This is a genomic window from Nocardia sp. NPDC058519 (assembly GCF_042719755.1).
Taxonomy (GTDB): domain Bacteria; phylum Actinomycetota; class Actinomycetes; order Mycobacteriales; family Mycobacteriaceae; genus Nocardia.
In genome coordinates, this window is sequence record NZ_JBHXNK010000014.1 from 114,536 (window position 1) to 160,771 (window position 46,236).

General features: G+C 68.8%; 38 protein-coding genes (1 of these 38 running past the window's edge). 20 read left to right on the forward strand and 18 right to left on the reverse strand.

Annotated features, from left to right (window positions below):
- The 5 genes from ACFWPK_RS17620 to ACFWPK_RS17640 all read right to left on the reverse strand — a co-directional run.
- Window positions 1-410, reverse strand: the 5' portion of a protein-coding gene (locus tag ACFWPK_RS17620; RefSeq protein ID WP_378916897.1) for an ABC transporter ATP-binding protein. 367 nt of this gene lie to the left of the window's left edge; only the first 410 of its 777 coding nucleotides appear in the window; the start codon lies at window positions 408-410; its stop codon lies beyond the left edge, outside the window.
- A gap of 92 nt (window positions 411-502) precedes the next feature.
- Window positions 503-1,417: a hydroxymethylglutaryl-CoA lyase gene (locus ACFWPK_RS17625; RefSeq protein WP_378916900.1), complete on the reverse strand. Its 915-nt coding sequence runs from the start codon at window positions 1,415-1,417 to the stop codon at window positions 503-505.
- A 163-nt stretch (window positions 1,418-1,580) separates the two neighbouring features.
- Window positions 1,581-2,792 carry a CaiB/BaiF CoA transferase family protein gene (locus ACFWPK_RS17630; protein ID WP_378916903.1) on the reverse strand — a complete coding sequence of 404 codons (1,212 nt, stop codon included), beginning with the start codon at window positions 2,790-2,792 and terminating at the stop codon, window positions 1,581-1,583.
- 68 nt (window positions 2,793-2,860) lie between these two features.
- Window positions 2,861-3,790 carry a TauD/TfdA dioxygenase family protein gene (locus ACFWPK_RS17635; protein ID WP_378916906.1) on the reverse strand — a complete coding sequence of 310 codons (930 nt, stop codon included), beginning with the start codon at window positions 3,788-3,790 and terminating at the stop codon, window positions 2,861-2,863.
- Between the two features lie 102 nt (window positions 3,791-3,892).
- Window positions 3,893-4,663 carry a deoxyribonuclease IV gene (locus ACFWPK_RS17640; RefSeq protein WP_378916909.1) on the reverse strand — a complete coding sequence of 257 codons (771 nt, stop codon included), beginning with the start codon at window positions 4,661-4,663 and terminating at the stop codon, window positions 3,893-3,895.
- A 118-nt stretch (window positions 4,664-4,781) separates the two neighbouring features.
- On the opposite strand from ACFWPK_RS17640, the gene ACFWPK_RS17645 reads away from it, so the two are divergent.
- The 3 genes from ACFWPK_RS17645 (at window position 4,782) to ACFWPK_RS17655 (ending at window position 9,888) form a co-directional block, all read left to right on the forward strand.
- Entirely contained in the window at window positions 4,782-5,951 is a 1,170-nt protein-coding gene (locus ACFWPK_RS17645) for a serine/threonine-protein kinase (protein WP_378916912.1), read from the forward strand.
- A 137-nt stretch (window positions 5,952-6,088) separates the two neighbouring features.
- Window positions 6,089-7,945, forward strand: a complete 1,857-nt coding sequence (locus ACFWPK_RS17650; protein WP_378916915.1) for a protein kinase — start codon at window positions 6,089-6,091, stop codon at window positions 7,943-7,945.
- A complete protein-coding gene (locus ACFWPK_RS17655) occupies window positions 7,921-9,888 on the forward strand; it encodes a protein kinase (protein WP_378916918.1) in 1,968 nt (655 codons plus the stop codon). The genes ACFWPK_RS17650 and ACFWPK_RS17655 overlap by 25 nt, the downstream gene beginning before the upstream one ends.
- On the opposite strand, the gene ACFWPK_RS17660 is transcribed toward ACFWPK_RS17655, so the two are convergent.
- Both ACFWPK_RS17660 and ACFWPK_RS17665 read right to left on the reverse strand, forming a co-directional pair.
- Entirely contained in the window at window positions 9,885-10,712 is an 828-nt protein-coding gene (locus ACFWPK_RS17660) for a GNAT family N-acetyltransferase (RefSeq protein WP_378916921.1), read from the reverse strand. The genes ACFWPK_RS17655 and ACFWPK_RS17660 overlap by 4 nt on opposite strands.
- Window positions 10,713-10,765: 53 nt before the next feature.
- The gene (locus tag ACFWPK_RS17665) at window positions 10,766-11,044 is read right to left on the reverse strand and encodes a hypothetical protein (RefSeq protein ID WP_378916924.1); all 279 of its coding nucleotides are present in this window, start codon (window positions 11,042-11,044) and stop codon (window positions 10,766-10,768) included.
- A 258-nt stretch (window positions 11,045-11,302) separates the two neighbouring features.
- Between ACFWPK_RS17665 and ACFWPK_RS17670 the strand changes: the two genes are divergently transcribed.
- Window positions 11,303-11,929 (forward strand): hypothetical protein, encoded by a 627-nt coding sequence (locus tag ACFWPK_RS17670; protein ID WP_378916927.1) that lies wholly within the window; start codon window positions 11,303-11,305, stop codon window positions 11,927-11,929.
- 48 nt (window positions 11,930-11,977) lie between these two features.
- On the opposite strand, the gene ACFWPK_RS17675 is transcribed toward ACFWPK_RS17670, so the two are convergent.
- A complete protein-coding gene (locus ACFWPK_RS17675; protein WP_378916929.1) occupies window positions 11,978-13,105 on the reverse strand; it encodes an acyl-CoA dehydrogenase family protein in 1,128 nt (375 codons plus the stop codon).
- 9 nt (window positions 13,106-13,114) lie between these two features.
- Complete coding sequence (locus ACFWPK_RS17680; protein WP_378916932.1) at window positions 13,115-14,287, reverse strand: acyl-CoA dehydrogenase family protein; 1,173 nt, start codon at window positions 14,285-14,287, stop codon at window positions 13,115-13,117.
- 199 nt (window positions 14,288-14,486) lie between these two features.
- Here ACFWPK_RS17680 and ACFWPK_RS17685 point away from each other — a divergent pair, with 199 nt between their 5' ends.
- Window positions 14,487-15,290, forward strand: a complete 804-nt coding sequence (locus ACFWPK_RS17685; RefSeq protein ID WP_378916934.1) for a hypothetical protein — start codon at window positions 14,487-14,489, stop codon at window positions 15,288-15,290.
- 96 nt (window positions 15,291-15,386) lie between these two features.
- Here ACFWPK_RS17685 and ACFWPK_RS17690 read toward each other — a convergent pair whose 3' ends face one another.
- The gene (locus ACFWPK_RS17690; protein ID WP_378916937.1) at window positions 15,387-16,301 is read right to left on the reverse strand and encodes an SMP-30/gluconolactonase/LRE family protein; all 915 of its coding nucleotides are present in this window, start codon (window positions 16,299-16,301) and stop codon (window positions 15,387-15,389) included.
- A gap of 161 nt (window positions 16,302-16,462) precedes the next feature.
- Here ACFWPK_RS17690 and ACFWPK_RS17695 point away from each other — a divergent pair, with 161 nt between their 5' ends.
- From ACFWPK_RS17695 to ACFWPK_RS17710, 4 genes are read left to right on the forward strand one after another with little or no spacing between them, the layout of a single operon-like run.
- Complete coding sequence (locus tag ACFWPK_RS17695; protein WP_378916940.1) at window positions 16,463-17,068, forward strand: alpha/beta hydrolase; 606 nt, start codon at window positions 16,463-16,465, stop codon at window positions 17,066-17,068.
- Window positions 17,069-17,086: 18 nt separating this feature from the next.
- On the forward strand, window positions 17,087-17,485 hold the full coding sequence (locus tag ACFWPK_RS17700; protein WP_378916943.1) for a hypothetical protein: 399 nt from the start codon (window positions 17,087-17,089) through the stop codon (window positions 17,483-17,485).
- A complete protein-coding gene (locus ACFWPK_RS17705; RefSeq protein WP_378916946.1) occupies window positions 17,478-18,785 on the forward strand; it encodes a WXG100 family type VII secretion target in 1,308 nt (435 codons plus the stop codon). The genes ACFWPK_RS17700 and ACFWPK_RS17705 overlap by 8 nt, the downstream gene beginning before the upstream one ends.
- Window positions 18,782-19,486 carry an ESX secretion-associated protein EspG gene (locus ACFWPK_RS17710; protein ID WP_378916949.1) on the forward strand — a complete coding sequence of 235 codons (705 nt, stop codon included), beginning with the start codon at window positions 18,782-18,784 and terminating at the stop codon, window positions 19,484-19,486. The genes ACFWPK_RS17705 and ACFWPK_RS17710 overlap by 4 nt, the downstream gene beginning before the upstream one ends.
- 10 nt (window positions 19,487-19,496) lie before the next feature.
- On the opposite strand, the gene ACFWPK_RS17715 is transcribed toward ACFWPK_RS17710, so the two are convergent.
- Entirely contained in the window at window positions 19,497-23,210 is a 3,714-nt protein-coding gene (locus tag ACFWPK_RS17715; RefSeq protein ID WP_378917021.1) for an AAA domain-containing protein, read from the reverse strand.
- 134 nt (window positions 23,211-23,344) lie between these two features.
- On the reverse strand, window positions 23,345-25,147 hold the full coding sequence (locus tag ACFWPK_RS17720) for a DEAD/DEAH box helicase (protein WP_378916951.1): 1,803 nt from the start codon (window positions 25,145-25,147) through the stop codon (window positions 23,345-23,347).
- A gap of 62 nt (window positions 25,148-25,209) precedes the next feature.
- Here ACFWPK_RS17720 and ACFWPK_RS17725 point away from each other — a divergent pair, with 62 nt between their 5' ends.
- A complete protein-coding gene (locus ACFWPK_RS17725; protein ID WP_378916953.1) occupies window positions 25,210-26,067 on the forward strand; it encodes a carbon-nitrogen hydrolase family protein in 858 nt (285 codons plus the stop codon).
- Window positions 26,068-26,078: 11 nt separating this feature from the next.
- Entirely contained in the window at window positions 26,079-26,699 is a 621-nt protein-coding gene (locus ACFWPK_RS17730) for a phosphoribosyltransferase (RefSeq protein WP_378916956.1), read from the forward strand.
- A gap of 7 nt (window positions 26,700-26,706) precedes the next feature.
- Here the strand turns inward: ACFWPK_RS17730 and ACFWPK_RS17735 are convergent, their stop codons facing one another.
- Both ACFWPK_RS17735 and ACFWPK_RS17740 read right to left on the reverse strand, forming a co-directional pair.
- The gene (locus ACFWPK_RS17735) at window positions 26,707-27,885 is read right to left on the reverse strand and encodes an amino acid deaminase/aldolase (protein ID WP_378916958.1); all 1,179 of its coding nucleotides are present in this window, start codon (window positions 27,883-27,885) and stop codon (window positions 26,707-26,709) included.
- Between the two features lie 45 nt (window positions 27,886-27,930).
- Window positions 27,931-28,467 (reverse strand): TetR family transcriptional regulator, encoded by a 537-nt coding sequence (locus tag ACFWPK_RS17740; protein ID WP_378916961.1) that lies wholly within the window; start codon window positions 28,465-28,467, stop codon window positions 27,931-27,933.
- A 314-nt stretch (window positions 28,468-28,781) separates the two neighbouring features.
- Here ACFWPK_RS17740 and ACFWPK_RS17745 point away from each other — a divergent pair, with 314 nt between their 5' ends.
- Window positions 28,782-29,525 (forward strand): tyrosine-protein phosphatase, encoded by a 744-nt coding sequence (locus ACFWPK_RS17745; RefSeq protein ID WP_378916963.1) that lies wholly within the window; start codon window positions 28,782-28,784, stop codon window positions 29,523-29,525.
- 10 nt (window positions 29,526-29,535) lie between these two features.
- On the opposite strand, the gene ACFWPK_RS17750 is transcribed toward ACFWPK_RS17745, so the two are convergent.
- Together ACFWPK_RS17750 and ACFWPK_RS17755 are read right to left on the reverse strand one after the other, a co-directional pair.
- Complete coding sequence (locus ACFWPK_RS17750) at window positions 29,536-30,786, reverse strand: class I adenylate-forming enzyme family protein (RefSeq protein ID WP_378916966.1); 1,251 nt, start codon at window positions 30,784-30,786, stop codon at window positions 29,536-29,538.
- Window positions 30,787-30,864: 78 nt separating this feature from the next.
- Window positions 30,865-31,659, reverse strand: coding sequence for an enoyl-CoA hydratase/isomerase family protein (locus ACFWPK_RS17755; RefSeq protein ID WP_378916968.1), 795 nt, complete (start codon window positions 31,657-31,659; stop codon window positions 30,865-30,867).
- Window positions 31,660-31,833: 174 nt separating this feature from the next.
- Here ACFWPK_RS17755 and ACFWPK_RS17760 point away from each other — a divergent pair, with 174 nt between their 5' ends.
- The 6 genes from ACFWPK_RS17760 (at window position 31,834) to ACFWPK_RS17785 (ending at window position 43,161) form a co-directional block, all read left to right on the forward strand.
- Window positions 31,834-32,553, forward strand: coding sequence for a hypothetical protein (locus ACFWPK_RS17760; protein WP_378917023.1), 720 nt, complete (start codon window positions 31,834-31,836; stop codon window positions 32,551-32,553).
- Entirely contained in the window at window positions 32,550-33,512 is a 963-nt protein-coding gene (locus ACFWPK_RS17765; protein WP_378916970.1) for an ATP-binding cassette domain-containing protein, read from the forward strand. The genes ACFWPK_RS17760 and ACFWPK_RS17765 overlap by 4 nt, the downstream gene beginning before the upstream one ends.
- Window positions 33,509-34,294: an ABC transporter permease subunit gene (locus ACFWPK_RS17770; protein ID WP_378916973.1), complete on the forward strand. Its 786-nt coding sequence runs from the start codon at window positions 33,509-33,511 to the stop codon at window positions 34,292-34,294. The genes ACFWPK_RS17765 and ACFWPK_RS17770 overlap by 4 nt, the downstream gene beginning before the upstream one ends.
- Window positions 34,294-37,899 carry an ABC transporter ATP-binding protein gene (locus ACFWPK_RS17775; RefSeq protein WP_378916975.1) on the forward strand — a complete coding sequence of 1,202 codons (3,606 nt, stop codon included), beginning with the start codon at window positions 34,294-34,296 and terminating at the stop codon, window positions 37,897-37,899. Before ACFWPK_RS17770 ends, ACFWPK_RS17775 begins: the two co-directional genes overlap by 1 nt.
- Window positions 37,900-38,004: 105 nt before the next feature.
- Complete coding sequence (locus ACFWPK_RS17780; protein WP_378916978.1) at window positions 38,005-41,787, forward strand: multifunctional oxoglutarate decarboxylase/oxoglutarate dehydrogenase thiamine pyrophosphate-binding subunit/dihydrolipoyllysine-residue succinyltransferase subunit; 3,783 nt, start codon at window positions 38,005-38,007, stop codon at window positions 41,785-41,787.
- 210 nt (window positions 41,788-41,997) lie between these two features.
- Window positions 41,998-43,161: a hypothetical protein gene (locus ACFWPK_RS17785; RefSeq protein WP_378916981.1), complete on the forward strand. Its 1,164-nt coding sequence runs from the start codon at window positions 41,998-42,000 to the stop codon at window positions 43,159-43,161.
- 13 nt (window positions 43,162-43,174) lie between these two features.
- On the opposite strand, the gene ACFWPK_RS17790 is transcribed toward ACFWPK_RS17785, so the two are convergent.
- Entirely contained in the window at window positions 43,175-43,648 is a 474-nt protein-coding gene (locus tag ACFWPK_RS17790; RefSeq protein ID WP_378916983.1) for a hypothetical protein, read from the reverse strand.
- 11 nt (window positions 43,649-43,659) lie between these two features.
- Entirely contained in the window at window positions 43,660-44,376 is a 717-nt protein-coding gene (locus ACFWPK_RS17795; protein ID WP_378916986.1) for an SDR family oxidoreductase, read from the reverse strand.
- Between the two features lie 101 nt (window positions 44,377-44,477).
- Between ACFWPK_RS17795 and ACFWPK_RS17800 the strand changes: the two genes are divergently transcribed.
- Both ACFWPK_RS17800 and ACFWPK_RS17805 read left to right on the forward strand, forming a co-directional pair.
- On the forward strand, window positions 44,478-44,624 hold the full coding sequence (locus tag ACFWPK_RS17800) for a hypothetical protein (protein WP_378916987.1): 147 nt from the start codon (window positions 44,478-44,480) through the stop codon (window positions 44,622-44,624).
- 33 nt (window positions 44,625-44,657) lie between these two features.
- On the forward strand, window positions 44,658-46,236 hold a 1,579-nt coding region (locus tag ACFWPK_RS17805), incomplete at its 3' end, for a recombinase family protein (RefSeq protein ID WP_378916990.1).

The window sequence follows — 46,236 nt, forward strand, 5'->3', positions numbered from 1 at the left end:
TCCTGGTCGGGCTTGCGACCAGCGATATCGAGCGGGAGGGTGATGTTCTCCAGCGCGGTGAGCGTCGGGACCAGGTTGAACGCCTGGAAGACGAACCCGATCCGGTCACGCCGCAGCGCCGTCATCTGCTTGTCGGACAGGCCGGTGAGCGGGGTGTCACCGATGCGCACCTCGCCCGCGCTGGCGCTGTCGAGCCCGGCCAGGCAGTGCATCAGCGTCGACTTGCCCGAGCCGGATGGACCCATGATCGCGGTGAACTCACCCTTGGCGAAGTCAGCCGACACTCCGTCCAGGGCCTTGACCTGTGTATCTCCCGATCCGTACAGCTTGACCAGATCGAGCGCGGCGGCCGCGATATCGGTGGCGGCCGCCGCGTCGACGGCCTCGGTCCCCATGGCGTGCGAAGTCATGCTGTCCAGTCTGGCTGGCAGGAGTGAACCGCGCCATCCGGGATCCCCCCGATACCGCAGGTCTTACTGACCTCTCAGTGAACCCGGCAAACCTAGTGGACGACCCACTCGAACGCCTCGGCCTCCGAGCGCGCGCCTTCCAGCGCGCGGGAGCGGTTGGGTTCGCCCAGCTCGGCGAGGAGCCCTTCGGTGAGGCCGACCAGATCGGCCAGCGCGGCCGGGGTGAACCAGTCGGGTCGGGTGGCGAAGAGGATGTCCTCGGAGGCGGTGTTTCCGCTGGCACCGGGGGCGAAAGGACAGCCGCCGAGGCCGCCCAGCGCGCCGTCGACCATGGTGGCGCCCGCGGCGACGGCGGCGAGGGTGTTGGCCACACCCATGCCCCAGGTGTCGTGACCGTGGAAGACGATGCGGCGCGGCGGGGTGGTGTCGCGGACGGCGGCGACCAACGCGCTCACCTGACCGGGGTGGGCCTGGCCGAGAGTGTCGGCCAGGACGATGTCGGCGGCGCCGTCGGTGCGCGGGTCGTTCGCGATGGCGAGGACGCGCTCCGGATCGACGGGACCGTCGAACGGACAGGTGAAGGTGGTGGCCAGGCACAGCTGGATCTCGCCACCTGCCTCGTGGGCCAGGCGGATCGCGTCGGGCATCGCGGCCACCGAGGTCTCGGTATCGCGGCCGATATTGGCCTTGTTGTGCGCGTCGGACACCGAGAAGCAGTACTGGAAATTGCGCGCACCGGCCGCGGCGGCCTTCTCGACGTGGCGCGGCGTAGCCACCCATACCCAGCATTTCGCCAGCTCATCGGGGGTGAGGGCCGCGATCAACTCGAGCGAATTGGCCATCGGCGCAACGAGATCGGGCCGCGCCATCGAACCGATCTCGAGCGCGGGCACACCGGCGGCCAACAGCCTGCGCACCACGTCGACCTTCCGCTCGACGGGCAGTACCTTGCCGGTGAGCTGCAGGCCGTCGCGCAGCGTCACGTCCCGCAACAGCGGTGCGGTCATCGCCGCTGCTCGGGTTCTTGCGTGGGCACGCACATCACGCCGCCGCACGGTTTGTCGCCCACGCTGGCCGGGGTGGGGTGGACCGTCGGACGCACATGACCCGGACCGCGCGGCTCCCACTTGTTGCGCACCGGCGGGCGGCGCCTGCCGTGTACTCGCCTCGTCACAGTGCCTCCAGCGCGTCGATCTGATCTTCACTCATCCCGAGCAGCCCGCCGAGCACTTCCCTGGTGTGCTCGCCGAGGTCGGGGCCGACATTGCGGATCGGCAGCGATGCGCCCCCGATCACCGGGACGATGCCACCGAAACCCACCTGTTTGGGTTCGGCCTCGCCCACGTCGACGGGGAACGTCTGGATCATATTGCGTGCGCGGTACTGCTCGTCGGCCACGATGTCGGCGGCGGTGTAGATCGGGCCGCACGGGATGGCGGCGTCGTCGAGCACCTTCAGCGCTTCCGCGCGGGTGCGCCCGATCGTCCATTCCGCGATCGAGGCGTCGAGGCGTTCGCGGTTGCGCCAGCGGCCGTTGTTGTCGGCGAGTTCGGGGTCGACGGCCAGGTCGGGGCGGCCGATGACCTGCATGTACCGCTGGAAGATGGCGTCGCCGTTGCCACCGATGATGATGGAGAAACCGTCGCTGGTCGGGTAGGCGTTCGACGGTGCGATGCCCTCCATCCGGCCGCCGACGCGCTCGCGGTTGATGCCGTAGGCGAGGTGGTCGGGGATCAGCGATTCCATCACCGACAGGATCGACTCGTTGAGCGCGACGTCGATGATCCGCTCCACCTGCGGCACCGGACCCGCCACCCGTTCGCGCTGGAACAGCGCCATCACGGTCCCGAAGGCCGCGTAGATGCCCGCGATCGAATCACCGATCGATACCCCGGTACGCACCGGCGGCCGATCGGGATCGCCCACCAGCTCACGCAGGCCACCGACCGCCTCCGCCACCGCGGCGAATCCGGGCCGAGCGGCCATCGGCCCCGTCTGCCCGTATGCCGAGATACGCGTGATCACCAGCTTCGGGTTCGCTGCTTCGAGCGCCTCCGGCCCGAGCCCCCACTTCTCGAGCATCCCCGGCCGGAAGTTCTCGAGGAGCACATCGCACTGCTTCACCAGATCGAGCACGATCGCGCGCCCCGCCTCGGTGCGCAGATCCAGCACGATCGACTTCTTGTTGCGATTGACGGTGCGATACAGCATCGAGGTATCGCCACCGTACAACCGCCAGTTGCGCAATTCGTCGCCCGTTCCCGGGCGCTCCACCTTGATCACCTCGGCGCCGAAATCGCCCAGAATACGTCCGGCAGTAGGAGCGGCAACATAGTTACCGAGTTCCAGGACGCGAACACCGTCCAACGGCCGAATACTCATGGCTGCAGTATCGCAGTGCGACCCCCGGTGACGCCGGGCACATGCGGGCCCGGCGGCGAACCGATAGTTCAGCTGGCGAGGAGTTCCACTTCCTCGATGATCGAATAGTCCTCGGCGTTGCCCTTCAGGACGGTGCTGGTCTGCCCGTCGACACCTACCGGGATGTCACCGGCGAGGGTGATCCGGGTGAGGCGACGCGGCTGGTCGTTGTAGTCGTCGATCGCGTAATGCTGAGTGGCACGGTTGTCCCAGATCGCGACGTCGCCGTCGAGCCAGTTCCAGCGCGTGGTGTTCTCCAGCTTGGTGACCCGATCCTGCAGCAACCGGAACAGCTGGTCCGACTCCCGGGCCGGGATCCCGACGAACTGCTTCACGAAGTGGCCGAGCAGCAGCGAACGCTCGCCGGTTTCGGGGTGCACCCGCACGACGGGGTGTTCGGTCTCGTACACATCGGACTGGAATTCCGTCGAGTACTCGACCTGGCTCGGACGGACCTTGTCCACGCCTGCCGCGTAGTCGTAGAGGTTGGTGTGCACCGCGCGCAGGTTCTCGGCCAGCACCTTGAGCGGCGCGGGCAGCGAGTTGTAGGCCGCGACCGTGGACGCCCAGGTGGTCGAGCCGCCATAGGTGGGCAGGTGCTCGGCCCGCAGGATCGATGCCTTCGGCACCCGGTCGACGAACGTCACATCGGTGTGCCAGGAGTTGGCGCGGCTGCGCTCGGAATCGATGGCCAGGCTCTTCACACCGGCCGACTTCACCGTCGGATGCGGGGTGGTCGGTGTGCCGAGCAGCTCCGCGAACTCGTACTGGCCGTCCTCGGTGAGGTGGTTCTGGCCGCGGAAGAAGATCACCTTGTGCTCGTTGAGCGCACGACGGATCCTCGCTACGGTCGCCGCGTCCAGGTCACCACCGAGACGGACACCATCGATCTGCGCGCCGATGTGGGCGCCGAGCTTGGTCACCGTCAAGGTGGTGTCGGTAGCAGTGTCGACCGTCATGGGGATCACCTTCAATTCGTTCTCGATCGGTTTGCTGTGTAGCAAGCACACCGCGAAAACGCCCCCGCAGACAGGTTTTATCTCGGGATGATCGGAAGGCGCTCAGCCAAGACTCTCCCGCAGGTAGGCCAGGTCGTCGGCCACACCGTCGACCGGGGTTTCCAGGATCACCGGGGCGCCCGCGGTGCGGCAGACCTCGGCGAGCAATTGCGGATCGATGGTGCCGTCGGCGAAATTGGCGTGCCGGTCGGCGCCGGAGTCGAATTCGTCGCGCGAGGAGTTCAGATGCACCAGGTCGATGCGACCGGTGATGGCCTTGATCCGCTCGACCACCCCGACCAGTTCCTCACCGCCCGCCCACGCGTGACAGGTGTCGAGGCAGAAACCGGCACCGTAGTCCCCGACCGCGTCCCACAGTCGCGCGATCGAATCGAAGTGCCGTGCCATCGCGTGATTGCCGCCCGCGGTGTTCTCGATCAGGATCGGCACCGCGAACCCGCCCTTGTCCTGCTGACGTTCGAACAGCTTGCGCCAGTTGTCGATTCCGGTGTCGAGCTCGGCATCGGAGCGCACATGCCCCCCGTGCACGACCAGCCCGAACGCACCGAGATCGGCCGCCGCCTTCGCCTGCTGTGCCACCGCGTTGCGCGAGGGCATCCGCAACCGGTTGTTCAGGCTCGCCACATTGATCTGATAGGACGAGTGCACGACAACATCGATCGGACTGGCCAGAATCTCGGCGGCCTTGGGATGCGGCTGGGGTTTGTCCCAGCTCTGCGGATCGACCACGAACATCTGGACGACCTCGGCACCGAGCTTCTCCCCGAAGCCGATCGGATCGCTCTCGTCGCGAACGTGTGCTCCAATGCGCATAGATCCCACCCTAATATCAGGCACCGACAACTTCGGCCGATGTTGCACCGCGGTGGCTTCGGGAGATACATCGGTAGAATTTCGGGCGGGTGCTCTGCCCTGGAGGGGGTGACTTCGCGTGTTGCGCAAAGGCGACGTGTTCGCCGGGTACACGATCCGGCGTGTGCTCGGCCAGGGTGGCATGGGCGTGGTCTACCTGGCCCGGCACCCGCGGCTGCCCCGGCTGACCGCGCTGAAACTGCTCAGCCGCGAGCTGTCGGTCGACGAGGAGATCCGCCGCCGCTTCGAACGCGAAGCCGATCTGGTCGCCCAGCTCGAGCACCCCAATATCGTCAATGTCTACGACCGTGGCACCGATGACGATCAGTTGTGGATCTCCATGCAGTTCGTGGCGGGCACCGATGTCGCGACCGCCGATGTGAACGTGCTGACGCCGGGCCGGGCGGTGCAGATCGTCGCCGAGACCGCCACCGCACTGGACTTCGCGCACGCGAGCGGCGTTCTGCACCGCGACGTGAAACCCGCGAACATCCTGCTCGCCAAGCCACCGATCGGGCGCCCGGAACGCGTGGTGCTCACCGACTTCGGCATCGCGGCGGTGCGCGACAGCGAGACCACGCTGGCCTCGGCGGGCACGATCACCGCCACCCTTGCCTATGCCGCGCCCGAGCACCTGGCAGGCGCTCCACTGGATCATCGCGCCGATCAGTATTCGCTGGCCTGCACGCTGTTCTGGATGCTCACGGGCTCGGTGCCATTCCCCGGACCGAGTCCGGGCGCGGTGATCCAGGCGCACCTGAGCAAGCCCATTCCCCCGCTGCGCAGTCTGCGCCCCGATCTGCCTGCGACTCTCGACGCGGTGCTGGCCAGGGCCACTGCCAAGCGAGTCGAGTCGCGTTTCGCCAGCTGTGCCGAGTTCGCCCAGGCGGCCAAGGCCGCGCTGTTCGCGGTGCCGGGGCCGTGGCATCACCAGCAGCAGTACACCGCGGCGGGCGTGGTTCTGCGCGCCCGCGACCCGTACCCGCAGGCACCGGGATATCCCCGGCCGCAAACCCCGGCACAGCCCTACCGCAACGCGCCACCGCCGACCACCCCGGCGCAGCCATACCCACACGCGCACACCCCGCCGACCACTCCCGCGCAGCCGCACCCGCATGCGCCGCGGCCGTCCACGGGTAGCCCGGTGCCACCGCGGCGCGGAACCGCTCGCCCCGGCACCATCGATTTGCCTGGTGGCCGTAATCATCCCGGCTATATCGTGCCGCCCCAGCAGCGGCGTCCGCCGTGATCGTGACCGCCTTCGGCGTCGTCGCCGACTGATAAGGTTTCGTTGATTTTCCCGTGGCGGGCAACCTCGGCCGCGGCTTTTATGCTGTACGCGCGTGCGCTGGTGGGTCCCGGCGCGCCGCGGGAAGTGGAGCAGACATGCTGGCCAACGGAGATGTCTTCGCCGGCTACGTCATCGAACGGCAACTCGGTCGTGGTGGCATGGGTTCGGTCTATCTAGCCAAGCATCCTCGCCTGCCGCGGATGACGGCGCTGAAGTTGCTCAATCGCGAGATGTTCTTCGACGCCGAGGTGCGCGCGCGCTTCGAGCGGGAGGCCGATCTCGTTTCGCGCCTTGATCATCCGAACATCGTCACCGTCTACGACCGCGGACACGACGACGAACAGCTGTGGATCTCCATGCAGTTCATCGACGGCGTCGACGCGGCATCGGTGGATCCGCAGACGCTGCCGCCCGCCCGCGCGCTGCAGATCGTGAAGGAGACCGCCGACGCGCTGGACTACGCGCACGGCATGGGCGTGCTGCACCGCGACGTGAAACCGGCCAATATCCTGCTCGCCCGATCGGGCGCGGGCCGTGGCGAACGGGTCTACCTCACCGACTTCGGCATCGCCCGATTGCGCGACGACACCGGCCATCTCACCCAGACCGGCACCTTCACCGCGACGCTCGCCTACGCCTCACCCGAACAGCTCACCGGCGCCGCGCTTGACCACCGTTCGGACCAGTATTCCCTTGCCTGCGCGCTGTTCTGGCTGTTCACCGGCTCGGGCCCGTTCGCGGCGACCAACCCGGCCGCGGTCATCCAGGGCCATCTCCAGCAACCGCCGCCGTCGTTGAGCAGTGTGCGGCCCGGACTCTCCTACGCGCTGGACGGCGTGCTCGCCAAGGCGATGGCCAAGCGGCCCGATGACCGGTTCGATTCCTGTTCGGAGTTCGCCGAGGCCGCGATCGAGGCGCTGAACAGTCCGAGCGCGCCCGCGCTGCCGATTGTCGGTTCGCGACCTGGCACCGGTGGGTCGCTGCCGATCGCCGGGCGACCCACGACGGGCGGCGCGATTCCGCAGACCGGTCTGCCGTATCCCGTTGCCACGCAGGGTCCGATGACCGGTGGCCAGATGGGCACCGCGCACGGCCCGATGACCGGCGGCCAGATGGGCACCGCCCAGGGCCCCATGACCGGTGGCCAGATGGGCACCCACGGGCCGACGACCGGCGGCCAGATGGGCACCGCGCAGGGGCCGATGACCGGTGGTCCGATGGGTACCCAGCGGCCGATGAACCAGTCGCCGACCGGCGCTTCGCAGAATCCCTACACTCCCCAGTCACGCCCGCAGTACCAGTCCGCGCCGCGGCCACAGGCCAGTGGTTTCAACCGGTATCCGCAGGGACAGCGACCGCCGTCGAAGTCCGGGCTGATCATCGGCATCGTCATCGCGGTGATCCTGGTGATCGTGCTGCTGATCGGCATCGGCATCGCGGCCAGCGGCGATGACGCGGGCGGCGGCGACCGCACGACGACAACGACAGCGGCCAAGCACATCACCCCGAACGCCGAGGCCATCAGCGCCGAATTCGGCCGGATCGTGCCCGCCACCGTCGACGATTCCACCGGGTACAACGGCGCCACCTGCTGGGAGACCGACAACAGCGATCCGCCATCGCCCGCGGAAGGCGAACCCGATTTCGGCGCCTGGGTCCATCTGTGGAGTTGCTTCGGCGGCGGCGACAGTGACGACCCGTTCTACCGGATCTACGCCTTCGACTCCGCCGCCGACGCCAAGTCGGTGCTCGACGGCCTGCCGACCAACACCAAGTCCACCGACAGCAACGGCGGCAAGCAGTACACCAACTACAAATACACCGACAACGGGAACAAGATCATCACGCAGTTCACCGGCGACCCCGACCGCGCCCAGTTCCTGATGTACACCGACGGCTACGGCACGGCCGACGAGGTGCTGCGCTGGTGGCGCTCGGCACCGCTGAACTGATGTCGATGCAGGACGAGGGCGGCGTCTTCGCCGGATATACGATCGAACGACTGCTGGGCCGCGGCGGCATGGGCTCGGTGTACCTGGCGCGCCATCCGCGGCTGCCACGCCGCACCGCGATGAAGCTGCTCAACCGGGAGTTGTTCTTCGACAACGAGATCAGGGCCAGGTTCGAACGCGAGGCCGATCTCGTGGCGCAGCTGGAGCACCCGAATATCGTCACCGTGTACGACCGGGGTGTCGAGAACGATCAGCTGTGGATCTCGATGCGCTACATCGACGGTGCCGACGCGTCGTCGCTACCATCGCCGGTCGACCCGGCCCGCGCGGTCCGCATCGTCGCCGAAACCGCGGCGGCACTGGACTTCGCGCACAGCCGAGGTGTGCTGCATCGCGACGTGAAACCCGCCAACATCCTGATCGAACCGGTCGACGGCACCGAACGCGTCTACCTCACCGATTTCGGCATCGCCCGTCTGCACGACGACAACGCCGCCAAGCTCACCCAAACCGGCACCTTCACGGCCACACTGGCTTTCGCCTCCCCCGAACAGCTCTCCGGCATCACCCTCGACGGCCGTGCCGACCAGTACTCCCTGGCCTGCACGCTTTTCCGGCTCCTCACCGGAACCACCCCCTTCGATGCCACCAACCCCGTCGCGGTGATCCAAGGCCACCTCCAGCAACCCCCGCCCCGAGCGAGCACCCTCCGATCGGGCATCACCCCCGCACTGGACGCGGTCATCGCCCGAGGCATGGCCAAGCGCCCCGAAGAACGCTTCGCCACCTGCGCCGAATTCGCCGCCGCAGCCTTGCGGGCATTAACCGGTCACCCTGTCCCGCAGCAGATTCACAGCTCGGCGCCGACCAGAACCTACCCGCCGAACTCGCCCTTCACCCCGGGCGCCGGTTACCCGGTTGCCGGACACACCGACCCGAATACACCGGGCGGACAGACGCCGTGGCCGGGCACAACCGGTCCCGATCAGCCGTGGGCGGCAGGCGGCCAATCCGGGTACGGCCCGCAGTGGGGAGCGAACGGCGCGCCGAGCCCCGGTCAGCAGTGGCCTGCCGGAGTGGGCGGTCGATCCTGGCCCGCACAGTCGAGTCCTTCGTGGCCGAGTGGGTCGTCTCCGCACCATGCGAGCGCGCCGAATGCCCTCGCGCAGCGTCCCCGCGACGCCGGGCGTTCCAGGGAGACGGGCGGGCGCTCGTCGGTCGCCGAGGAGTATCTCGGCAAGAAGCGGAACTCACGCTGGGAGGGGTCGCCGATCGGCTGGCTGGTGATCATCGCCGCCGTGGTGTTCCTCGGCTGGATTCTCGTGAAGACGTTCGGCGACGACGGCGACGCAGGCGCCTCGGGGCAGCCGGGTGTCGAAACCTCCGAGGTCGCACCGTCGTCCGCGGACGCGACGACCTCCGCACCCCAGCGCCTGACCTCGACGACGCGTCCGACCACCGACCGGCAGATCGTCGGCGCCAACGCGGCACAACTCAGCGACGAGTTCCCCCGCATGCTGCCGCACACCTCGGCGAGCAACCTCGTCCATGCCGGTTCAGGACTGGGCAACGCGGGCTGCTTCGCCTACGACCGCGCGACCGCCAGCCGCGATTCCGACGATGCCGATATGGGTGACTGGTCGGTCATGTGGCATTGCTTCGGCGGCGGCAACAAGGCCACCTACGAATTCTTCCTCTACCCCTCCGCGGGCCTGGCCGCGCAAGCGATCTCGGGCTTGCCCGCCAATGACGTGCGCCCCACGACGCACACCGACCGCACCTACACGAACTTCGTCCTGCACGACAGCCAGCCGCGATCACCGCGCATGGTCACCCGCTTCGACGGCGACCCCGGCCGCGACAGCATGCTCATGTACAGCCGCGGCTTCATCGCCGACGAGGCGCAGATGCTGGATTGGTGGCACACCGCCCCGCTGGTCTAAGCAGTCAGTGCGTAGTGCACGAAGTCGCGCACCGGCTCGAAGCCGATGCGTTGGTAGATCTTGTTCGAGGTCGGATTGGCCAGGTCGGTGAACAGGCAGGCATCGGCGCCCTCCGCGCGAATCCGGCCCGCGACCGTGGCGGTCAGCGCGCTCGCGAACCCGTTGCCCCGGAACGGCGGTGGGGTGTAGACCGGCCCGATCCTGGCCCAGCCGAGGACCGCCGCGTGCCGGGCGACCAGCGTGACGGGCTTGCCGTCGTGCTCCCACAACCACGAGGTTCCGGCCTCGATGCGCTTGCGCACCGCCGTCTCGTCGAGTCGATGTGGCACATCGGCTTCCACACCGAACTCCTCGGTCATCGCGATACAGACGGCCACATCGTCGACGGTGGCCTGCCGCGGTGCGCCAGGAGCATCGGGCACATCCAGGGCGCCGAGGCGGAACAGGCGGACCGAGAACTTCTCGCTGTAGGTACCGCCGTTGGTTTTCGACCAGTGCGCCGCGAAGGCAGCGGCGTCGGCTTCGACGCCCTCGACACTGCTCAGCGCGATGCCATGCGCCGGGAAGGCATCGGCGACGGTCGAAATGGCTTGTGCGGGCAGCTCACCGAGGTAGGCGGCGCCGTTCGTGCACTGCGCGAGGCCGACGACGGATCCCGCGCTGTCACGGACGCTCAGGAATTGCGTCGCCATCCCGCCGGACCTGCCGTTGATCCGGTTCACCAGGGCAGTCGCGATGACCGTGTGGCGCAGCGGATCACCGTGGAGGAACGGCTGCACGTCGTCCAGGAACCGGGCCGCGTCAGCGGTGATCTCGATGCGCACCGTATCGACGGTAAGCCTTCACACCCGGGGCCGCATTCGAATTATGAGGTGTCTCAGGTTGTTTCGCGTGCGTCCCGATCGGTGCGCAGCTTCAATAGGATCAGGCCAGCCGTACAGGCCAGGATCAGCCCGGCAACGGCGATCTCCACGTGCAGGCCCGCGATCCCGAGGCCGGCGCCGACGAGTCCGCCGACGAAGAACAACCAGCCCATGATCCGTGCGGCAATCGCGAAGGCGCGGTTGCCGGGCGGTGTCGATGACAGATGCCCGTCGGTGGCCGAATCGGTGTTCGCCGCCGCGGTTTCCAGCCGGGGTGTCGAGAGTGCTCCCATGAGATTCTCCTCGATGACGCCGATCAGATACTTTGCGTCGCGCAAACCTCGCGCGTCAGGGGTTTCGGTCCGGGCGTCTCATGCGTAACTTTGCTCACACACGCTACGACTCGGCGACGCCGAACGTGCGCGACACGTCCCCACGACACGCCGAATTGATCAATCCGATATCTGGACCACATGCGTTTAAAATGCGCTCTTCGGCCCGACCTGAACTACTGTGAGGCGATCTCGAAGCCGACGAGGAGTAAGCAGGCGATGGATAACAGCAGGGCCAAGTTCGTGGGTCCGGCAGTCGCTGTTGGCGCGGTGTCGCTCGGACTGATCATCATCGGTGCGTGCGGTGTCGGACAGCAGGATGTCTACGTTCCGGCGCCACCGTTGAGCGCGGACCTGGCCGCCGCACCCGCGCGGGCCGCCGACCAGCCCACCTCGACGACGGTGCACATCTCGATCCCACCGTCGCCGAGCTGGCGGATCGCGCCGTACATGTCGCCGCGTAAACCGTTCAGCCTCAGCTCCACCGAGACCTCACCGTCGGAGACACCACCCGAGGGCGAACCGGCTCCCGAGTCCCGCCCGGCCGAGGCGACAACGGAATCCCGATCGCCCGAGGCGGCGCTGCGCCCGCCGGAGACCACCGAAGCCGAGCCGACGACGACCACCCGGCCACAGATCCCCACCCGGCCGAACCCGACCCGCACCGTCACCCCGCCCCGCAGCGACGACGAAGCGGCCGAGGACTATCCGCCGACCCACGTCTTCGACCACGCGACCCCGACCAGGGTCGTCCCGGCCGACACCGGCGCCACGCCGACCCCGGCAGCGACCACCGAGACGTCGACGATCACCGAAACCCCGGCCCCCACTACCGCCGAGGGCTGACACGACAATGGTGCGCACCCGAACCGGGCGCGCACCATCGTCGAACAGCTACAGCTCGACCAGGTCGTACTCGCCGATCCGATCGGCCAGCTCGCGCCGATGTTCCAGTGCCCCACCGAGTGTCTGCCCGATCGCGGTCAACCGGGCGACGTAGTGGCTCACCGGATACTCCGCGGTGACGCCGATGCCACCGTGCATCTGGATCGCCTCCTGGCCGATGTGCTCGGCGGATTTGCCCACCTGCAACCGCGCCCGTGACGCGACCACCGGATCGTTGCCGCCGTCGGCCAGCGCCGCCGTCGCGTACAGGCTCATGCTGCGGGCCAGTTCCAGCGAGACGTAGCAGTCCGCCGCCCGCTGGGTGAGCACCTGGAACTTCGACAGCGTGACCCCGAACTGCTTGCGGGTCTTGAGGTATTCGGTGGTCAGCGTGAGCGCGACCTCCATCGCCCCGACCGATTCCGCGCACAGTGCCGCCTGCGCGTAGCCCTGGGTCAGCGCGATCTGTTCGGCCGCGTCGACGTTGTCGCCGAGCAGTGCGCCGGTCGCGTTGTCGAAGTCGAACTGGGCGGCGCGGCGACCGTCGAACGTGCGATACGAACGGCGTTGCACGCCGTCCTGATTCGGGTCCACCAGGAACAAGCCGGTCCCGCCGCCAGGCAGCACCGCACTGACGATCAGCTCGTCGGCGACATCACCGCGCAGCACCGGATTCTTCACACCGGTCAGCGCGTACCCGTCGCCGTCGGCCACCGCGGTGGTGGTGAGCTCGGTCGAGGGCCACCGGATGCCGGGCTCGGTGTGGGCGAAGGCGAGCAGGGTGATGCCCTCGGCCAGCGCGGGCAACAGCCGTTGGCGCTGTTCGGCGCTACCTGCCAGCCGCAGCAATTCGGCCGGGATCACCACCGAGTCGAGCACCGGCTCCGGAGCCAGCGCGCGGCCGAGCTCCTCCTGCACCAGCATCGCCTCGACCGGGCCCGCGCCGACGCCGCCATCCTCCTCGGGAATGGTCAGCCCGAGCACCCCGAGGTCGGCGAGCTGCTTCCACACCGTGCGGTTCCAGCCGGGGTCGGTGTCGCCGGCCTTGGCCAGCGCCTCGCCGTCGTAGAACCGGTGCAGCAGTTCGCGCACGGTGTCACGCAGCATCGTCTGTTCGTCGGTCAGTGCGAGTTCCATGTCAGCGCCTCACAATCCGAGGATCGTGGAGGAAATGATCGAGCGCTGGACCTCGCTCGAGCCTCCGTAGATGGTCACCTTGCGGTAGTTCAGGTAGCCGGGGCCGGTGTGCTGGGCCCACGCGGGCGAGGCGATGCTGTCGGCGCCGACCGGCAGCGCGTCGGCGCCTGCGATCTCGAGCAGCAGTTCGGTGGCGGCCTGCTGCAAGTCGGTGCCCTTGAGCTTCAGCACCGAGGACGCCGGATTCGGCTTGCCCTCGACCGAGTTGGAGACCACCCGCAGCTGGGTCAGTTCCAGGGCGAGCAGTTCGTTCTCCAGCTCGGCCAGCCGCGCCGCGAACACCGGGTCGTCGAGCAGCGTGCCGCGCCCGGTCCTGGTGGCGCGGGCGTAGTCCTTCGCGAGGCCGAGCTTGACCTTGGTCTTGCCGACGCCGGTGATGGAGGTGCGCTCGTTACCGAGCAGGTACTTGGCGTAGGTCCAGCCCTGGTTCTCCTCGCCGACGAGCTGATCGGCGGGCACCCGGACGTTCTCGAAGAACACCTCGTTGACTTCGTAGCTGCCGTCGATCAGCTTGATCGGCCGCATGGTGACACCGGGAGACTTCACGTCGAAGAGCAGGAAGGAGATGCCCGCCTGCTTCTTCGGTGCGTTCGGGTCGGTGCGCACGAGGCAGAAGATCCAGTCGGCGTACTGGCCGAGCGTGGTCCAGATCTTCTGGCCGTTCACGATGTAGGAGTCGCCGTCGCGCACCGCCGTGGTGCGCAGTGAGGCGAGGTCGGAGCCCGCGTCGGGCTCGGAAAAGCCTTGGCACCACCAGATGTCGAGCGCGGCGGTGGGCGGCAGGAAGCGCTGCTTGAGTTCCTCGGACCCGAACTGCGCGATCACCGGGCCGACCATCGAGGCGTTGAACGTGAGCGGCTCCGGCACCGAGGCCAGCTGCATCTCGTCGAGCCAGAGGTGGCGCTGCATCGGCGTCCAGTCCTTGCCGCCCCAGGCGACGGGCCAGTTCGGCACGCACAAGCCGTTGTCGTTGAGGATCTTGTTCGCGGTGACGATGTCTTCGCGGGACAGATCCTCGCCGTGCTTCACCCGGTCACGGATGTCGGCCGGGATCTCGGTCGCGTAGAAATGCCGGAGCTCGTCGCGGAAGGCGATCTCTTCAGGGGACAGGGCTAACTTCATACGGGTCTCCCAGTCGCTCGTAGCCGTCGAAGAGAAACCTACCCTTCGGTAATCCCCGGTGTCGACTACATCACACTCCGGTGACTGTCCCAGCGGCGCTCACTCCACCGTCGGCGGCTCGGCGACCCGTGCGACGACCTGGTACGTTGCCAGTCGAACCGGACTATCCGGGGTATGAGCATCCACCGAGGAGTTACGGGTGAACGGCAGATCCATCGCAGGTCGGGCAGCGGCGGTCACCGCGGCGAGCATCAGCGCGCTGGCACTGCTGGCCCCGAGCGCGGCCGCGACGCCCACCGACGACGCGATCGGCCACCTCACCCACCTCGCGGGCGAGGACGCCACGGCGAAGGCCGGTGTCGGTGCGATCGCCAGCTTCACCGGCATCGTCGGCGTCGACACCCTGCGCGACATCTCGACGCAGTTCACCCCCTTCACCTACGCGGCCCCCACCTTCGGCTGCGGCAGCAACGGCCCGATCACCACGATCATCGCCGCGGCGTCGTTCGAGGGGCCGGGCCCGCGCACCGAGACGAGCCTGGCACCGGGCGACATCCGCTTCAGCGCGAGCCCGCGCCACACCGGCGTTCCGCTGGCATCGGGCCTCAGTGTCGCCTGGGTCAACGTGAACAACGGTCAGAGCGGCATCATCGGCCTCGACGACCAGACCGAATACAACATGCCGTCACTGTCGAAGACGGTGCACAGCGGTGCGGGCACCGTGGTCGCCTCGATGTGGGGAACCATCGACTACGCGGGCGCTCGCTGCGTGATGACCCCGACGGTCGGCACATTCGTCGTGCCCGATCTGCCGGTGGTCGTCCCCGAAGCCCCCGCGGCTCCGCCCGCCCCCGAACCGCGCGCCGTGAGCCCCGGCTCGGGGGAATCCTCCTCTGGCGCACCGACATCGAATGCCCCGGCGCCCGCTCCGGTCGAAACGCCCCAGCCGACCCCGGTGCCCGCTCCCCCGGCCCCGCCCGCGGCGGCCAACGTCGGCGGCTGAGCCGGCTTCGGAGCAGATCGACGGTCGGCGCACGAATTCGCCGACCGGGCGACGGCGGCCCGGTATCCGCGCCCGCCGGTCATCTCGACGGTCGTGTCAGCCGATCGGGCGGATGCGCAGGACCGTGCCTTCCTCCGAGCCCGCGAGCAGAGCCGACGGGTCGGCCGGGTCGGCGACGACGGCGGTGAGCGGCTGGGTGGCGACGACGGTGCAGGCGGTGCCGGTGTTCGGGTTGACGCGGACGAGGTGCCCGGCCAGCGTCGTGACGAACAGGGCGCCGTCACGGACGACCAAGTCGTCGACGAAATCGGGCAGTGTGCCGAACGAGGTCAGGTCGGCGACCGTGGTCGGTGCTCCCGGGTGCGTACGCGAGAGTCGCAGTACGCGACCGACGGGTCCACCCGCACCGACGAAGTTCGCGGTGACATAGACCGAATCACCCGACACCACAACACCGTTGGGGCCGTCGATGCTGACGGCCGACCACCAGTCCATGTCCTCGCTGCCGTCGCGGCGCAAGCGGTGCAGGCCGTTGCCGGTGGTCACGTAGAGGTTGCCGTCGGCGTCGAACGCGGCACCGTTGGGCTGCGGGAACCCGGTCGCGAACGCGACGGGGTTCGGCTGCGCTGCCGCCGGGTCGAAGCGGACGATGCCGCCCGAACCGGCCAGCGGCGAGTTGCCGGTGACCACGTACAGCAGTCCGTCGGGACCGAGCCGGACCGCACCGGGCGACGGCACGGCGACGGTGGCGGTGAGTCGCCCGTCGCGGTCGTAGCGCTGCACCTCGCCGCGCATGACCCGCGAAACCCACAGATCACCCTGGGCGTCGATGCCGAAGTTCTCCGACCAGTCCAGCAGCGGCACACTCGACCTGATCGCGACGTCCTGGCGCGCCTGTCCGCACGACGACAGCGGCGCGGCGCCCGCGATGGCACCGGTACCGAGCGAGGCGCTGCTCACGACAGCCGCGCCGACCACAGCACGGACGACGCAACGGCGGAACGACAACATCTGCAACCCTCGACTCTGTTGAACCAGTTCGACGCGCGAAGTCTAACGGCTGCGGGCCCACCGTGTGCAGCCCACGTCACCTGCGGTTCCGGTCACCGACAACCACGGACCGGCGCTGTCCCCCATGACAATTGAGTCGGCGCAGCGGTGATAATCGAAGGGTGCCCTACTTCGACGGCGAGCGTGGACGACTCCACTGCCGGTGTTGGTCCATCGACCAGCCCGCGGCGAGGCTGGCACTGTTGCCAGGTACCGGGCAGCACAGCGGGCACTATCACCGCTTCGCCGCGGCGTTGCGTCCCGCCCGGATCGAGCTGTGGACGCTGGACACCTCGGGGCAGGGACTGAGCGAAGGCGATCCCGACGCGCCGGGCACCATCGACGAGCTGACCGCCGACGCGCGGGGATTTCTCGAACTCGTCCGCGCCGATCATCCGGGGGCGCCGGTGTTGATGGGCCATTCCCTCGGCGCGGTAACCGCCGTGAACCTCGTGCGCGAAAATCCGCCTGAGCTGGCCGGACTCGTCCTGTGCGGCACCCCGCGTCGCGTCGCCGACACCGTGCCGGATCCCGGTCTCCCACTGCTCGCGGTGCACGGCGTGGACGACCGGCGGGCACCCATCGATGTAATCCGGCTATGGACAGCACGGCACCGATCGGTAGATTTGCGCGAGTACGCCGACGCCGGACACGACCTGTTGCACGAACCGGTGCAGCACCGCGTGGCGGCCGATATCGCGGAGTGGGTACTCACCGCGGTGCGATGAACGACGAAGGGGGAACCGGTGCAACCGAACCGAACGGGGCTGCCGAATACGGCGGCTCTCGGCCAAGCCGTCGACGAGGGTGGGCTGTGGATCGACGGGGTGCTCGTCGCCGACGGCGCGCCCGAACGGTGCGCTCTGCGCTACGAACGACTGGCCGATGAAGTCGAAGCCCAGGTGCGGGTTCTCAGCCAGGCCGCGGTCATCCCCGGCTTCGGCGGACTCGCCTCGGGTGGCGCCCTGCGTACCGGCTTCGAGACCAAGGCGACCGAGGCACTCGACGAACTGCGTGCCTACGCGAGCACCGCGCGCGAGCTGGCCGCGGTGTTCCGCGCCGCCGGGGCGAACTACCGCGATGCCGATCAGGCGCTGGCGGGCGCGGTCGCCGCGATCGAGGTTCCCGGTGGTGGCGATGCGTAGCATTTCCGGCCGCACCGACGCCGACTACGTATCCGTCGTCGAAGTCTTCGACAACCTCTCCCATGACGAAATCCACAGTGCGGTCAGGCAACTCGACCCGGCGGCACTGACAGGCGCGGCCCAGACCTTCCTCGCCACCGCCACCGGCCTCGGTGACGGCATCGAGATCGCCCACGGTGAGATCCGTGCCGCCATCGCCGACGGCTGGCGCGGCGCCGCGGCACAGCAGGCCTCCGACGCCGTGCGCGACTTCGAGCACACGGGTCGACGCATCGCCGATGTCCTGACGGCGGTCGGGGTCCGGCTCAGCCAGGCAGGCGACGCCGCCGAGTCCATTCGCACCGCCATCGCGGAACCCGCGGGCACCCAGCCCGATCCGGCTGCGGCACTACTCGACTCCGAGCAGGCGGCGAACAACGCCACGATCACCCGCGAAGCCGAGAACGCCCGGCTCGACGCGGTGCAGGCGATGGAGACGATCTACGCCGGAGCCTTCCTGCCGACCGGGTCGGGGGTGCCCGCGTTCACCGGAATCGCCACGGAGACAGGAACTGCCGCTGCCGGTGTCGCGCCGTCGGGTGCCGTGCCATCGTCCGGAATCCCACAGGTCACCGCGCCCGGGGTCATCGCATCGACGACCACACCGGCAACCGTCACCGCCGCCACGATGCCCGCCGGATCCTCGCCGGTTGTCGGCAGCACGAGCACGACATCGACAAGCATCGGCGCGCTCCCGGCCAACGGCAATGCCGCGGCCCCGACACTGTCGACAAGTGGGACGGCCCCCGCCGCCACGACCCCGGCCGCTGTCGCGAATCCGGTTCGGCCGCTGACCAACTCCACGGGAACAGCGAGCACCACCTCGGCTGGACCTGCGAGCACCACCCCGGCATCGACCACGTCACCGGGTTCGAGGCCGGCAGGCAGCCGCCCCCGCCCCGCATCGACCGACACCGGCACCACCGCGGCCTCCGGTCAGGTGGCCGAGGCCGCGGCAGGCAGCGAAGCGCGGCAGGAGCGTGATCCCGCGGTGTCCGGTGGTGAGGCCGCGGCCGGGATGGGCGCTGGCGCTATCGGCGGCATGATGGGTGGGGCGATGGCCGCCACGGATCAGACGCGGCCGTCCGGTGGACAGCGGCCTGCCCCGGTGGAGGAACCCGAGGACGAGGACGACGAGTTCCTGCGGTTCCTCGAGGAGGAGCCGACCTATCTCGAGCCCGCCGACGAGGTGAACGCGCTGATCGGAAAGATGGATCCGACCAGTCCCGCCGTGCTCGGTGAGTGGACCGAGCGGGAGTGAACTGGCACTTCACCCCGGACCAGTTCGCGCTGACCTGGGCACGCACGGACGGCGACCGGATCCCCTATCCGCTCGCCGTCCGCGCGTCGGCACGCGACACCGTCGAGCGCGCCGCCCAGCAACCCGCGCTCGATGCCTGGTGCGCCCGCACCCTCGACGCCGACCTCGCGGCCGCTCTGCGCGTGCTGGCGAAACCGGAGATCCGGGTCGAGGTGTGTGGCCACGCGCCCGCGCCGGTGCGGATGCTCGGCGCGGTCACCGCGGATGTCGCGGTCCTCGCGGTGCAGGATCCCGGCAGCGCGCCCGACCGTGGCGGCTCGGTCCATGTTCAAGTCGGCAGCACGAAACGTCTTGCCGCCCAGGTGTTCTCCCGGCTTCCGGCGCAACCTCCCGGCCGCATACCGCGCATCACAGCCCCGGCGACTCGCGTCGACGAGGACAGCCGTGACCTGGTGACCGCCCCCGTCGCGGGCCCGTCCGACGCCGCCCGCATTCGCCGGCTCCTACAGCGCCCCCGCAGCGGCATCGGCCAGATCCTCGTCGCGGCGGGCACCGACCCGAAACCCACGGGCGTGCTGTCCTGGATCGATCTCACCGGCGACGGCCGCTACCTCGTCCACGCCAGCCGGCACATCGACATCACCCCCGCCACACCGGATTCCGCCGTGGAATGGTTGCGCCGCCTGCTCCGCAGCGTCTGACTACCCCCGGCTAACCGAGCTGGAGGAACCCTGCCAGGTCGGCCAGCTCTTCCGGAGTATCCGGAAGGTACTCGGTGAGCAAGGGCGAGCGGATGACGATGGCCTTCCACATGGCTCGGCAAAGGGTCGCGTGGATGACGGTGCGCGACAACAGGGGTCGCATTCCGAAGGGTGCGTCGGCGGGGGTCGAGGTGGTCATCGACAGCAGGACCACCGCGGCTTCGCGACCCCGGAAGCGGTCGGGCGTGCCCACGAGCACGTCTTCGATCTTGGCGCGAGCCAGCAGAGTTCGGATGCGCGCCACCTGGGCGGCGTAGGGGGCGACGACGAAGATGTCGTGCGGGTGGAGTTTGCGGGTTCCGCCGTCGGAGGTCCAGGTCTCGCCGAGCAGCACGCGCACCCGGCGCACCACTTCGCGCGCCTCGGCGTCGGATTCGGTGGCGCTGCCGCGGTGCTCGACGAGCACTGTGCTCACGCCGGGCGCGATCCCTGCCAGATCCCTTGTCAGGGTGATCGCCTCGTCCGCGCGTAGTCGGCCGTCGTAGCAGCTCGCCGACACCGGTTCGCAGATCGCGGGGTGCATACGCCAGGTGCGGTCGAGGAAGTAGCCACGGTCGACGGGCAGCGTCGCCGCCCCTTCACACAGCCACTCCAAGGCCGAGACCTGCACGGGTTGTGGATGTTTCGCCAGCGACCTGGCCGGGACGGGGTCGCCGATCAGCAGCAGATTGCGCGCGCTCACCGCGACCGCGACGGTGTCGGCCAGCGAGCATTCGCCGGCGTCGGCGATCACCAGCAGGTCGAGGGCGCCGGGCGCGATCAGCCGGTCGTCGACGAAATCCGCGGTGGTGCCGCCGATCACGCAACCGTTGACAGCATTGTCGAGGAATCGCGGATACCGCGTGGCATCAATCGCTACCCAATCGGGGCCGACCGAGGCGACGTCCTTCTTCGCCACGAGCTCGGGCAGCAGCCCCGCCTCGACGACCGCGTCGAAGATCCGCTCGATCACCGCGTGCGACTGCGCCACCACCCCGATCCGCCACTTGTGCCGGGTGACCAGCCGCTCGAGCGCACGCCCGGTGATCCCGGTCTTGCCGGTGCCGGGCGGGCCGTGCACGGCCAGGTACGAGGCGTCCAGCGCACCGACCGCGTGAGCGAGGACGGCGCCGAGGTCATCGTGGGGATGCGGGAGCGCCATCCCGTCGCGCAGCCGTGGAGCTCGGCGCAACAGCAAGTCGTAGACCGCGTTCTCCGGCACCCACGGCAGGCTCATCAGCAGGTCCTGGGCGGTGAACTCCAGCGCGGCCTCGATCTCGGCCTCACCGTCGGGCGGGCCGGGGGCGATGGCCGCGGGCAGGTCGTCGTAGGGCGGGCAGCCTGCCGGGAGCAGTTCTTCCAGCCGGACGGTGTCGTCGAAGTTCGGGTCGACGGCACACCCGAGCACGGTGGCGGTGGCGGTGGCGCGGCGGCCGAGCGTCTGGGTCATGCCCGCCGCGGCGGCACCGTCGTAGATGGTGACCATCTGCGTGCCAGGGGTGAGCGTGGCGCCCGTGCCCAGCCTGCCGGTGAGCGTGAGGTAGCGGCGCATCGTCGGAAGTTGCGGCGTGCGATGCCATTTGGTGTCGACGGTGCCCCATTCGACGACGAGCACGCCCGGTGCGTCGGCCCAGTCGCCGACCGGATGGCCGAGCCGATCGATGTGGGCCCACCAGCGGGGCTGCCGTTCACGCCGGTGATAGCCGAGGATCGCGGCCGTCAGTGCGGCGGCGCGCGCCGAATCTCCGTGCGCGTCAGCGGCGAACTCACTGAGCGCCGCTTCCAGCGAGCCGGGGTGCAGTGAGGGCGGCACATCGGATTCCGCGACGGCGAACCGAGTGCCCGGCACCGTGATTCCCGCCTCGGTCGCTCGATCGAGCAGCCAGTCGCGGATACCGAGGACCGTCGCCGCACGACCGGGCGTATCCGGCAGCAAGGCGGCGAGTCCCGCCGCGTCATAGGACTGTTCACCGATCAGCAGCGCGGTGCGCACGATCGGCGCCAGGTCGACCAGCGCTCGATCGGCCAACAGCTCATCGAGGAGATCGGCACCGGTTCCGAGCTGACCCGCCCAATCGAGCAGCGCCGTCCGGATGTCCGAACCGTAGTGGTACACACGCACATTCGGATCCGCCGCCCGATGCTCCGCGATGATCTCCAGCAATTCCTCGAGCACCCCGCCGTCCTGCGTCGACGGACCACCCGCGTAACCGAAGCCGAGCGGGCTGCGCGGTGCCGGATCGACACCGGCCGGGCGTGGATCGGCGGCAGGCGCGTCGACCGAGTCGTCGACGACTATGCGCCGGAAGGAGATGGTGTCCGCGTCCGACGGGTCGGCACTGGGATAGCCCGCCGCGTTCGCCGGTTCGACGCCCGCCGGGCCGAAGACCACCGCGTTCGTATCCGTCGGACCGACCGGCACGGTGGGGCGGTAGCTGATGTTGTTGGGCTGCTCCACACCGGCGACGACCGGCCGGAAGACGATGGCGGTGGCATCGGCGAGTTCGAGGCCGGTGATCGTGCCGTGCCGGTCCAGGTCGATGACCAGGGCGAGGTCGCCGGGGCGTGGGGCGGGCAGGGCGCCGAGCGCGGTGGCGTCACGGAGGGTGAAGGCGGGCCGGCCGGTGCGTTCGCGAACGAGCTGGATGTCGGCTTGTTTGCGCAGGCCCGCCAGCGTGCGGGGAGCGAGGCCGGGGACAGGGGTGCTGGTGGTGGCGAGGCGGTCGATCGTGAGCACGCCCGCCTCGCGCAGCCTGGCGCGCTGGGTGGGGCGGATTCCCGCGACCAGCAACAGGTCTCGCGCGTTCGCCGCCGCCGCACGGCAACTGGGACACCGGCCGCACGCCAGATAGCGCGGATCACCCCACTGGACCGGCAGCAATTCCGCCAGCTTGTCCTCGATGATCTGCTCCACCCGAGCCCGGCGCGCCGAATACACCGGCGCCAGTTCGTCGCTCACCTCACGCCGCACACCATCGGCCGTCCAGAGATAGGCCCAACGATCCACGCCGACCCCTGCCGCGGCGAGCGCCTGCGCACACGCCGCGAATTCGAGGCGAGCACCCAGCAATTCGCGCGCCGGATCGACCTTGACGGCCTGCACCAACGCCGCGACCCGCTCGAAAGGCGTCCGGCCCGCGGCCAATTCGCGACGAAGCACCCGGCTGTCGGCAGCGAATCCGACGAAACCGCTGAACTCCTCGTCCGCCGACACCGAATCATCGCGCGACCCTGCCGGTGGCGTTCCGGCATCACGACGACGCGGCGACCCTGGCACGCCGACCGAATCCTGGCCGAGCGCATTGTGCACGGTGTAGCCGGCGGGACCACGGACCAGAAGATCCGCGCCACAGGCGAATCGACCGTCGAAGAACACCGCGCCGACGATGGCCTCGGCGCCGGAACTCAGCGCTCGCGCGGTGTGCTCCGCGGCGGATGTCAGCGCCGCGATCCGGGCGGCCGGATCGCCGCAGGCCACCTCGGATGACGGAATCCGGACGAGCCTGTCACCGAAGTGCGCGACCAGTTCGGCGGACGGTTCGGCCGTGCGCAACAGCGGCACGGTCGTGTCGGGTACCCCGGGCAGGTTGCCGAGAGCGGCGTCGATTCCGCGCAGCACCGCGAACTCACAGTTCGCCGCGCGCGCGAGATCGCCGACGGCACCGACCACCCGATCACCGGACACGAACAAGCGCGGCCCTCCTGTGTTCACGCACACCCGACGCCCAACACCTTAACCAGCGTTGCGAGAGACCAGGGCACTACCCGCGGACAGGGCGAAATGCGCCTGACCTCGGCCCCGGCGCCCACGAGCAGGGCTCAGGTGCGCGGCTTGCGCCGTTCGGTACGCGGACGCGCCTCGCGGTCGCGGCGCGGGCCACGAGCGTTCAGCCGCTGCGCCGGTGCGCCCTGGTCGGGCGTCAGCTGGATCAGCACACCGCTGATCCTGGTGCGCCGCAAGGCTTCCAGGGTTTCGTTGGGCAGGTTGGCGGGCAGCTCGACGAGGCTGTAGTCCGGCCGGATGCTGATGTGGCCGAAGTCGCTGCGACGCAGGCCACCCTCGTTGGCGATGGCTCCGACGATCGCACCGGGGACCACGCGATGACGCTTGCCGACGCTGATCCGGTAGGTGGCGAGTTCTTCGCCGTTCTCCCGGTTGAACGACGGCGGACGCGGGGCGCGGTCCTCGTCGTCGTAGCGGCGCGGGGCGCGCTCACGGTCGCGATCGAAGTCACGCTCGCGGCGCGGGGCGGGCTCCGGCTCGGGCGACATGAAGAAGTTGTCGCCGTCGTAGCCACCGACGGCCAGTGCCGCGGCGATATCGGCGAGCGGGGTGTTGTGCTCGGCCTCGTAGTCCTCGATCAGCTTGCGGAACAGCGCGATGTTGTCCGAGGACAGGTTCTCGGTGATCGAGTCACCGAACTTCGCGGCGCGGGTCGCGTTGACGTCATCGACCGAGGGCAGCTGCATCTCGGTGAGCGCGCTCTTGGTGGCCCGCTCGATCGACTTGAGCAGGTGACGCTCGCGCGGGGCGACGAACAGCAGGGCCTCGCCCGAACGGCCCGCGCGACCGGTGCGGCCGATGCGGTGCACGTAGGACTCGGTGTCGTGCGGGATGTCGTAGTTCACCACGTGCGAGATGCGGTCGACGTCCAGACCACGCGCGGCCACATCGGTGGCGACCAGGATGTCGATCGAGCCCGACTTGAGCTGGCCGATGGTGCGCTCACGCTGGTTCTGCGCGATGTCACCGTTGATCGCCGCGGCGGAGAACCCACGCGAACGCAGCTTCTCGGCCAGTTCTTCGGTGGCCTGCTTGGTGCGCACGAAGATGATCATCGCCTCGAAGGCTTCGACCTCGAGCACGCGAGTCAGGGCGTCGAGCTTGCGCTGATGCGACACCTGCACATAGCGCTGGGTGATGTTGGTGTTGGTCTGCGACTTGGACTTGACCGTGATCTCGACCGGGTCGTTGAGGTACTGCTTGGAGATCTTGCGGATCACGCCCGGCATGGTGGCCGAGAACAGTGCGACCTGCTTGTCCTTGGGGGTGTCGCGCAGGATGCGCTCGACGTCTTCCTGGAAGCCCATCTTGAGCATCTCGTCGGCCTCGTCGAGCACCAGGTAGCGCAGCTGGGTCAGATCCAGCGTGCCCTTCTCCAAGTGGTCGATCACGCGGCCGGGCGTACCGACGACAACGTGGGCGCCGCGGCGCAGACCCGACAGCTGCACGCCGTAGCTCTGCCCGCCGTAGATCGGCAGCACATGCAGACCAGGGATGTGCGAGGAGTACTTGCCGAACGCCTCGGCGACCTGGATCGCGAGTTCACGAGTCGGCGCGAGCACCAGGGCGCTCGGCTTCTTCTGCGCGGTATCCAGGTTCATCAGGATCGGGATCGCGAATGCCGCGGTTTTGCCGGTGCCCGTCTGGGCCAGGCCAACCACGTCGGCGCCGGAGAGCAGCGGGGGAATCGTCGCCGCCTGAATCGGAGACGGCGACTCGTAGCCCACATCGGCGATGGCCCGCAGCACGCGGTCATCGATCCCGAGATCGGCGAAAGTCGGGCCGGTGTCGTTCCTGTCGTCGTCGGCAGGAACGCTGTCGACCTCATTTGTACTCATTGACCACGAGTTTACTGCCTGGCGGTAGCTGTCCCAACCACCAGGTGAATACGGTGAGACCTATGCAACTGCGCGACGGGTCAGCACATCAGGAACTTACGCCGGTGACAGTGGGGATCGCGGTGGTCCAATTCGCCCCCGAAACCGACCCCGAAACCAATCTGTCGACCCTGCGTGAACACGTGCGCACGGCGGCCGCGGCGGGTGCGCGCGTGGTGCTCGCGCCCGAATACTCGATGTTCGCTGTGACCCGGCTGGATGAGCGGGTGCTGGCGATCGCACAGCCGCTCGACGGCCCTTTCACCACCGGGCTCTCCGCGCTCGCAGCCGAATTCGGAGTGTTCCTGGTCGCCGGAGTGGTGGAGTTGCCATCACCGGGGGCGACGCGAATCAGTAATACGCTCGTCGCGCACGGGCCCGACGGCGCGCGCGTCGCGGTGTATCGCAAAGTGCATCTGTACGACGCGTTCGGACATCTGGAATCGGACGTGGTGGCGGCGGGTCCGCTCGTCGCGCCGGCGACCTTCGCCGTCGACGGTGTGATATTCGGCATGCAGACCTGTTTCGATCTGCGATTTCCGGAGGGGTGTCGGCGTGTCGCGGCGGCGGGCGCGCACGTGTTGCTGCTGCCCGCGCAGTGGATTCCGGGACCGGCCAAGATCGACCAGTGGACGACGCTGCTGCGGGCACGCGCCATCGAGAACACGGTCTATGTGGCGGCGGCCGATCAGTGCGCGCCGCGCGGTGCGGGCGCGTCGATGATCGTGGATCCGGCGGGGACGGTGCTGGCCGAACTCGGCGACGATCCCGGTGTCCTCACCGCGACGGTGGATCCAGCGCATCTGGCCAGGGTGCGCACCGCCAACCCCAGCCTGTCGCTGCGACGCTTCACCATTTCCGGGGCGTCGGCAGCGGAGTAGCGTTCGAGGCGATGGTGTACCCGGATCGCACGGCGGCGGGCCGCGCCCTCGGCACGGCCCTCGAACACCTGCGGGCCACCCGCCCGCTGGTGCTCGGGTTGCCACGCGGGGGTGTGCCGGTCGCGGCCGCGGTGAGCGCGGCGATCGGCGGGGAACTCGATGTGCTGCTGGTGCGCAAGCTGGGACTGCCCTGGCAGCCGGAGCTGGCGATGGGGGCGCTCGGGGAGAGCGGACTTCTGGTACTCAATCGTGATGTGGTCGATCGCAGCGGAGTGAGCACCGAGGCGTTCGACGAGGTGGAGCTGGCCGAGCGGGCCGAACTGCGCCGTCGGCAGGAGATCCTGCGGGTCGGCGATCCGATTCCCCTGGCGCGACGCACGGTGGTGATCGTCGACGACGGGATGGCGACCGGGGCGACGGTGGTGGCCGCGTGCCGGGTGGCGCGGGCGCAGCGACCCGATCGGCTGGTGGTGGCCATGCCGGTGTCCTCGCCCGAGGCGGCACGCCGGGTCGAGCGCGAATGCGATGAACTCATCTGCCTGTGGACGCCCGCCGACCTGGGCGGAGTCGGCATGGCATACCGCGATTTCCATCAGCTCGAGGACGAGGAGGTCATCGAGCTGCTGCGGTGAGACGAACTCAGCCGAAGCACTGCCCTTCGCCTCGATAGGTGGGAACGGTTGTGCGCGTTCCCGATTCATCGATGAGGTGGATCTCGGCGAAGCGTTCGCAGAGCTCGCCCGCCTTGGCGTGGCGGAACCAGACGCGGTCGCCGATCTCGAGTTCCGCGCCACCGGCCAGGGGGGTCTGGACCTCCCCCGCACCTTCGGAGCCGAGCAGTTTCAGACCCGCGGGCCACACGGGAACCGGGACGCGACTCGGTCCCGCGGGACCCGAGGCGATGTAGCCGCCCGCGAAGACGGTCGCGATGGTCGGGGTGGGTTTCCGCAGGACCGGGGTGGCGAAGAACAGGGCGGGGCGGGGGGTGAACGAGCGGTAGTGGTCGAACAGGGTAGGCACGTAGAGGCCGGAACCGGCGGTCACCTCGGTGACATCGGGATCGGTGATCGAGACTTCGATCGAACCGGTGCCGCCGCTGTTGACGATCTCCAGCGGGCCGGTCACCGCGCGTACCGCGTCGAGCACCCGGGTGCGCCTGCGCCCGATCTCGATGGCGGACAAGCGTTTCACCACGCGCACCGCCGGATTGCTGTCGGGCAGACCGGCGATCTGCGACTCGTAGGTCATCACGCCGACCACATCGAACCCGCGGCGCATCGCTTCGGCGGCCAGCTCGTCGGCCTGCTCGGGACTGCGCACCGGCGAGCGCCGGGCACCCAGATGCAGGGGGCCGATGCGCAGGGCGGCGTCGACATCGAGGCAGACGCGCGGGTGGACCAGGTCGGTACCCAACGCGGCGCGGGTGAGTTCGAGCTGGGCGACATCGTCGATCATCAGCGTGATCGCGGCGAGCAGGTTCGGGGCGGTGGCGAGCTCGGCCAGGGCGGCCCGGTCGAGAACCGGGTACCCGAGCAGGACGTCGCGGGCGCCGAGGCGGACCAGCCAGATGGCCTCGCGCAGCGAGTACGCCATGATCCCGGCGAAGCCGTCGCGGGCGGTGAGTCCGTCACCGAGCACCCGCTCGAGCACGGCCCGGCAGCGCACCGACTTGCTGGCCACCCGGACCGCGATGCCGTTCGCCCGCCGAACCAGGTCGGCGGCGTTGCGGTCGAGCGCGGTGAGGTCGACGGCGGCCAGCGGCGGGTCGAGCTCCGCGGTCGCCGCGTGCAGATGGTGCAGCGATGTCGTCTGGGTCACCCGACTACTGAACCACCTATTTGGTCAGTCGTCCAGCATTGCGGGTCAGCTTTCGACGGCCTTCAGGGTCAGGCAGCCGACCAGGTCGTCGATCACCACGAGGATGGTCTCGTCGTTGCCATCGGCGAGCCAGCGCAGCACCGCGCCGTGGAACACCGAGACGAGGTAACCCGCCACCGAATCGACCGGCTCGAGCCACTGCGTGCCGGACAGGCGCGCGCACATCCCGAGGAAGTCGGCGGCCTCGTCGTCCATCTCGCGGAACATCGCGACGGCGGCCGGATCGCCGATGGTGTCGCCCGAGGGCGCCCACCGCTGACGCAAGCTCTGCAACGCGGCCTCATAGGCGGCTACTCGCCGGGCGGGGGCGGCCTTCACCAACGGCCAGTAGGTACTGAGCCCGGCATGCAGGAACACCCGCAGCGCCCGGACGCCGGTGGCGTCCGAACTGGCGGCGGCTTGTTCGACGGCATCACATACGGCGGGCCGTAGCGAAATTTCAGTTAGTTCACGGCTGGCGCTCAACGACGACTCCTCGGCAACAAAATTCGCTGCCCGCGGCGATGCGAGCTTGGTGGTCACCGAGCTCGATCTTAGAAGATTTTCAGGATTCACGAACTGGTTCAGCCATCCTTTTCAGACTGAAAGATTGTTTTGTTATCCGAATGCGACCTTTTGTAAAACCGACCATACGGCCTCAATTTGTCGCATTCCTGGATATCCGACACCCCCGCGCCGGAATCCGCGCATCTGGTCGATTGTACAAGTATGCCCAGGTCAGCTCCCGAGGTGTGGGCGACGGCACAGTGGAACCCAGCGGAACGGACGCAACACATCCGATGACCGATCCGCGAACTCGGGCGCGGCGGCGCCGGAGTCGCCGATAACCTGGTCAAGTGACTCTCTCGCCTCCTGCCGATCAGTTCGCTCTCAGCGGCACCTTCAATTTCCGCGATGTGGGCGGCCTTCGCACCGCCGACGGCACCACGGTGCGCCCCGGCGTACTGCTTCGGTCGGCCCAACTGAGCGGTCTGGACGACAAGGGCCACGACACCCTGCGCGAATTGGGCGTCACCGATGTGCACGATCTGCGCGGCATCGTCGAGATCGACCACATCGGCCACGACACCCTGCCCGACGACGTGCGCCTGCACGTGACGCCGTTCGATTCGCGCATGGAGGAGGCTCCGCCACACGAGGCGAAGACCGTCTCCGCGTTCGCACACATGGTCGAGGTCTACCGCGCCTTCCCGACGCTGCCCGAGGCGCACACCGCGATCGCCGAACTGGCCGGCTCGATCGTGCGCGGCGACGGCGCGGTCCTGGTGCACTGCGCGGCAGGCAAGGACCGCACCGGCTGGGCGGTCGCCACGCTGCTGCGCGCCGTCGGCGTCACCGAGGAGGACGTGTACACCGACTTCCTGGCCAGCAACGCGGCCGTCGAGCCGCTGCGCAGGCTGCTGGAACCGAAGATCGGCAACGGCGACGCACTGTCGGCGGACCTGCTCGGCGTGCGCGAGGAGTACCTGCGCACCGCCGACGCCAGCGTGCGCGAGATCCACGGCGACATCGAGACCTACCTCGTGACGGTCGGCCTCACCGGCAGCCTGCGGGAGGCACTGCGATCTCGCCTGGTGTGATCAGCGCCGATCACAGCCCACTGACCCGGCGAGCTGGGTCCACCCGAACCAAACCGTCAGCGTCGATACTGACGAAATCGCCGGTGTGGAACCAGCTCCCGCTGAACCGCGCGGCCGAGGCACCGGGGTTGTTCCAGTAGCGACGACTGACATTCGGTCCACGACACAGCAATTCGCCACGACCGGCACTCGCATGCGGCCCGAACAGCGCCAATTCCGTTCCACCGAAGGCGAACCCGAGCGTCGCCTCGGAGTCGGCGAGCTCGGTGTCGTCGACCATCAGCCCGATGCCGCTGGTCTCGGTGGCCCCCCAGACCGACCACTGCTTGGCGGCGGGAAACAGCCCACGCAACGCGGTGGCGAGGGTGGCGGGGGCCGCCGCGGCAGCGCGTTCGGACCGGTGACAGGCCTTGCTGATCCGGCGCACCCCGGCACCGGTACGACGGGCGACGAGTTCGGGCACCAGTCCCGCGAAGATCCGCGGCGTGGCCGAGACGGTATCGATCCGCTCGGCCACCAGTACGTCGGAGAGCCGGCGGGCACCCGGTGCGAGGACGACCGTGCCGCCGACGGCGAAGGTGGGTAGCAGCTGGTCGACGCACCCGCTGGCATGGGCCAGCGGCAGCAACACCAGATTGCGCAACCCGTCGGCGGGCAGCCCGAGCGCGCCGACCACCGACGACACCGCCGAGAGCAGGTTCTCATTGGTCAGCTCGACGCCGGTGGGCACAGGTCGGCGAGCCGCGGCGCCGGTGTAACAGAGCAGGGCCGGATCATCCAGAGCCGCACCGTCATCGATGTAGGCGGTGCTGTCGGGCAGCGGTCCGTCGGGGCCGAGCACGAAATCGGCCCTGCTGTCGGCGATTACCCGGTCGGCGATCGCAGCGGGCAGGGCGTCGGGTACAAGTACCGGCACCGCGCCCGAGAGCAGCGCGCCGAGAAACGCCTGCACCCAGCGCGCACTGGTCGGCATGTGCACCGCGACCCGATCGCCGTAGCCGATTCCGTGGTCCTGCAGGCCGCCCGCGATCCGCGAGGCGCTGTGCCAGAGTTCGCGGTAGGTCAGGCGCGGGCCGCCGACCTCGACGACCGCCTCCCGATTCGTGAACGAGTGCACGCGCAGGTCGAGCAGTTCGGTGAGGGCGGGGCTGAGGTTGCCGTAGCGCAGCACGCCGTCGGAGCCCCGCCGCAGCTGCGTTGCCGCACTGGTGGCGGGGAACTCGAAGACGGCCGCGCCCGGTTCGTTCTCGCCATGACCCATCCGGACCTCCGTACGTCGATACAGCCGCACCTGTGACTATATGACGTGGATCACACCGCTGTCAGGCACTCGGCGTGCTCATTCGCCGCGATAGGTCGCCTTGCCCGGTCCGACATCGAGGAAACTGCGGACCGCGCCGCGCAGGTCCGCGGTGCCGAACAGCTCGCCCGAGACCTCGGGCGTCACCGAATCCGCGTGTGCCACACCGCCGGAACGCCACGCGCCGATGATCTGCTTGGTCGCGGCGTGCGCGCGGGTCGGTCCCTCGGCGAGGCGGGTGATCAGCGCAGCGGTGGCGGTTTCCAGGTCCTCGTGGACCGCGTTGACCACGCCCCACTCGGCCATCGTCGCCGCGTCGTAGAGGTCGCCGGTCATCACGAATTCGCGGGCGCGGCCCGAACCCGCCCGCTCGGCCAGCCGCTGTGGCCCGCCCATCGACGGCGTCAGCCCCACGACCGTCTCCACCAGACCGAACTTCGCCTTCGGCGCGGCCAGGATGAAGTCGCACGCGAGGGAGATCTCGAAGGCCGCGGTCAGCGTGAGTCCGTGCGCGGCGAACACCACCGGGCACGGCAGCGCCTCGAGCGGGTGGATGATCCGCTCGAACAGCTCACGCCACAGCTGCGCGCCCTCCTCGACGGTGCGGCCGTCGAAGATGTTCACGTCGACACCGCCCGAGACGACCTTGCCCTGCGCCTTGATCAGCAACGCACGCGGCGGCAGCGCGGTCACCGCGGCGATATCGGCGATCAACGAGGCGAGGAGTTTGCGATCGAACAGGTTCAGCGGCGGGTGGTCGATGGTGATCGTCGCGAACTCGGCACCGGCTTCGGTGAACTCGCGCGACAGTCGGGTTGGCTGGTTTCCACTCATCGGCTCAGCGTAGAACCCGGGCCCGAGACCGACAGAGCTAGTCGGACCGGCCGGTAGGAACCGGTCACGCACGTCACGGAACCGCGGGCTGTCGGTGGTCGTTGACATGATGAGCTCTGGGGTACGGAAGTGCCCTACAGTTCGACTCGTTGGGGCGAAGAGGAGGACGACGCCGTGTTCAAGAACGCGATCGAAAAAGCCGTGGTCGATGTGCTCGACACCGGGTCCAAGCTGCAGGCGCCGGCCGTACGCCGCTATGTCGAGTTCCTGCGTGAGCGTCATCCCGGGGAGAGTCCGGCGCAGATCGTGGCACGGCTGGAGAAGCAGTACCTGCTCGCCGTCACCGGCAGCGGTGCCGCGGTCGGCGCCACCGCGGCGGTGCCCGGAATCGGCACGATCGCCGCGCTCGGGGCCGTCAGCGCGGAGACCGTGTTCTTCATGGAGGCGTCGGCCCTGTTCACCCTGGCCCAGGCGGCGGTGCACGGCATCGAGCCGGAGAACAAGGAAGCCCGGCGCGCGCTGGTGCTCGCCGTCGTGCTCGGCGACGCCGGAATGGCGATCGTGCAGAAGGGGCTGGGCAGCCAGTCCAAGAATTGGGCCGGTCAGCTCGCTACCAAGGTCCCCGGCCTCGGCGGGATCAACAGCAAACTGCTGCAGCAGTTCATGAAGCGGTTCATCACCAAGCGGGTCGCGCTGATGGCGGGCAAGGTGCTGCCCGCCGGCATCGGCGCCGCGATCGGTGGCGCGGGCAACCGGGCGCTGGGCAAGGTCACCATCGAGAACGCGCACAAGGCTTTCGGGCCCGCGCCCGCGATGTGGCCCACCCCGCTGCACAACGTGATCGACGCCGATCCGCTGCCCGCGATCGGCACCGGCAAGGTGACCGAGAAGTGAGCAAGGGCCGCAGCGGTGACGCCGTGCTGGTGCGTGGCGTCGGCAAACAGTTCGGTCCGGTGAGCGCGGTCCACGAGATCGACTTCGCCGTGCCCGCGGGTTCCGTGACCGCGCTCGTCGGGCCCGCGGGCGCGGGCAAGTCGACAGTGCTACGGATGGTGCTGGGGCTACAGCAGCCGACCACGGGCAGTATCGAGGGCGGCGGCCGTGGGCCCGCCGCGGTCGGGGCGGTGCTGAGTCCGCGCGGACTGCATCCGGCCCGCACCGTGCGCGATCAGCTGTGGAGCTACGTGCCGGTCGCGGGCGCGTCGCGGCGCCGGGTCGCCTCGGTGCTCGAGGAAACCGGACTCACTGCCGTCGCCGAAACTGTTGTGGCCCAGCTACATCCGGTCCAGCAGACGCGTGTGGCCCTGGCGATGGCATTACTCGCCGATCCCCCGCTGCTCGTGCTCGACGATCTGTACGCGGGCGCGAACGGCATCGAACGCGGCTGGCTGCACGATCTGCTGCGCCGCCACGTGACCCGCGGCGGCACCGTGCTGGTGAGTTCGGACGCCCTGGCCGATGTGGTGCCGAGCGCCGATCAACTCGTGGTGCTCAGCGAGGGCACTGTCGTCTGGCAGGGCACACCGGCCAAGCTCCGCCGCGGCCATCCCGACCGGCTCGTTGTCGCCGCGTCCCCGTCCATCGCGCTGGCGACCGCGCTGGCCGGGCGCGGATTCACCGACGCGGTGATGCGGCCCGACGGACGCCTGGCCGTGGCCGAGGCGAGCGAGGCGACCATCCGCTCGATCGCCGAGCTCGCGCAGGTCCGGATCGGCAGCATCGTCGCCGACCCCATCCACCCCGATCGGGTGCTCGCCTCGCTGACCAAACCGCGCCGCCACCGGCACACCGTGCCCGCGCCGAATCCCGCCGCGTACGCCCCGGCGCCGACCACGTATGGGATGCCCCGATGACCACCTCCGTGATCCCCGCCGATCTCGTTCCCGGTATCGACACCGAGGCGCGCAAGGTCGTCGCGCTGCGCCAGACCCGGCTGCTGCTGGCCGCGCCGGTGGCGCTGGCGCTGGTCGGGACGCTGATCACCGCGATCATGTCGGGACCCGTCGATCCGAAGGGCCAGCCCGAGACCGGTGCCGCCACGATCGGTCTCTACCTCGGGATGATCGCGGTCTTCGTGGTCGCCGCGCTGGTCGGCATCGCCTCGACCGGCGGCGAGTACCGGCACAAGACCATGGCGCTGACCGTGCTGTTCGCGCCCGATCGCGACCGGCTGGTCACCGCGAAATACGTCGCAACCGCCGCGTTCGCGTTCGCGCTCGCGCTGGTCGCCGAACTGGTGAGCTTGCTGGTGCTGCTGGTCGCGGCGCGCGGGAAGTTCGAACTCGGCTGGCAGCTGATCGAGGTGCTCGCCGCCGGGCTGCTCGTGGCCATGTGCTGGGCGGTGCTCGGCGCGGGCGTCGGGCTGCTGCTGCGCACGTTCAGCGGGGCCGTGTGGCTGGTGCTCGGCTGGGCCTTCGCGCTCGAACCGCTGATCTGGCTGGTGGCCAAGGGTTTCGGCGCGGGCGGATTCGCCGCGCTGCTGCCCGTCTCGGCCACCGTCGCCGGGGTGAGCGCGGGCTCCTTCGACGAGGCCGAGGTCTTCGCGCCGACGCCGGCGGCACTGGTGGTGCTGGTGCTGTGGACCGCAGCGGTCGGCGTCGTGGGGTGGTGGGACCTGCGCAACCGAGACCTGTAGTGCCCGCCACCGCGGGTTCGTCCGGGTGGATCCGCAGGCTGTGGCGCCTGTGCCTGGACCATCCCCGGCTGCTGGCGGGCATCGTGGTCTCGGTGCTGGCCGGTGCCGCCGTCGCGATCGCCGCACCGCTGGCCACCAAACGCGCGGTCGACGCCGCCCAGGTGGGCGACACCTCGGTGATCGGCGGTGCCGCAGCCCTGCTCGCCGTGCTGGCCGTGACCAGGTTCGTGGTCACTTTCGCGCGCAGGCTCTGGGCGGGCAAGCTGTCGCTGGAAGTGCAGCACAGCCTTCGGATTTCGCTGCTCGCCGCCCTGCAGCGCCTCGACGGCGCGGGCCAGGACGCGATTCGCACCGGGCAGGTGGTGTCGCGGTCGATCACCGATCTCCAGCTCGTGCAGGGGCTGCTGGCGATGGTGCCGTGGTCGGGGCTGGCGGTATTGCAGTTCGTGCTGTCGGCGGTGGTGATGGTGTGGTTGAGTCCACCGCTGGCACTGGCCGCCCTGCTGGTGGCGCCCGCCATGGCGGTGATCGTGTTGCGGATGCGGCCCCGGCTCTACGCGGCCACCTGGTCGGCCCAGCAGCGCGCGGCCGACCTCGCCGAACACGTCGAGCAGACGGTGACCGGTGTCCGGGTGGTGAAGGGCTTCGGGCAGGAGTCCCGGATGGTCGACATCCTCGAGGGGCACGGTCGTCTGCTGTTCGCGGAGCGGATGCGCGCCGCGCGGATCAATGCCAGGTTCGCGCCAGTGGTGTCGGCGCTGCCGCAGGCCGGGCTGGTCGCGGTGATCATCGTCGGCGGGGTGCTCGCCTCGCACGGCGCGATCGGCATCGGCACCTTCCTGGCGTTCACCGCCTATCTCGCCACGATGACGTCCTCGGCCCGCACGATCACCTCGGTGCTGATCATGGCCCAGCTCACCAGAGCCGCCGTTGACCGGGTCTTCGAGGTGATCGACGCGGCGCCGGTCCTCGTCGATCCCGACGACCCCACCGAACTGCCGCCGGGACCACTCGGGATCGAATTCGATGCCGTCAGTTTCGGTTTCGAGGCAGGCCAACCGGTCTTGCAGGAACTCGATCTCACCGTGCGCCCCGGCGAGACGGTCGCGGTGATCGGCCCGGCGGGCTCGGGCAAGTCCACGCTCTCGCTGCTGCTGCCACGTTTCTACGCGCCCGACGCGGGCCGGATCAATCTCGTCGGCACCGACGGCACCAGGGTCGACCTGGCCGATCTGCGCGCCGACGAGCTGCGCGGCGCGGTCGGTGTCGTCTTCGACGATCCGTTCCTGTTCTCCGACACCATCGCCGCCAATATCGCGCTCGGCAGGCCCGATGCCACCGACGCCGAGATCACCGCCGCCGCGACGGCCGCCGCCGCGGACGAGTTCATCGCCGCACTGCCGGAGGGCTACGACACCGTCATCGGCGAACGCGGGCTGACCCTGTCGGGTGGACAACGTCAGCGCATCGCCCTGGCCAGGGTGCTGCTCACCCGGCCCCGCGTGCTGGTGCTCGACGACGCCACCTCCGCGGTCGACGCCGTCACCGAGGCCGAGATCTTCCGCAGGCTGCCCGATCCGGGCGGGCGGACCACGCTGATCCTGGCGCACCGCGAATCGACCCTGGCCCAGGCCGACCGCGTCATCCGGCTGCCCGCACCCACCGGATCGGTGGTGCCGACGGCGCCCGCGATGAAAGAGCGCCTCGGCGACTCCGGCACACCGCGGTCGATGTCGTCGGCGTCGAACGACCTCAGCGCGACACCGGAACTGCGTGCCGCGGTCGACGCCCTGCCACCGGCCACCGAAGACCCCGCACTGCCCGGCGACCTGCGCGCACCCCAACCCGACTTCGGGCTCCGCGCGCTGCTGCGCCCGGTTCGCGGGCTGGTGTGTGTGGTCGTGGCACTGCTCATCGTCGAGGCGCTGCTCGGCATCGCCTTCCCGCCGCTGGTCCGCTATGCCATCGACACCGGTGTCACCGCGGGCGACGACACCGCGCTCGTCGTCTCGGCGGTGATCGGGATCGGTCTGGTGCTGGCCGGCTTGGTGGTCGGCGCCGCGGTCACCGTGCTCACCGCGCGCACGGGCGAGCGAGTGCTGTTCGGGCTGCGGGTGCGCAGTTACGCCCAGTTGCAACGGCTCGGCCTCGACTTCTACGAACATGAACTGTCCGGCCGCATCATGACCAGGATGACCACCGACGTCGACGCGCTGTCGACGTTCCTGCAGACCGGGGTCGCGACCGGGCTGGTCGCGGTGATCACCCTGATCGGCGTCACCATCGGGCTGTTCTTCATCGATGCCGGGCTGGCCCTGGTGGTGCTGGTCGCCGTGGCGCCGATGCTGCTGGCCACCCTGGCCTTCCGTCGGGTGTCCTCGGTGGCCTACACCGTCTCGCGCGAACGGGTCTCGGCGGTCAATGCCGGATTCCAGGAGAACATCGCGGGCCTGCGCGCCGTGCAGGCCGCCCGCAACGAGCCGGCCGCCGCGCGCCGCTTCGCCGAATACTCCCACCGCTACCGCGATGCCAGGATCCGGGCCCAGCGCGCGATCGCGGCCTACTTCTCCTTCGGCCTGGCCTGGGCCGATCTGGCCCTGGCCGTCGTGGTCTATCTGGGCGCCAATGCCGTCGCCGACGGGCGCACGACCACCGGAACGCTCGTCGCCTTCGTGCTCTATCTGGGTCTGTTGTTCAGTCCCATCCAGGATCTGTCCCAGGTCTTCGACGGTTATCAGCAGGCCAGAGTCGGTCTGCGGCGCATCGGCGAACTGCTGCGCACCACGTCGTCGATCGCCGCCGACCCGCCCGACGCGATTCCCGTCGACCGGCTGCACGGCGAGATCGTCTTCGACGATGTCGGATTCCGCTACCCCGGCGCGAGCGCGCCCGCCCTCGACGGCGTGAGCTTCACCGTCCCGCCTGGCGCGACCCTGGCACTCGTCGGCCCGACCGGCGCGGGCAAATCGACGATCGTGAAGCTGCTGGCCCGCCTCTACGACCTCCCACCCGAGCCGGCGGCGGGCGCGATCCGGGTCGACGGCGTCGATCTTCGTAAATTTGTGCTCACCGACTTCCGGAAGCGGCTGGGAATCGTGCCACAAGAAGTTCACTTGTTCACCGGCGACGTGGCGAGCAACATTGCATTCGGGCAAACATTTGCCACATCAGTGGACATCGCGATCGCGGCCGACAAAGTCGGCGCGACGGAAATGATCGACGGTTTACCCAGGAAAATGCACCACCCGGTGGGTGAACGCGGACGTGGACTGTCGGCCGGGCAACGCCAGCTGATCGCCCTGGCCAGGGCCGAACTGGTCGATCCCGACCTGCTCCTGCTCGACGAGGCCACCTCCACACTCGACCCGGAAACCGAGGCATCGGTGCTGGTAGCGAGCCGATCGCTGGCTCGAGGCCGGACCACCGTCGTGGTCGCGCACCGGCTCGCGACAGCGGCGCGCGCCGATCTGGTCGCGGTGGTCGAGCACGGCCGTATCGTGGAATTCGGCGCGCCGGAGGACCTACTCGCCAGTAAGGGTCATTACTCCCGACTCTGGGCGGCGGGCACAGAGGCAGAGGGCATAGTGTCGACCCAAGACCGGTAGCGACGCCTGTCAACCGCTGGGCATATGCTCGGTGAGGGCGCATCGGCAGCCATCCGCTGATTCCCCTGCCGGGCACGTCACAAACGTCGCAGCGCGAAGAACGAAATGAGGCGAACACCAGCTGTGAGCAGCTCAACTTCCCAGTTCGGACAGAACCAGTGGCTAGTCGACGAGATGTATCAGAAGTTCAAACAGGACCCGTCCTCGGTCGACGCGAGTTGGCACGAGTTCCTCGCGGATTACACGCCGGAAGCAACCGAATCCGGTAACAGTCAGGCACCGGTCGCCTCCTCCGCTCCTTCAGCAGCCGCGGCACCCAAGGCGGCAGCTGCTCAGGCCCCGGCTCCCAAAGCCGTGGTAGCGACGGCACCGCCGAAGCCCGCCGCGGCTCCGGCTCCGGCCCCCGCTCCGGCTCCGGCTCCGGCCGCCAAGACCGTGCGCGCACCGCAGACCACACCTGCACCGGTGTCCAACGCACCGGCCACCGCCGCGCCGAAGGCTGCTGCCGCGGGCCCGGAGAACAAGGTGCTGCGCGGCCCCGCCGCCGCCATCGCCAAGAACATGTCGGCCTCGCTGACGATCCCCACCGCGACCTCGGTGCGTGCCATCCCGGCCAAGCTGATGATCGACAACCGCCTGGTGATCAACAACCACCTCGCGCGCACCCGCGGCGGCAAGATCTCGTTCACCCACCTGCTGGGTTACGCGATCGTGCAGGCGATCAAGGCGTTCCCGAACATGAACCGGCACTTCGCCGAGATCGACGGCAAGCCGAACTCGGTCACCCCGGCCCACACCAACCTGGGCCTGGCGATCGACCTCGCGGGCAAGGACGGCAACCGATCGCTGGTCGTCGCCGCCATCAAGGAAACCGAGGAATTCAGCTTCGGTCAGTTCCACGCGGCCTACGAGGACATCGTGCGCCGCGCACGCGAGGGCAAGCTCGGTGCCGACGACTTCGCCGGCGTCACCATCTCGCTGACCAACCCCGGCACCATCGGCACCGTCCACTCGGTGCCGCGCCTCATGCCGGGCCAGGGCGCGATCATCGGTGCCGGTGCGATGGAGTACCCCGCCGAGTTCCAGGGCATGAGCGACGAGCGGATCGCCGATATCGGCGTCGGCAAGCTGATGACGCTGACCTCGACCTACGATCACCGCATCATCCAGGGTGCCGAGTCGGGCGATTTCCTGCGCACGATCCACAACCTGCTGATCTCCGACGAGTTCTACGACGAGATCTTCCACGGCCTCGGTGTGCCGTACGAGCCGATCCGCTGGCGCAAGGACATCAGCGCGCGCGGTGTCGACAAGAGCGCCCGCGTGCTCGAGATGATCGCGGCCTACCGCAACCGCGGCCACCTGATGGCCGACACCGATCCGCTGCGCCTGGTCAAGGACAAGTTCCGCAGCCACCCCGACCTCGACGTCACCGAGCACGGCCTCACCCTGTGGGACCTGGACCGCACCTTCGACGTGGGCGGTTTCCACGGCCAGGACCGGATGAAGCTGCGCGATGTGCTGTCGATCCTGCGTGACGCGTACTGCCGCCACGTCGGTGTGGAGTACACCCACATCCTCGAGACCGATCAGCTCAAGTGGATGCAGGAGCGGGTCGAGCAGAAGCACGTCAAGCCGACCGTCGCGCAGCAGAAGTACATCCTGAACCGGCTCAACGCGGCCGAGGCGTTCGAGACCTTCCTGCAGACCAAGTACGTCGGCCAGAAGCGCTTCTCGCTCGAGGGCGCCGAAGCCGTGATCCCGATGATGGACGCCACCATCGACCAGTGCGCCGAGTACGGGATGGACGAAGTCATCATCGGCATGCCGCACCGCGGTCGCCTCAACGTGCTGGCCAACATCGTCGGCAAGCCGTACTCGAAGATCTTCACCGAGTTCGAGGGCAACATGAACCCGGCGGCCACCCACGGCTCCGGCGACGTGAAGTACCACCTCGGTGCGCACGGCCAGTACCTGCAGATGTTCGGCGACAACGAGATCGAGGTCTCGCTCACCGCCAACCCCTCGCACCTCGAGGCGGTCGACCCGGTGCTCGAGGGTCTGGTGCGCGCCAAGCAGGACCTGCTCGACAAGGGCGACGGCCCCGACGGCTTCTCGGTGATGCCGCTGATGCTGCACGGTGACGCCGCGTTCGCCGGTCAGGGCGTGGTCGCCGAGACGCTGAACCTGTCGGGTCTGCGTGGTTACCGCGTCGGCGGCACCATCCACATCGTGGTGAACAACCAGATCGGCTTCACCACGGCGCCGGAGAACAGCCGCTCCACCGAGTACTCCACCGACATCGCGAAGTTCATCGGCGCGCCGATCTTCCACGTCAACGGTGACGACCCGGAAGCCTGCGACTGGGTGGCTCGCCTCGCGGTCGACTTCCGCCAGAAGTTCCGCAAGGACGTCGTCATCGACCTCGTCTGCTACCGCCGCCGTGGGCACAACGAGGGCGACGATCCCTCGATGACCCAGCCGGAGATGTACGACATCATCGACACCAAGCGTTCGGTGCGTAAGGCCTACACCGAATCGCTGATCGGCCGTGGTGACATCTCCATGAAAGAGGCCGAGGACGCGCTGCGCGACTACCAGGGTCAGCTGGAGCGCGTGTTCAACGAGGTCCGCGAGCTGGAGAAGTACATTCCGGAGCCGTCGGAGTCGGTCGAGGACGACCAGAAGGTGCCCGCCACCGTGGTCACCGCGGTCGACAAGTCGGTGCTGCAACGCATCGGCGACGCGTTCCTGAACACTCCCGACGGTTTCAACGTGCACCCGCGCGTGAAGCCGGTGCTGGAGAAGCGTCGCGAGATGGCCTACGAGGGCAAGGTCGACTGGGCCTTCGCCGAACTGCTCGCCTTCGGTTCGCTGATCGACCAGGGCCACGATGTGCGCCTGACCGGTCAGGACTCGCGTCGCGGCACGTTCACCCAGCGCCACTCGGTCATCATCGACCGGATCAACGCCAACGAGTACACCCCGCTGCACAACATCGGCTCGGAGAAGCCGGGTTGGTTCGCGGTGCACGACTCGGCGCTGAGCGAGTACGCCGCCGTCGGTTTCGAATACGGCTACTCCCTGGGCAATCCCAACGCACTGGTGTTGTGGGAAGCGCAGTTCGGTGACTTCGTCAACGGCGCGCAGTCGATCATCGACGAGTTCATCTCCTCCGGTGAGGCCAAGTGGGGCCAGCTCTCCGACGTGGTGCTGCTGCTGCCGCACGGCCACGAGGGTCAGGGTCCCGACCACACCTCCGGTCGCATCGAGCGGTTCCTGCAGCTGTGTGCTGAGGGCTCGATGACCGTGGCGGTGCCGTCCACGCCGGCGAACTACTTCCACCTGCTGCGTCGCCACGCGCTCGACGGGATCCGTCGTCCGCTGATCGTCTTCACCCCGAAGTCGATGCTGCGCAACAAGGCTGTGGTGTCCGACGTCAAGGACTTCACCGAGTCGAAGTTCCGTTCGGTGTTCGACGAGCCCACCTACGAACAGGGCATCGGCGACACCACCAAGGTCAAGCGCATCCTGCTGACCTCGGGCAAGCTCTACTACGAGCTCGCCGCGGAGAAGGCCAAGCACAAGCGCGAAGACGTGGCCATCGTCCGGGTCGAACAGCTCTACCCGATCCCGACGTACCGCCTCAACGAGGCACTGGCCAAGTACCCCAACGCGACCGACATCGCCTGGGTCCAGGAAGAACCGGCCAACCAGGGCGCCTGGCCCTTCTTCGGCCTCAACCTCCCCGAGGTGCTGCCCGAGCGTCTCGGCCGCCTGCGCCGCATCTCGCGTCGCGCCATGTCGGCCCCGTCCTCGGGTTCGTCGAAGGTGCACGCCGTGGAACAGGCCGAGATCATCGGCGAGGCTTTCGAGCCGACCACGTAAGTTCTTCTCGCAGCACGACCGACGCCGGGTGGATCATCGCGATCCACCCGGCGTTCGCCGTTTCCGGGCGAGACGTGGGTCACAGAGTTCTCTTATCCGGGCGGCACCTGCGCCTTAGTGAACCCCGGTAGTGTCCGACGAAATCCCCAAGGGGCCCGAAGGGCCCCGCTCGAGCGCGCCAGCGCTCCAAAAACACAGCAGGAGCGTGTGATGGCGAACGGGCGAAATGGATACCTGCTGATGGGCGGGATCGCGTCGGTGGGGGCGGGCGCCGTGCATTTCATGGCGGCCGGGATGCACACCGAGCACGCCACGCTGGCGCGGCTGATGGTGGTGCTCGCCGCGGTCCAGTGCGCGACCGGGCTGGCGGTACTGCTGAGCGAGCGCAAGCTCGTGGTGACCTCGATGCTCGCGGTGAACGCTTTCGCGGCCGCGATGTGGGTGTTCACGCGGTTCGCCGATGTGCCGTGGATCGCCGGATTGACCGCGGAGTCACCGCAGGTGGCCGACACCATCTGCGCGGCTTTGGGCGCGCTGGCCGCTGTCGCCGGGGGAATCGGCCTGCTGCGGCCCACCGCCACCGTGCCGCCGATGCGGTCGGGGATCGCGGCGGCCGCGGTGGGTGTGCTCGCGCTGGCGGCGATGCTCAACGGTGTCGGACATGTCCACAGTCACGGCGACACCGGCGATCACGCGCATGCCGCGGGCGAGGAGCACGCACACGGCGAGGACCACGGCACCGATCCGGCCTGGCCGCGTCCCTGGGATCCGACCGAACCCATCGACCTGTCGGGCGTCTCCGGCGTGAACGCCGATCAGCAGGCGCGCGCGACCGACCTGGTTCGCCGCACCCTCGACGGCCTACCCGCCTTCGCGGACGTGAATTCCGTTGGCGCCCTCGGCTTCCGCTCGATCGGCGACTCGGCGACCGGTTACGAGCACTACATCAATATGGGCTACATCCGCGACAGCAACTTCCTCGATCCCGCCCACCCGGAATCGCTGGTCTATCGGGTCGACGGCACCGACCGCACTCTCGTCTCGGCCATGTACATCGCCAACGGCAAGAAAATCGACGACCCGTCCCTGGTGGACTTCGGCGGTTCCCTGATGCAGTGGCACGTCCACGACAACCTCTGCTGGAAGGCGGGCGACAACGGTCCCGTGGTCGCCGGGGTCCTCGACGCCCAGGGCAACTGCCCGCCCAACTCCATCAACCCCGGCTCGGGCAACCCGATGGTCCACGTCTGGATCGCCCCGCATCAGTGCGGTCCGTTCGCGGCACTCGAAGGCCATGGCGCGGGACAGGCTTCCGCTGATGGCCGCCGCACCGATACCTGCGGGCACGGCGACCACAGCGGCGGTCACCGCTAGCCCCTTTCGATGCTCAGCTCGGCTCTACCCAGCGACGCAGGGCATCGATCGTGGTCTCCGGAGAAGTGTTGAAGCAGAACCGAATTCCCGGGGACAGCTCGCCCGCGACATTGATCAGCCGCTCGAAGAGCAGGGTGTGCTCGGGAGCCATCCGCACCCCCGCGCCGATCATCGCGGCCCGAAAGGCGCCGCCCGCCATACACTCACGCAACTTCGTCTCCGCCGCATCGGGATCGGCGGGTAACTGGCAGGAGACGAGGTCGAATCCAGCGGCGCGCAAAGCGGATTCGCCTGCCTCGATGCGGGCGGTCAGCGTGGCTTCGTCGAGGTTCGGGTAGTTGGAGTAGTCGACGGCGCTGGGATGCAGACCGATCGAGAGCACGGTCTGGGATGAATTGTGCGCTGGCACTGGATTGTCCGATCTGATCAGATAAACGGCGACGGATACGCCCGCGAGCAGGATAGCGAGCAGTGCGCCCGCTTTCACCGCGCATACTCTCACCACGGGGCGGTGCCCGTTCTGTCGAAGAATCCGCCGGTCGGGCCATCCTGCTCGATCGAGGCCATGGCGACGACAGCGTCGGTCCCTTCGGCCACGGTCTGAAAGCCGCTGTTGCCGTTGAGATCGGTGGCCGTGTAGCCGGGATCCACCGCGTTGACCCGGATGTCGGGCAGGCCGCTGGCGTACATGGTGGTGAGCATGTTCAGCGCGGCTTTGGTGGTGGGATAGCCGAGCGCGGGCGGCAGCAGACCCTGCCATTTCGGGTCGGTGATCACCGCGATCGAACCGACCCCGCTCGAGACCATCACGATGCGTGGATGGTCGGACAGGCGCAGCAGCGGCAGAAAGGCGTTGGTCACGCGGATCGGCCCGAAGACGTTGGTCTCGAACACTTCTCGTAGATCGTCGGGGCGGGTGTCGGCCGGTGCGGTGCGCGGGCCGCCGATACCCGCGTTGTTGATCAGCACGTCGAGACGGCCTGCCGCCGCCTTCACCGTGCCCGCGGCCGCGGCGACGGAATCGTCGGAAGTCACTTCCAGCGCCACGAACCGCACATCGAGCCCGTCGGCGACGAGTTCGGCTGCCGCCGCCTCCCCGCGGGCCGTGTCGCGCGCTCCGAGAAACACCTGCCAGCCCTTGCTCGCCAGCCTGCGAACGGTTTCGCGTCCGAGTCCCTTGTTGGCCCCGGTGACCAGGGCAATCGTTGTTGTCATCGGTCCAGATTCCCGCCGATGCGGCGCGGCCTCCAGTGCCGGCTCGGCATAGGACTCGCGGTACCACCCCCGCGCACCCGGCCTGGGGCACCATGGGAGAGGTGGACCGAGCGGAATTGGCGACGGTACTGCGCACCGCGCGTTCTCGGCTGAGCCCCGCCGACGCGGGACTGCCGAGCGGATCACGCAGGCAGGTGCCCGGATTGCGGCGCGAGGAGGTGGCGAGCCTGGCCGGGGCTAACATGTGATTAGTGGCCCCCTACCGTTCGGGAGTGATTGCTATGACAAAACCGCAGGTAGCGGCCGGTAATGGTCTGGAGTTGGACATCTACGCGCGGGTGTCGCGGGTGGGTGACGAGCGGCAACGGTCCACTGGCGGGCAGGTCGATGACTGCACAGTGCGGGTCCAGGATCTGAACGCGGCGGTCGGGGATGTGCACGTCGATGACGGGCGGTCGGCGTGGGACCCGAACGTGAAACGGCCCTCGTGGGATCGGCTGATGGCACGCCTCGAGGCCGGGGAGACCGGCGGGGTGGTGGTGTTCGACATGGCCCGGTTCTCCCGCCGCCCGATCGAGGGTGAGCGGTTGATCGTGGCCGCTGAACGAGGCTTGGTCGTGCTCGACAGCGAGGGCGAATACGACCTCGAAACAGCCAACGGCCGCAAGACTTTCCGTGACCAGCTCAACGCGGCAGCCTACGAATCGGACCGCTTGTCCTCGCGGGTCAAACGCGGCAAACGCGTGAAAGTGGCACGCGGAGAATCGAACCACTCGCACCGCCCGTTCGGGTACGAGAAAGACGGGATCACCGTCCGCGAGTCCGAAGCCGCGATCGTGGTCGAGGTGGTGGCCCGGGTGCTGGACAAGCACGCCCAGAACCAGACCAAAACGCAAGCGGGAGAGCCCAACACCAAAGAGGACGCGATCGGATACAAGTCGATCGCGGTGGACCTGAACCGGCGCGGTATCAAGACCCGCACCGGCGACGCCTGGAGCGGGGAAAAGGTCAAACGGTTGGTGCTGAACCCGCGCTATGCCGGATACGTCACCCACCACGGGGAAATCGTCACCGCGATGGTCGGGGCGAATCCGTTGATCACCCCGCAGCAGTGGGAGCGGTTGTGCGTGTTGCGCGACACCACCCGGGTAGGGCGGCCTCCGACAGCGGAGTATGTGTGTTCGGGGCTGGTGCATTGCGGGTTGTGCGGGCGGGGTTTGACCGGTCGCAAGCAGTACGGGGGCAACTACCCCGATGGGGAAATGCGCCGCCGCTACTACTGCCAGAAACGCCAGACCGGGGGTGGGTGCAACCGGATCTCGGTCGATGTGCGGACGTTGGATCGGGAGGTGGGTGCGCTGGTGGTGGCGATCTTGTCCGATCCCCGCCACGCCGACGCGCTCGCCGCCGCCGCCGGTGATCTGGCGCGGCGGCGTCGCCCGATCGCGGACGCGTTGGCCGAAGCGCGCGAGACCGCGACGGTGATGTCGGCGCGGTTGGGCAACGGCGAGATCAGCCTGGAACGCTACGACACGGTGATAGCCGGAGTCGATGCCCGCATCACCAAACTCAACGCCGAATTGGACGCTCTCGACGCCGAATACGACATCGACGACTCGGTGACGGCGCGGACCGAGTCCGTACAGGCATGGAAGACGCATTGGGCGGACGCGGGCACCGCCGACAAACGCGCCATGATCAAACGCGCGCTGCGCGGCAAGCGCCTCGAGATCGCCCCGGCCCCCCACGCGGGACCGGTCTTCGACCCGTCCCGTATCCGCATCGTGGACAAGAACCCGACACCGCCCGGCACCGGCACGGGGGTACAGGACGGCCCCGGTGCCCGCGTCGTGGGTGACG

Bases quoted from the DNA above. Each gene is read 5' to 3' on its own strand.
- ACFWPK_RS17625 (WP_378916900.1), bottom strand. From the start codon at position 1,417: ATGACCGCACCGCTGTTGCGGGACGTGACGCTGCGCGACGGCCTGCAG.
- ACFWPK_RS17630 (WP_378916903.1), bottom strand. From the start codon at position 2,792: ATGAGTATTCGGCCGTTGGACGGTGTTCGCGTCCTGGAACTCGGTAAC.
- ACFWPK_RS17635 (WP_378916906.1), bottom strand. From the start codon at position 3,790: ATGACGGTCGACACTGCTACCGACACCACCTTGACGGTGACCAAGCTC.
- ACFWPK_RS17640 (WP_378916909.1), bottom strand. From the start codon at position 4,663: ATGCGCATTGGAGCACACGTTCGCGACGAGAGCGATCCGATCGGCTTC.
- ACFWPK_RS17650 (WP_378916915.1), top strand. From the start codon at position 6,089: ATGCTGGCCAACGGAGATGTCTTCGCCGGCTACGTCATCGAACGGCAA.
- ACFWPK_RS17665 (WP_378916924.1), bottom strand. From the start codon at position 11,044: ATGGGAGCACTCTCGACACCCCGGCTGGAAACCGCGGCGGCGAACACC.
- ACFWPK_RS17670 (WP_378916927.1), top strand. From the start codon at position 11,303: ATGGATAACAGCAGGGCCAAGTTCGTGGGTCCGGCAGTCGCTGTTGGC.
- ACFWPK_RS17675 (WP_378916929.1), bottom strand. From the start codon at position 13,105: ATGGAACTCGCACTGACCGACGAACAGACGATGCTGCGTGACACCGTG.
- ACFWPK_RS17680 (WP_378916932.1), bottom strand. From the start codon at position 14,287: ATGAAGTTAGCCCTGTCCCCTGAAGAGATCGCCTTCCGCGACGAGCTC.
- ACFWPK_RS17690 (WP_378916937.1), bottom strand. From the start codon at position 16,301: ATGTTGTCGTTCCGCCGTTGCGTCGTCCGTGCTGTGGTCGGCGCGGCT.
- ACFWPK_RS17705 (WP_378916946.1), top strand. From the start codon at position 17,478: ATGCGTAGCATTTCCGGCCGCACCGACGCCGACTACGTATCCGTCGTC.
- ACFWPK_RS17720 (WP_378916951.1), bottom strand. From the start codon at position 25,147: ATGAGTACAAATGAGGTCGACAGCGTTCCTGCCGACGACGACAGGAAC.
- ACFWPK_RS17725 (WP_378916953.1), top strand. From the start codon at position 25,210: ATGCAACTGCGCGACGGGTCAGCACATCAGGAACTTACGCCGGTGACA.
- ACFWPK_RS17730 (WP_378916956.1), top strand. From the start codon at position 26,079: ATGGTGTACCCGGATCGCACGGCGGCGGGCCGCGCCCTCGGCACGGCC.
- ACFWPK_RS17750 (WP_378916966.1), bottom strand. From the start codon at position 30,786: ATGGGTCATGGCGAGAACGAACCGGGCGCGGCCGTCTTCGAGTTCCCC.
- ACFWPK_RS17755 (WP_378916968.1), bottom strand. From the start codon at position 31,659: ATGAGTGGAAACCAGCCAACCCGACTGTCGCGCGAGTTCACCGAAGCC.
- ACFWPK_RS17770 (WP_378916973.1), top strand. From the start codon at position 33,509: ATGACCACCTCCGTGATCCCCGCCGATCTCGTTCCCGGTATCGACACC.
- ACFWPK_RS17780 (WP_378916978.1), top strand. From the start codon at position 38,005: ATGAGGCGAACACCAGCTGTGAGCAGCTCAACTTCCCAGTTCGGACAG.
- ACFWPK_RS17785 (WP_378916981.1), top strand. From the start codon at position 41,998: ATGGCGAACGGGCGAAATGGATACCTGCTGATGGGCGGGATCGCGTCG.
- ACFWPK_RS17795 (WP_378916986.1), bottom strand. From the start codon at position 44,376: ATGACAACAACGATTGCCCTGGTCACCGGGGCCAACAAGGGACTCGGA.